The 57671-nt window shown below is 65.4% G+C and carries 28 protein-coding genes and 2 pseudogenes (2 of these 30 only partly in view); 13 read left to right on the top strand and 17 right to left on the bottom strand.

The window, feature by feature from the left end:
• The 4 genes from ACT2FV_RS04500 to ACT2FV_RS04485 form a co-directional block, all read left to right on the top strand.
• Positions 1 to 1913, top strand: the final stretch of a protein-coding gene (locus tag ACT2FV_RS04500; protein WP_444503322.1) for an RHS repeat-associated core domain-containing protein. It extends 2749 nt beyond the left edge of the window; only the last 1913 of its 4662 coding nucleotides appear in the window; its start codon lies off the left edge, out of view; the stop codon is at positions 1911 to 1913.
• 21 nt (positions 1914 to 1934) lie between these two features.
• On the top strand, positions 1935 to 2279 hold the full coding sequence (locus ACT2FV_RS04495; protein ID WP_226115134.1) for an immunity protein Imm33 domain-containing protein: 345 nt from the start codon (positions 1935 to 1937) through the stop codon (positions 2277 to 2279).
• A gap of 227 nt (positions 2280 to 2506) precedes the next feature.
• Positions 2507 to 3997 (top strand): ISNCY family transposase, encoded by a 1491-nt coding sequence (locus ACT2FV_RS04490; RefSeq protein ID WP_444503321.1) that lies wholly within the window; start codon positions 2507 to 2509, stop codon positions 3995 to 3997.
• 196 nt (positions 3998 to 4193) lie between these two features.
• Entirely contained in the window at positions 4194 to 5138 is a 945-nt protein-coding gene (locus tag ACT2FV_RS04485; protein ID WP_444503320.1) for a helix-turn-helix domain-containing protein, read from the top strand.
• A 47-nt stretch (positions 5139 to 5185) separates the two neighbouring features.
• Here ACT2FV_RS04485 and ACT2FV_RS04480 read toward each other — a convergent pair whose 3' ends face one another.
• From ACT2FV_RS04480 to ACT2FV_RS04470, 3 genes are all read right to left on the bottom strand, one after another.
• Positions 5186 to 9559 (bottom strand): autotransporter domain-containing protein, encoded by a 4374-nt coding sequence (locus ACT2FV_RS04480; RefSeq protein WP_444503319.1) that lies wholly within the window; start codon positions 9557 to 9559, stop codon positions 5186 to 5188.
• Between the two features lie 412 nt (positions 9560 to 9971).
• Complete coding sequence (locus tag ACT2FV_RS04475) at positions 9972 to 11063, bottom strand: IS630 family transposase (RefSeq protein WP_108064618.1); 1092 nt, start codon at positions 11061 to 11063, stop codon at positions 9972 to 9974.
• A 472-nt stretch (positions 11064 to 11535) separates the two neighbouring features.
• Positions 11536 to 23868, bottom strand: a complete 12333-nt coding sequence (locus ACT2FV_RS04470; protein WP_444503318.1) for an LWXIA domain-containing protein — start codon at positions 23866 to 23868, stop codon at positions 11536 to 11538.
• Positions 23869 to 24438: 570 nt separating this feature from the next.
• Between ACT2FV_RS04470 and ACT2FV_RS04465 the strand changes: the two genes are divergently transcribed.
• From ACT2FV_RS04465 to ACT2FV_RS04455, 3 genes are all read left to right on the top strand, one after another.
• Positions 24439 to 25695 carry a porin gene (locus tag ACT2FV_RS04465; RefSeq protein ID WP_444503317.1) on the top strand — a complete coding sequence of 419 codons (1257 nt, stop codon included), beginning with the start codon at positions 24439 to 24441 and terminating at the stop codon, positions 25693 to 25695.
• Positions 25696 to 26033: 338 nt separating this feature from the next.
• Positions 26034 to 26525 carry a peptidoglycan-associated lipoprotein Pal gene (pal, locus tag ACT2FV_RS04460; RefSeq protein WP_059468012.1) on the top strand — a complete coding sequence of 164 codons (492 nt, stop codon included), beginning with the start codon at positions 26034 to 26036 and terminating at the stop codon, positions 26523 to 26525.
• A gap of 247 nt (positions 26526 to 26772) precedes the next feature.
• Positions 26773 to 26943: a hypothetical protein gene (locus ACT2FV_RS04455; RefSeq protein WP_174911803.1), complete on the top strand. Its 171-nt coding sequence runs from the start codon at positions 26773 to 26775 to the stop codon at positions 26941 to 26943.
• Positions 26944 to 27035: 92 nt separating this feature from the next.
• On the opposite strand, the gene ACT2FV_RS04450 is transcribed toward ACT2FV_RS04455, so the two are convergent.
• From ACT2FV_RS04450 to ACT2FV_RS04440, 3 genes are read right to left on the bottom strand one after another with little or no spacing between them, the layout of a single operon-like run.
• Positions 27036 to 28298 carry a c-type cytochrome gene (locus ACT2FV_RS04450; RefSeq protein WP_444503316.1) on the bottom strand — a complete coding sequence of 421 codons (1263 nt, stop codon included), beginning with the start codon at positions 28296 to 28298 and terminating at the stop codon, positions 27036 to 27038.
• Positions 28295 to 28966 (bottom strand): (2Fe-2S)-binding protein, encoded by a 672-nt coding sequence (locus tag ACT2FV_RS04445; RefSeq protein WP_444503315.1) that lies wholly within the window; start codon positions 28964 to 28966, stop codon positions 28295 to 28297. Before ACT2FV_RS04445 ends, ACT2FV_RS04450 begins: the two co-directional genes overlap by 4 nt.
• Positions 28963 to 31839 (bottom strand): xanthine dehydrogenase family protein molybdopterin-binding subunit, encoded by a 2877-nt coding sequence (locus ACT2FV_RS04440; RefSeq protein ID WP_444503314.1) that lies wholly within the window; start codon positions 31837 to 31839, stop codon positions 28963 to 28965. The genes ACT2FV_RS04445 and ACT2FV_RS04440 overlap by 4 nt, the downstream gene beginning before the upstream one ends.
• 505 nt (positions 31840 to 32344) lie before the next feature.
• On the opposite strand from ACT2FV_RS04440, the gene ACT2FV_RS04435 reads away from it, so the two are divergent.
• The 4 genes and pseudogenes from ACT2FV_RS04435 to ACT2FV_RS04420 all read left to right on the top strand — a co-directional run.
• Entirely contained in the window at positions 32345 to 33895 is a 1551-nt protein-coding gene (locus ACT2FV_RS04435) for a sensor domain-containing diguanylate cyclase (RefSeq protein WP_174911790.1), read from the top strand.
• Between the two features lie 291 nt (positions 33896 to 34186).
• Positions 34187 to 34462 (top strand): hypothetical protein, encoded by a 276-nt coding sequence (locus ACT2FV_RS04430; protein WP_059600470.1) that lies wholly within the window; start codon positions 34187 to 34189, stop codon positions 34460 to 34462.
• A 242-nt stretch (positions 34463 to 34704) separates the two neighbouring features.
• Positions 34705 to 35739, top strand: coding sequence for a succinylglutamate desuccinylase/aspartoacylase family protein (locus ACT2FV_RS04425; protein WP_124622713.1), 1035 nt, complete (start codon positions 34705 to 34707; stop codon positions 35737 to 35739).
• 189 nt (positions 35740 to 35928) lie between these two features.
• A pseudogene (locus ACT2FV_RS04420) lies at positions 35929 to 36057 on the top strand (ABC transporter substrate-binding protein); the annotation flags it as partial.
• Positions 36058 to 36227: 170 nt separating this feature from the next.
• On the opposite strand, the pseudogene ACT2FV_RS04415 reads toward ACT2FV_RS04420, so the two are convergent.
• The 11 genes and pseudogenes from ACT2FV_RS04415 to bcpA all read right to left on the bottom strand — a co-directional run.
• Positions 36228 to 37043, bottom strand: a pseudogene (locus ACT2FV_RS04415) (aliphatic sulfonate ABC transporter substrate-binding protein); the annotation flags it as partial.
• A 355-nt stretch (positions 37044 to 37398) separates the two neighbouring features.
• Entirely contained in the window at positions 37399 to 37689 is a 291-nt protein-coding gene (locus ACT2FV_RS04410) for a DUF2471 family protein (protein WP_444503313.1), read from the bottom strand.
• Between the two features lie 6 nt (positions 37690 to 37695).
• On the bottom strand, positions 37696 to 38910 hold the full coding sequence (locus ACT2FV_RS04405; protein WP_444503312.1) for an MFS transporter: 1215 nt from the start codon (positions 38908 to 38910) through the stop codon (positions 37696 to 37698).
• A gap of 138 nt (positions 38911 to 39048) precedes the next feature.
• A complete protein-coding gene (locus ACT2FV_RS04400; protein ID WP_444503311.1) occupies positions 39049 to 40719 on the bottom strand; it encodes a phage integrase family protein in 1671 nt (556 codons plus the stop codon).
• Positions 40720 to 40850: 131 nt separating this feature from the next.
• On the bottom strand, positions 40851 to 41447 hold the full coding sequence (locus ACT2FV_RS04395; RefSeq protein ID WP_444503310.1) for a hypothetical protein: 597 nt from the start codon (positions 41445 to 41447) through the stop codon (positions 40851 to 40853).
• Between the two features lie 78 nt (positions 41448 to 41525).
• Positions 41526 to 41930 (bottom strand): hypothetical protein, encoded by a 405-nt coding sequence (locus tag ACT2FV_RS04390; protein ID WP_444503309.1) that lies wholly within the window; start codon positions 41928 to 41930, stop codon positions 41526 to 41528.
• 108 nt (positions 41931 to 42038) lie between these two features.
• Positions 42039 to 43097, bottom strand: coding sequence for a DUF746 domain-containing protein (locus tag ACT2FV_RS04385; RefSeq protein WP_444503308.1), 1059 nt, complete (start codon positions 43095 to 43097; stop codon positions 42039 to 42041).
• On the bottom strand, positions 43097 to 44836 hold the full coding sequence (locus tag ACT2FV_RS04380; RefSeq protein WP_444503307.1) for a ShlB/FhaC/HecB family hemolysin secretion/activation protein: 1740 nt from the start codon (positions 44834 to 44836) through the stop codon (positions 43097 to 43099). The genes ACT2FV_RS04385 and ACT2FV_RS04380 overlap by 1 nt, the downstream gene beginning before the upstream one ends.
• Positions 44837 to 44860: 24 nt before the next feature.
• The gene (bcpO, locus tag ACT2FV_RS04375) at positions 44861 to 45043 is read right to left on the bottom strand and encodes a CDI system lipoprotein BcpO (protein WP_232508593.1); all 183 of its coding nucleotides are present in this window, start codon (positions 45041 to 45043) and stop codon (positions 44861 to 44863) included.
• 71 nt (positions 45044 to 45114) lie between these two features.
• Entirely contained in the window at positions 45115 to 45924 is an 810-nt protein-coding gene (locus ACT2FV_RS04370) for an immunity 49 family protein (protein ID WP_444503306.1), read from the bottom strand.
• A 9-nt stretch (positions 45925 to 45933) separates the two neighbouring features.
• Positions 45934 to 55332 (bottom strand): contact-dependent inhibition toxin BcpA, encoded by a 9399-nt coding sequence (gene bcpA / locus ACT2FV_RS04365; RefSeq protein ID WP_444503305.1) that lies wholly within the window; start codon positions 55330 to 55332, stop codon positions 45934 to 45936.
• A gap of 401 nt (positions 55333 to 55733) precedes the next feature.
• Here bcpA and ACT2FV_RS04360 point away from each other — a divergent pair, with 401 nt between their 5' ends.
• Together ACT2FV_RS04360 and ACT2FV_RS04355 are read left to right on the top strand one after the other, a co-directional pair.
• Positions 55734 to 56168 (top strand): hypothetical protein, encoded by a 435-nt coding sequence (locus tag ACT2FV_RS04360; RefSeq protein ID WP_444503304.1) that lies wholly within the window; start codon positions 55734 to 55736, stop codon positions 56166 to 56168.
• Positions 56169 to 56208: 40 nt separating this feature from the next.
• Positions 56209 to 57671, top strand: the beginning of a protein-coding gene (locus tag ACT2FV_RS04355) for a Tn3 family transposase (RefSeq protein ID WP_444503303.1). It continues 1519 nt past the right edge of the window; the window shows 1463 of its 2982 coding nt (coding positions 1-1463); the start codon lies at positions 56209 to 56211; its stop codon lies beyond the right edge, outside the window.

The following is a 57671-nucleotide window of genomic DNA, read 5'->3' as shown; positions in this document are numbered from 1 at the left end:
ACCTCGTCCGCGCATCAAACCCATCCGCGATCCTCCAGTTCAGCTATGACGCCGACGGCCGGCTGATCGAAGAACGGCAGGGCGACGACTTCAGGCTTTTCAATCGATACGACGCTGCCGGCAATCGCGTCGAACGGAAAACGCACCTCGTTTCAGGTGACAAGCTTGTCGAGCAGTCGATTCTTTACGGTTACGACGCATTGAATGCCGTCGTCCGAATCGAGATCGACGGACACGCACCGATCGTCATTCAACGGGATGCGCTTGGCCAAATCCGCGACGAGCGCCTGGGCGATGGTCTCCGGCGTGAGATGTCTTACGAAGCAAGAGGGCGCTTGTCCCGGCAAGCGCTCCTTGTCGATACCGGGGAAATGTTCGCGATCGAGTACGCATATAACGCGAACGGCGATCTGATCGAGCGACGCGATTCCCGGTCCGGCATCGAGCGGTTTCAGTACGATTCGGGCGGGAACATTGTTGAGCATATCGATCCTGCGGGTACGGTACGCCGTTTTCTGTACGATCCTGCCGGAGATCTGCTGCGGACGAGAAATTTTCTGACGGGCACCACCCAGAACAGTTCGACGTCACGCACATGGCTGCGCGAAGGGCGGCACGGCGACAGTCTCTACGTGTTCGACAGAGCGGGCAATCTCACGCACAAGCAGGATGCGGAACAGGATGTTGAGCTTCGATGGGATGCCGCGGGGCAATTGACTGAGTCGTTAGCGACCCGACATGCAGGAAAAGGCAACCGCCGTCACGATTATCGTATTCGCGTCCGGTACGAATACGACGCTTTCCAGCGACGAACTAGGAAAATCATATCGACACTGCGGCACAAAGTCAGTCGCGCACGTGTTCATCGATTCTTCTGGGACGGCGATATGCTCGCAAGCGAATTGCGATTCGATGTCGAAACGGCGGACCAGATTACATCAGAAGCCGAGCAAGCCGCGCATCAGCTCACCAGGGCCCAACCGGGTATGCTCAACGCGCCAACTCGTCACGGCGTACGAGACTGGATCTATTATCCGAACACATTTCGCCCACTCGCGATGGTTCATCGGAACTTCAACGCCGAGATAGGGCGAACAGCGCGACAACATGAAGATCCAAGCGAGGCAGACGGGCCTTTACCAAAACACCCGCGACCGCCAGCGCTGGTTCCAGACTATGCAACCCAAATGGACACAGATGATCGGTCGCTGTCCTATCATCTGCGCAGCACAGTCTACTTCTTTCATAACGACCCGAATGGTGCACCGGTCCGTCTGGTCGACGAGCAGGGCGACGTCGCATGGGAAGCGAGTTACGCCACATGGACAAGCCATATCGGGAAAGATAGATCCAATCTTGATCAGCCCATTCGGCTTCAGGGGCAGTACTACGACGAAGAAACCGGTCTCTGCTACAACCGATATCGGTATTTTGACCATGAAATCGGGCAATTCATCAGTCAGGATCCCAGCCGGATCGACGGCGGTCCATCGCTCTATCAATACGCGCCGAATCCTGCCTCATGGGTCGACCCCTATGGCCTTGCGAACACCATTGACGGACAGGGGAATACGGTCCCGATCGTCGCCCTGGGTATCCCTGATAGGACCTTGTTCAAGCCCAAGTCCGGCATCACGACGCCATACTCGCGCAACTCCAAATGTGGACCAACCCCGGCGCAAACGAGGGCTGTACAAGGCAAACCATGCGCGGAGTGCGGTCAAACGAAGCCCAAGATGATTGCGGACCATATCGATGCACTTGTGGTCGAGTATTATCGAACCGGCGCCAACGACGTCAGCGCGCAATCGTCGGTTGCCGCGGTGCAACCACATTGCCCCATTTGCTCGCCATCCCAAGGGGGCAAGGCATCGGCATTTTCGAAAGCAATGAACAAGATTCTCGGTATCTGAACGCGCATCCGGAAGAGGAAGATGGAATCACGACACGAAGCAGCGATCGCGGAAATGCAGCGCGAAGTATGCGAACGATATAGGTTGCGCTGCGAACCCGTGGAGGACATGGTCGCCTTCGCGACCTCGACGTTGGGTCAAATGCCTGTCTACGGCACGCGAGTTGAACGCGGTACGGGGGACAATATCAGTTGGTACTTTCACTGTGGCGAGTATTCAGACGCCGACGATTTTTATCAGCCGATACATACGGAGCATCTTCAGCAAATGCTGCCGCTTATCATCAAGTATCTCGCGCTACCTCCGGGCACGCATTTCATCATCGACAATCAAGGATACGAAGATGTTTGGCAGGAGCCGGCCTGAAATCGCCGGGGCGAGCGATGCCAGGGGCATGGTGAATACGAGATCGAGTAAGCCAACGGCCGACGCATCTCGTCTTACGCACGAGTTATTATTTTACATAACGTGAATTATCGATAGTTTCTGTTGTAGTGGCTAAGTTGTAATGTCCGCTTCTAGCTAAGTTCAAATGTCCGCTTTCGTGCCGCGTAAGCTATCCGGCCGCCGGTTGTCCGGCACCGGGAGCTTCGATGGCTGCGACAGAACGGATCACGATGACGATGCGAGAACTGGACCGATTCAAGGTCATTCAGGACGTGGCGGACGGCAAGCTCAAGCCGTGGCGCGCGGCCGAGCGACTCGGACTGACGACGCGGCAGATTCGGCGACTGGTTGGCCGACTGCGGGAGCACGGGCCGCAAGGTCTCGTGTCGCAGCGGCGCGCGAAGCCCAGCAGCAACCGATTGGACGCCGTGACGGCCGACTGGGCACTCTCGATCATCCGCGAACGCTATGCCGACTTCGGGCCGACGCTGGCCTGCGAGAAGCTCTGGGAATGTCATGGCATTCGGCTGGCCAAGGAGACGGTGCGGCGGCTGATGACCGGCGCTGGCTTGTGGGTGCCACGGCGGCAGCGTCCGCCGAAGGTCTACCAGCCGCGGGCGCGACGCGCGTGCCTGGGCGAGCTGATCCAGATCGACGGCAGCGAGCATGCGTGGTTCGAGGATCGGGCGCCGCAATGCACGTTGCTGGTGTACGTCGACGACGCGACCAGCCGGCTGATGCAATTGCACTTCACCGCGACCGAGTCGACGTTCAGCTACTTCGAGGCGACACGCGCGTACCTCGAGCGCCACGGCAAGCCAAGTGCGTTCTATAGCGACAAGTACAGCGTGTTCCGCAATACAACGCCAGGCAAGACTGGCAATCGTGTGACGCATTTTGGCCGCGCGATGTATGAGCTGAACATCGATACGTTTTGCGCGAACAGCAGCCCGGCCAAGGGGCGAGTCGAGCGAGCACATCTGACGTTGCAGGATCGCTTGGTCAAGGAGCTACGACTGCGCGGGATCAACACAGTGGCCGATGCCAACGCTTACGCGCCCTCCTTCATCGCCGCTTACAACACACGTTTTGCGAAGCCGCCGAAGAGCGATTTCAATGCGCACCGGCCGCTGCGGGCCGATGAGAGTCTTGACTTGGTGCTGACGTGGCGCGAGCCGCGGAAAGTGACGAAGTCGCTCACGGTGCAGTACGACCGCGTGATGTATTTGCTGGACGATACGCCGGAGAATCGGCAACTGATTGATCGAACGATCGAGGTTTGGGAGTACCCGGATGGGCGCATCGAACTCCGAACGGAGGGTCGTGTGTTGCCCTGCAGGCAGTACGACCGGCTGGCCGAAATCGATCAAGGTGCCATCGTCGAACACAAGCGTCTGAGTCACGTACTACAGATCGCGCAAGCGCTTCAGGCGCAACGCGATAACAGCCGAATCGGTAAGGCACCGTCTCGAACGCATCGAGGCGATTCGACTAAGACGAATCGCAACACCACTCAGCCGAACCAAAAGAAGCAGCGTGAGTTCACGCAGACCGATGTCGAGAAAGTGATCGTGGATCTCGCCGAACGCAGACAGGTCCAACAGCCCGCGCGCAAACCTGGCCGTCGGTCTGCGAGGGGCAGTGACGCAAGCGTAAGCACCCTGCCCGTTCAGGATCAGCTCTTCGACACTGCGTGAGCTATAACCCAAGACAAACAAGCACCAAGCCCGTAAACCCGGACATTTCAACTTAGCCGAGAGGCGGACATTTGAGAATGGCTTTGACATCTGTTGTAGTGGCTAGATTGAAACGTCCGCTTTGGGCTACATAGAAATGTCCGCTTTTGGGCCGCGTAAGCTGACCGGCCGCCGGGTGTCCGGCCCGGAGGCTGAGATGGCTGCAACGGAACGGATCACGATGACGATGCGCGAGCTGGACCGATTCAAGGTCATTCAGGACGTAGCCGACGGCATGCTCAAGCCATGGCGTGCGGCAGAACGGCTGGCGTTGACGACACGGCAGGTTCGCCGGCTGGTCGCCCGGCTACGTGAGCACGGTCCGGCAGGTTTGGTGTCGGGACACCGATCGAAGCCCGGCAACCGTCGCCTGGACCCAGGAGCCGCCGACCGGGCACTGTCGATCATCCGAGATCGCTACGCCGATTTCGGGCCGACGCTGGCTTGCAAGAAGCTCTGGGAATGTCACGGCATCGAGCTGGCCAAGGAGACGGTCAGGAAACTGATGACGGAGGCTGGGCTATGGATTCCGCGCCGGCAACGACCGCCGAAGGTCTACCAGCCGCGAGCACGGCGGGCCTGCCTGGGCGAACTGATCCAGATCGACGGCAGCGATCATCGATGGTTCGAGGAACGGGCGCCGGCCTGCACGCTGCTGGTGTATGTGAATGACGCGACGAGTCGACTGATGATGCTGCACTTCACACAGACGGAATCGACCTTCAGCTACTTCGAAGCAACGCGAGCGTACATCGAACGGCACATCGATACGTTCTGCGCGAACAGATGCGGGATCAATACGGTGGCCGACGCCAACGCTTACGCGCCCTCCTTCATGGCCGCTTATAACGCACGCTTCGCGAAGCCGCCGCGCAGCGACTTCAATGCGCATCGGCCACTGAGAGACGACGAGGATCTGGATACGTTGTTGACGTGGCGTGAAACACGTCGGGCGTGGAATGCAAGCTGCCTGGCCGATTTGATGCCGGTATCGCTGGTGTACCAGAACCGGCGGAACCTGCCGGTGCGGGTGCAGGTATTCATGAACTGGAAGGCGCAATTGCTTGCGCTGTACGTGGCGCCTGTATCGAGCGGCCGGTAGTGCGGGCGCGAAGCGCAACCCACACTGCCGGATCCATGCGTACGCGGTTAGAACTTGTGATTGAGCCGCACATACGCCGACTGCGCCGACACATGACTCGTGTCGATCGTCGCATCCAACCCGAGTGCTACCGTGGTCGCCTTGGCGGCCTGGAGGGTAACGCTGGCGCCCGTAGTCAGGAACGAACGCGGCAGATCGGTGCCCGGCGCGGCGAACACGGTCCCGTCCTGGCTCTGCACCTGCACGACGCGGCCTGCGCCCAGAACCTCGTGCGCATAGGCCAGGCGAAGCTGCACGTCGACGGGTCGCACGGCATCGCCGAAGGTCTTATCGAGCGAGACACCCACGTAAGGCTGGAGGCTCCTCGCGCTGTCGGGGCCGACTTGCAGGTTCTGGCCGTTGGCGCCGTTCTCGCCGAAGCCGCTGCCGCGCACGTAGGCATACCGCAGCCCGATGTGCGGCGCAAGCCGGAGGCCGCCAACGTCCATGGGCAGGCTGGCCTGCGTGGCGGCGGTGAACTCGTGGCCGAGATGATCGCCTTCGGCGGTACCCGGGCTGCCAAATGGCCGCTTCTGCGAAAGGAAATCCAGCCCATAGCCGAGCGTGGCCGACAGGTTGACGGCACCCATGGGCTGCGCGCCATACAGGGCGACGCGCAGCGTATCGATGCCACCCGATGCGCCTGTCGTTTCTTCACTCAGCGTGGTGTGCGTATAGCCTCCCGCCGCACCGACCGTGGCACCGCCGAGCCGCCCTTCCGCGCCCGCCAGGAAGCCGTAGGCGTGGGTAAGGAAGCCGGGCGCGCCGCCCGTTCCGCCCACCTTGGTGCTGGAACCGCTGGCAACTGCCCACACGTTGCTGGAACCCGCCTCGTTAATCTGCGGGCCCGTCAGACGGCCGAGCAGCGTCGAACTGGCGCCCTGCGCCTGAAGCAATGCTGTCGTGCCCAGGGCCGTGTAGGTAGAGGTCTTGGTTGGTGCGATGACAGTCGGGCTGGCCGGCGTGCCGGGCCCGGTGGCTTCGGCGAGCTGCAAGTCGACCCCGTTGGCACCGTAGTCCAGCGATGACTGCAACGCGCCGAGATTCGCGCCGGCGGTGGTGGTGCCGACGTTCGCGAAGCGGCCCGTCACGCCGTTGGCCGCGCTCAGCACGGTGTAGCGGCGGGCGGTATAGGTGCCGGGATCGAACAGAATGGCCAATGAGCCGCCGAGCGTCGCGGCACCACCTACGCGTAGTTGCGATGCCTCCGTCGGGCTGACCTCGATCGAGAGGGTGCCGCCCGCTCCCTGGGTATAGTTCCCGCCCACGGACAGCGTTCCGATGGAGCCACCTGGCGCGACCACGCCGTTGCTGCTGACGTCCCCCGATACCGTGCCATGGCCGCGCAACGTGCCAAGCGAGTTCACCTGGACGTTGCCACCCAGCACCGCACCGGCATTAGCCGCGTCGCCCACGGCCAACGTGCCGCCTGCCACCGTCGTCGTCCCGAAGAATGCGCTGCTGGCACCATTCAGCGTCAGCGTGCCCGCGCCTTGTTTGACCAAACCGCCGGTGCCGCTGAGGCTGCCGCTGAATGTTTGCGACGAGTCGTCGGACAGCGTGAGCGCATTGCCGCCCAATACCACCCGGCTGCCTGCTACGCCGGAGAGATGCGCGACCTGCTGACTGCCGCCGGCGGACAGATCCAGCGCGGCAGTTGCGCTGGCGAGCGTGACCGACGTGGAAGATGCAAGCCGGCCGGCACCCGACAAGGCGAGCGTGCCCGCGTTGACCATCGTCGCCCCGGTGTACGTGTTCACGCCCGACAGCGTTTGTGTCCCACCCGCAACGGTGAGCCCGCCGGTGCCGCCAATGGCACCACTGAAGGTGCCAGCCGCGTTGGCGAGCGTCAGCGTGCGGCCACCCAGCGCAACCGTGCCCGTGCCGGTGAGCGCATTGATCGTGGCACCCGAGGTTGTCCCCGAGATGTCGAACGTGCCGTTGTTGATGACGCCGCTGGACGCGGCAATGCTGCCGGTGCCTGACAGCGCGAGCGTGCCTGCGTTGATCGACGTTGCTCCGGTAAAGCCATTGGCACCCGACAGTGTCTGCGTGCCGCCCGCAACGGTGAGCCCGCCGGTGCCGCCAATGGCACCACTGAAGGTGCCAGCCGCGTTGGCGAGCGTCAGCGTGCGGCCACCCAGCGCAACCGTGCCCGTGCCGGTGAGCGCATTGATCGTGGCACCGGAGGTCGTCCCCGAGATGTCGAACGTGCCGTTGTTGATGACGCCGCTGGACGCGGCAATGCTGCCGGCGCCTGACAGCGCGAGCGTGCCTGCGTTGATCGACGTTGCTCCGGTAAAGCCATTGGCACCCGACAGTGTCTGCGTGCCGCCCGCAACGGTGAGCCCGCCGGTGCCGCCAATGGCACCACTGAAGGTGCCAGCCGCGTTGGCGAGCGTCAGCGTGCGGCCACCCAGCGCAACCGTGCCCGTGCCGGTGAGCGCATTGATCGTGGCACCGGAGGTCGTCCCCGAGATGTCGAACGTGCCGTTGTTCACGACACCGCTGGACGCGGCGATGCTGCCGGCACCGGTCAACGCCAGTGTGCCGGCATTGACGGTGGTGGCGCCCGTGTAGGTATTCGCCCCCGACAGCGTCTGCGTACCACCGCCGACGGTCATTGCCCCCGTCCCGTTGATCGCTCCACCAAACGTGCCGGCCGCATTGGCGATCGTCAGCATGCGGTCACCCAGCGCAACCGTGCCCGTGCCGGTAAGCGTATTGATCGTCGCCCCGGAGATGGTCCCCGAGATATCGAACGTGCCGTTGTTCACGACCCCGCTGGAAGCGGCGATGCTGCCGGCACCGATCAGCGCGAGCGTGCCGGCATTGATGGTGGTGCTCCCCGCATAGCCGGCGGCACCGGAGATCGCCAGCGTACCTGCCCCGGCCTGCACAAGGCTGCCCGTCCCGCTGATGGTGCCGCCATACGACACCGTGTCGCTGCGGTCGAACGCCAACGTGCCGTTGTTGACGATGTTGCCTGCGACGGAGCCGGTGGTCCCGCCATTGCCGATCTGCAGCGTGCCGGCGCTGATTGTCGTGTCGCCGGTATAGGTGTTGTCACCCGTCAGCGTGATCGTTCGGTTGCCGCTCACGGCCACGTTGCCCGCGCCGGACACGGCGCCCGACATCACAAAGGTGTTGAGGCTGGAATCGAACGTGACCTGCGACGCGGTATCGCCAAGCGTGATGTTGTTGCCAAGCGAAAGGCCGGCGCTCCCGGCGACGACCGAGGCAGCTGCGCCTGCCGCTACGTCCAGGTTGCCGATGATGTTGGTGCCCGTGACAAACTGCAGCGTGTTGTGCGTGCCGTTAAAGCGAATGGCCGCCGCGCGCGTGACGCCATCGCTTAACAGGCCACCGCTGATCGTTCCCCCGTTGACGATGAAGTCGTTGTTTGCGATGACGCCCGCGCCCGCCGCGCCGCCGTTGCCTGCACCGCCCGTTATGGTGCCGAAGTTGTCCAGCACGTTAAAGCCGCCGGCCAGATTGACACCTGCACCGCTGTCTCCGGCGGTGGTGCCGCCACCCCCACCGGCACCGCCCGTCCCGCCCGTAATCGTGCCTTGGTTAGTGACCAGGATCGACTGCCCCAAGGTGAGTAGCCCGTCGCCGCCGCCACCGCCGCCGCCAGGATTGCCGCCGCCACCGCCGGCGCCGCCATTGCCGCCGACCAGCAAGCCTTGGTTGTTCACTTCTGCGGAAGGCACGACCATGATCAATCCTGCGCCGCCACCGCCGCCGCCGCCATTCGACGCAGGCCCCGATGTGCCGGCCCCGCCATTCCCGCCCGCACCGCCTTGCAGGGTCACCCCGGGGGTGACGAAGATACTGGCGCCGGTGGAATACACGGCAGCGCCGCCGCCGCCGCCACCTGCGGCAAAGTTGAAGCCGTCGAACCCCTGTCCGGCCCCCCCGGAAACATCGGCACCAACGACCGTATTCCCGGCGGTCGTTGCGCCCACTGCGCCAGCCGGGCCAACTTGCCCACTATCGTTCACCGCGCCGGTACCGCCCGTGCCACCCGAAGTAGCCCCGCCGGGCACTTGTATCGTGGCGTTACCGGGACCAAGCGCGGATGAACCGCCGCCACCGCCATTGCCACTGCCACCGTTGCCGCTGCGGTTCGGAAGGCCGTTGCCGCCGGCAGCGCTGCAATTGGCGATGGTGCTGGTAGAACATGTGGTGGCCCAGCCGGGTAAGGCCGCGCCAGCCAGACCAAGCGACACGCCGATGGAAACAATGGAAGTGCAGCGGCGCGCGGGCCTGGCACCATCGCTGGCGCGGCCCCCGCCGTGCGCCGCCTTTGTGCGTTCAGATACCACTTGCGGCGCACGCAAGGTGCGGCTCCAGACCAGCCGATAGACCCGGTTCATGTTGATCCCCTCGTTGCATGGACCCATGGCGCTGGTCACGGAGACCCTGGACCGATGGCGCGACGGACCCGTTTCTGTTTTCGTTCTCTGGCGTGCCGGTACGCGGATACTGTCTTTCTTGGTTCACCGGTCGGGACGCATGCGCGCGCAATATAACACCTGCGCAGGAAACATTGCCAAGGCGGTCGCGGACCCGCCGCTCACCGGGCATCCGGCCGAATCCCGAAAAAAAGAGTTGAGTCGTCCCGGCGCGTTGTTTCCCACTGTGTCAGGGGGATCAACCCATCCACTTCCCCGCGTTGCTGAACATGCGCATCCACCCGCTGCTGCCGTCCCCAGCAGTCTCGGCGGACTTCTTGAACCCGACTACCACGGCGGCGGGCAGATCCGCGGTATCCGTGCTGAACCAGGGCTAGTGTCCTGTTCCGCTGATTCGCGAGCAAAGTCGATGCAGCTTTTCGAGGATGGAATCGGCTGAGGCGGTCCAGACGAACGGTTTGCAGTTTTCGTTGTAGTGGGAGACGAATTGATCGATTCGCTTGACCAGTTGTTTGACCGAGCCGAACGAGCCTCTACGGATCGCTTTGTCGGTGATCAGCGCAAAGAAGCGTTCGACCTGGTTGAGCCACGAACTGTAGGTGGGAATGAAATGCATATGCCAGCGGGGGCGTGCCGCCAGCCACGCCTTGACCTTCGGATGCTTGTGACTGCCGTAGTTGTCGACGATGCAGTGCACGTCGAGTTCGGCTGGCACGGCCTTGTCGATTTCGCGCAGAAACGACAGGAATTCCTGATGTCGATGACGCGGCTTGCAGGTAGCGAGCACGGCGCCATTGAGCACATTCAGGGCGGCAAACAGCGTCGTGGTGCCATGACGGACGTAATCGTGAGTGACGCCTTCAACGTAGCCGAAACCCATCGGCAGCATGGGTTGCGTGCGCTCGAGCGCCTGACATTGGCTCTTCTCGTCCACGCACAGCACCAGAGCGTTCTCCGGCGGACTGAGGTACAAGCCGACCACATCGCGCAGTTTCTCGATGAAGAACTGATCGGTCGAGAGCTTGAAGCTTTCACTTCGGTGCGGCTGCAGACCCAGCAGTTTGAAGTAACGGTGCACGCTCGTCGGCGAGATGGCGGTTTCGGCGGCAATCGTGCGCACGCTCCAGTGAGTGGATCCATCTGCCGGCTTCGTGTGCAGGGTCTTGTGAATCAGTTGGGCCAGCCGTTCGTCGTCGATGGTGCGTGGCTTGCCGGGACGTACTTCGTCATAGAGTCCGTTGATTCGCTGATCCAGAAACCGCAGACGCCACTTGCCCACCGTGGCACGCGTGAGTTGCAGGCGTTGCGCGATCGCGCTATTGGGCTCGCCGTCAGCCGCCGCCAGCACGATGCGCGCCCGCGAGACCAGCGCAGCCGAAATCGAGCGAGAGCGCGCTATCGACATCAGTTGCGAACGCTCGTCTTCGCTCAGCACCAGTTCCGCCTTCGGTCGTCCCATCACCATGCTGACGTCTCCCGTTCCGTTGACGTCAACATGCTACGTGAACATAGACCAGTTAACAACGGAACAGGACACTAGCAGGTCGTTGAATTACTGTCGGGCTGGACGTATTTTCGCTTCGGCCGTTCGCGGCGATCACCGCGAAGCGTTCGATTTCGGCTCATTCGCCCGGCTGGCCTGTACATCGAACATTGACCACCAGATCGTGCCGATCGTCGGTCAGCATATGACCAAGATCGCTCGGCAGCGCCGGCGCCACATTGCTCTTTCGTCGCGTCGGCCTGCTCTTCCTTGATCTCGGGAACCTACATCGTGCAGGACGGACCGGAGTATTTGAACGGCCTGTTAAAGATCGCCTCCCACAGATCGCTGCCATTCACGCGCGGAATCCTGATCGCCCTCCCTGCCCGATCGTCGAAGTGACCGCGTATGCCCCGTGCGACGGCCAGACCACGCACGCGTTCCGCGCGCCCCCTCACCCGACGATCACCTGCTGCCCTGGATTGATCTCCCCCGGATTGCTCGCCAGGTTCGGGTTGAGCTGCAGGATCTCGTTCAACGCGACGTTGATCCGTTGACCGTCCGACATCCGTTGCTGTTCGTCAGCCGGTACGCGAGCAGCTGCAAGCAATGACCCTTCGTGATTTTCCGCAATGGTCCACAACGAATCGCCGGCGACCACCTGCACCGTCAGCGGAGTTGGCGTCGGGCGCGGCGAACCCGTCGAAGGCTGCGCCGGCGAGGATGGCGTCCCCGACGGCGGCGCATTCGGCGTCGATGACGCAGACGCACTCGGCTGAGCCGCCGGCGCCGTCGTCGCCCCGGGCGTCGGTGCGAGCGAGGCACCGGGCGTCGGCGTCGTGCTGCTCGAACCTGAAGGCGTCGGCGACGGACCGGAACCGGGATGCTTGTCCTTGTCGTCCGATCCCGTCAACGCCGAGATCACGCCGTACCCCTGCATGATCCCGAAGATCGCCACCGGGAACAGCGCGATGCCTGTCGGCAAGCGCGCGAGCCACGGCGTGGCATTCGGGAATTGCGTATGCAGACGGCCGGCGCCCAGCAGCGCGCCGGACATCGCACCGAGCATGCCGGTCATCCCGTCGCCGAACGTGTGGGCGGCCATTGCGCCGTGGATGCCGCTTGCCAGACCAACGGCCGATGTCACGTAGTCGCCGGTCGCGCTCGCGATCCGCGCCAGCTGACTGCGATTCTCCGCATTCACGCCGCGCGAGCCACCCTTGTAGACGATCCCGGTAGAGACGGCGCTGATGATCCCGCCCAAAGCCTGCCCGCCGGCCAGCCCGTCGCCATGGAGGAACTTGGCCCCGTTGATCGTGATCGAGCCACCGTACCCTCCCAGTGCGAACAGCCGCCCTAACCGACCAACCGCGTGCCGCGGGCTGCCATGGTGCAGCAGTTTCAGTGACGTCCCGCCGACCACGCCCTGCATCTGCGCGAGCATGTCGGCCGCGATCGCCTGCGTGTGCGTCGCGGTTTCGTCGAACGACAGCGTCCCGTCCTCGTTCAGCGCGCGCAACTGCGCGGCGGCGGCCTTGCCTTCGTGTGCAATCTGTTCGAGCTGCGTACCTCGCGCGTCGGCGTCGAACCCGTTCGCCTTGAGTTGCTTCTGCAGGCCGCGCACGAGGCGGTCGACGACGCGATCGAACACGCGCGGATCGCCGTTCTTCAGGCTGGCGACCGCGCCGTGATGCAGCGCCTGGAACACGCGGCCGACGCGCAGCCCGGCGTACAGCGAATTCGTCGCGGTACCCACGAACTCCTTGCCCGTCGCGACGAGCGCGCCCGCGCCGGTCCCGCCGGCCAGCGTGGCGGCGGTCATTTCGCCGGCAATCCGCCGTCGCGACGGCGGACGTCGGTTCGTGCCGATCGGCTCGTCGTGCACGCGCAGTGCGTGCAGCTCCGCCTGCGCGCGCTTCGCGTCGGGAATCTCGACGTTGGCGAGCTGTGCGGTCTCCCGCCGGCTGGTACCGATCGGCTTGGTGCCATCGTTGATCAGCGCGGGATCGCGCACGACCGCGCGCCAGTGGTCGGCCGGGTCCCCGGCGGATGGCTGCGTTCGGGTGGTCACGCGGTCCGGCACGCTGGCGCCGTATTGCTCCAGCCAGCGTGCGGCGAACCTGCGCGCGCCCTTCTCCGTCTTGTTGCCAGGCTCGTTGCCGTCACCCTTCCAGTGTTCCGTTGCATGCTCGATCGTCGCCTTGCGCGCCTGGTTCAGCCACACGGTCGTGTTGCCTTCGTAGAGCTTCTGGCGCAGCGCGGCCACTTCGGCGGGCGTCATCCCTTGCGCGGCACCGATCCGCTCGACCTCCGCGAACAGCAGCTGATGCTGGTTCGCCAGCGTCTGGCGGTCGACGCGCTCGAACACGCGCGTGAGCGCATCGGCACCGTGCAGGCGATCGATGATTTCCGGTCGCGCGCGGTTCTCGACGATCAGTTTCGCGAGTGCGCCGGTCAGGTCCTGGTTGCCGATGAAGTCGGCGCCGTGCGTGCCGAGCGACAGGCCGACGTGGACCCATTCGAGCCCCTCGCGCTCGAGCACGGCGCGCAACAGCTTCTCGTGCCCTGCGCCCGGCACCGATTCGGGCACCGCGTCCCAGCCGTGAAACGTGACCATCACGTTGGGCGCCGTCGTATCGGGATGTTCGTTCGACCACTTCTCGAGCGCCGTCATGACGCGCACGTAATCGTGGTATGCGTCGTTGGTGCCTGACTGGTACCGGTAGTCGGTGCCGGACACGAGCGCGCGCGATGGCGCCGTTTCGAGCCGGATCGCGAAGCCGGTGTGCGCCGCCTCGTCGAGCCAGCGATTCAGATGTGCAAGATGATCGAGCGCGAGTGCCGTCCCGTCCGTGCCCGGCGCCGGATGAATCATCCCGTTCTCGCCGTCGAACACGGCGTTCTTCTGGTCGCCGAGCGCCTTCACCGCGCGCAGGAAATCCGGATCGTGCGCCTTGCCGAGCACGGCCGCGAGCAGATGAGGATCGACCACGAGCGTGACGACCGGCGTCACACCGCCGTACTGCTCGACGATCTTGCGCATCAGCGTCGGATCGTCGCTCAGCGACAGCGAACGTGCCATCGGCACCATGCGGTCCTGCAATGCTTCGCTCGAGCGCGTGAAGAAATACCGGATCCGCTGGTCGGCGACGGTCGCCGCGCCCAAGCGCCGGGTGCGTGCGCGCAGCTTGCCGGGCACCGGCAGGAAGCGCGACGCCGACGTCGACACGTCGCGCCCGACGTACAGCTTGTTGAGCAGCGTGCGCCACATGCCCGGGTCGACCATCACGGCCTGCGGCTCGCCCTTCAGCACGAGATTCACTTTGCCGGCACGCTGCGCCTGCTTGTTGTAGGCCTCGATCTGGTCGTGCGTCGGGAAATACTGCTCGGTCTTCGCCGCACCATTGCGCAGGCTGAACGCGACGACGGTCGACGACGAGAGCCCAGGCTGGTACGGCTCGATCGACAGTGGCGCGGGTGCCGTGCCGCTGCGCCGCAAGCGCTGCAAGTCGTTGAGCACCTCGTTGTAACCGTGCCGCGTCCGGGCCGCGAGCGCCCTGAACGGCGCCGATTGCTGACCACGCGCTTCCGCGTCGGACAGCTGCTCGCGCAGCGCCTTCGCGCGCGCTTCGAGCGCCGCGATGCGCGTCGGCCGCGCACTCCGCAGGAACGCGCGCGGCGGCAACTGGGTGAGCAGGAAATGCACGTCCGAGCCGAACCGGTCGTTGCCGATCGGCATTTCGTCGAGCGGTACGCCCTGATGATTCGGGTTGTTGGCGTGCCGGACGGCGTCGAACCACCGCATCTCGCCGTTGCGCGCGGCGATCACGCCGACCGGATCGCCGAGCGCCTCGGCCACGGCGCCGTCCGTCCTGAACACGTAGATCACGTGCTGGTTGCCGTCAACCGCACCGTTGCGGATCGCAGTCAGCAGGTGCGGCACGCTGTTGCCGCTGAAATCGACCGCATTGAGCGCGGATGTGTGCGACGGCAGCAAATGCGGATCGACCGGCGGCCGCGTTGCCGTGTTGCTTTCACCGCCCTGCTCCGCGCGCTCGAGCGGCCGGCGAAGCGGCACCTTCGACTGGAAAAGATCGCCGAGCGAACGGTGCGGCGGTTTCTCTGCCGAGGTGGTTTCCTTCGCCGGCCGGAAGCCGCCGATTCGATCGACGGTTTCCGGCTTGACGTCGCTCACGACGAACCGGATGCCGCGCCGCGGCGAGCGCAGGACCGGAATGCCGCCCCTGCGCCGTCGCCGGAACACGGTGCGCAGATCCTGCTCGGGAACCTCGGTGTCGCCGAGCGGCGCTTTTTCGTAGTACTTCCATTCGTGGTTCGTGTTGCGCTCCGCGTAGCCGAGCACCTTGCCCGTCTCGTCTTCGACCACGTGAATCCAGCGCCGCTCTCCCTCGACGGCACGCACGGCCTGACGCGGCCGTTTGAAACCCGGTGCGTCGTGCAGTTTCGCCACGTCTGCGGCGAGCGCGGCGTCGACCGGATGACCCGACGCCGTCACGGACCACGACGACTTGCCGTCCCGCGTCTCGATCTTCGACGCGCCGCCGAACTGCATCAGCTCGTCGTGCGCCACCGGCGACACGAAGAAATCGAACTGACGGCGTGCCGTGCGCCCGCTGCTGCCGGTCTTCCCGAGCGCCTTGCGCAGCGCGCCCGGCACGCGCTTGCCGTCCAGCATCCGCACGGGGCCGAGCGCGCCGTGCTCGTCGGTCTCGAGCACCGCGACGAACGCCGGCGCCGCGTGTTCGGCGTCGGCGGCCGGCGCGTCGGTATGCGCGGTGATCAGCACGTGCGCGTTCGGGCCGAGCTGGCGGCCCAACCCGTCGAGCGTCGGCGCGCGCTGGCCATCGACGCGCGTGAGCGTGCGTCGGCCGAGGCTGTCGAGCCATGTCGCGGCAACCGCCTGTGGATCGCTCGCTTCGGCCACCGCGGCGCCCTGCGGCACGCCCGGCTGGTTCGCATGACCGGATACGGCGGCAGGCGCCGCCGCGCCGGACGATTCGCCGGCCGTGCCGGCAAGGCGGCCGGCCGCCGGCCCCGCCGGGCCGATCGTCGGCCAGGTCGGGCGCCCGTCGGTCGCCCCGACCGCCCGCATGCCGCCCGCATGCACGGCCGCATAGCCTTCCGGCAAGCCCGAGCGATCGATGCCGACGAGCCGGTACGACACCTCGCCGGTCGCCGCGTCGCGGGTGCGCACGACGTACATGTCGACACCGGCCGGCTTGACCAGCTCGCCGCCATCGGGCGTCGTGATGCGCAACGCGCGAGCCGGATCGTGGCCGAGCGCCGACAGCAGCACGACGTCGGTTGGTGCCTGGCCCTCGACCGCGGCGAGGTTCGCTGACGCGCTGGCCGCGACACGCTCCTGCGGTGTCAGGTCGCCCCGTGCGAACGCGGTGTCGTCCGGCAACGCATCGGTGCGCACGTATGCGTGGTTCCGTGGGCCGGTATGCGCCGTATCGATTGCCTGCCCGAGATCGCCGTGCGCGACGGTCCGCACGCCTTCCGGCAATGCGAGCCGGGCATCGGTCACCGAAGGGGCAGGCGTGTGCGCGGCAGCGGTAGCCGGTGCATCGGGCACCGTGCCGCTGAACCGGAACCAGCCGTCCTCGGGATCGAGCGCACCGAAATCGGTGCCGCTGCCGAGCTCGATGCTGCCGTCGCGCGTCACGAATTCCACGCGCAGGTTGGTCAGCCCGGCCGCGTCGAACGCCTGCATCACCCCGTCGATCACGCGGGTCGGTTCAGGGCCGTCGAGGAAGCCGCTCGGCCAGCGCTGGCTCACCGTGCCGCCGGGTTGCGTCACGCGCGCCGCGTCGCCGATCACGCCGGGCCGTTCGGCCAGCGCGGTGCGGAACGGATGATCGAGCGTGACCGATTCGAACGTGTCGTCCGGAATCGCGGTGAAATCGTAGTCGGGATCGGCAAACGTCGGATCGGCCACGCGCGGCACCGTCGGGCGCGGCGGCGGATCGGCGAGCGGGCGCGACGCGGTACGGGCGGTCGTCGCGGCCGGTTCCGCGTCGCGTCCTGCGGGGAGCGCCGGCCGGCCCGCGCGTGCCGGATCGCCGCGGAAGCTTTGCATCGGCAGACGATCCTTGTCGACCTGGCCGGTCAGCCGCGTGCCGCGTACGGTGGTCGAACCGTCGGGCTCGACGAGCAGGATGTCCGGCGGCGCCCAGACCGATGTCGGCCGTCCGGTCAGCTCGGACAGGCGCTGCGCGAGTGCCGCCGCGAAGGTCGTGCTGGCCGCCCGTACTTGCCCGGGCGCGATGCGCAGCGGATCGTGCTTGTTCGATCCGCCGAAGCACGAATACAGCGTGACGTCCTGCCCCGGTTCGAGATGCGGCGCCACGCGCTCGGCCACCTCGTCCGGCGTGAGCGGACGGCCTTCCGGGCCGAGCATCGCGTCGGCCGATATCCCGTGGCCGAACACGACGTGATGACCGGGCGGCGACATCAGCCCGCGCGCGCCGATCGGATGGAGTGGATCGTCGGACGGCATCAGCAGTGTATCGGCCGGGCGCAGGAACTCGGGATGTTGCGTCGCGTCGATGCCGGTCACGTCGTCGAACCCGGGCTGCAGCACCGACTGACCATGAACCGTCGTCGTGACGACGCCATCGTTGGCGATCCGCCGGTCCGTATAGACGCGACTGGTCTTCGGATAGATTTTCTGCGTTTTCCCTGACAGGCTGTCGTCGGCCTCGGCTTCGGCGACCTGCTCGACACGTGCGGCCCATTCGTCCGCCTTGTAGATCTGCCCCGGCCCGACTTCGACGACCGGAGTCGGCTCGTAGACTGGCGGTTCGCCCGGTTCCGCGTCGGGGGCGAGCCGCGGATGCGCGGGCCCGCCCGGCGTCACGTCCTGGCGTCCGCCATCGCCTTGCGTACCGCCCGCGCCGCGGCGGCCGCTGTCCGAGTCCGGATCGATCTGCGCGTCGATCGCGCGCACCGGCTCGACCGGTGCATGGTCATGCACGGCCGTGCGCGCCGCCGGTTCGCCGCGCTGTGCGAACACCATCGGCGGATCGCTCGCATCGGGCGCCTCGGGCAGATGCAGATAGAGCCGCGTCGCGACGTCGGGATCGTTTGCCGGCAGGACGATCTTGTCGTCGATCGGATGCAGTTCCAGCGCACCGGTGCCGCGCACCGAGTTGGACGTGATCGACGCGATCACGGGCACCTGCAGTTCGTACGCGAGCTCCTGCGCGAACGAATAACCGCCGGCACCGAGATAGCAGCCCGTCAGCAGCACGCCGTTGCCTTCCGTATAGGCCGGATCGTCGAGCAGCTTGCGCGCGAATTGCCGCGGCGAAATCGTCTTGCCGCCTTCCGTGACGGCGGCCGCGCTGTCCAGGGTCACGTCGCGCGGCGCCGTGCCGTGCGACTCGGCGATGTCGAACCCCGACACCTTCAGGAACTGCCGAGCGGTCGCGTGCCCGAGCAGGTTCACGACGTTCGAACCCGGCACGGGCCGCAGTTCCAGAGGATTGATCCGGACCGGCTGCGCGCCGCCCGGCGAGAATTTCCCGTTCACGTCGGGCTCGATCTCGAAGCGCGCAAGCCGTCGGCCCGGATTGGGGAGCGCCCGCCGCCATCCGGCCGCGTCGTCGTCGCCCAGCCGGCCGAATACCGGCGCCTGGATCAGATCCGCGAATTCCTGCAGCAACTCGGGATTGGCGCCGCTGCGCGGCCCCTCGAGCGCGATCGGCGTGCCCGGCGTATAGCCTTTCCACGCCAGTTCTTCCAGCGCATGCGTCATCTCGAGCGCGCTGGCCGACCGGCCGCTGCGCGGATTGATGATCGAGCCGCGTTTCGTCAACAGGCGCCACACGTACACGCCGATCGGCACGCGCGCGTCGCCCGTCGTGGCGCTGCCGCCCCAATGATTCGACACCGGGCGCGGCGCGACGCCGCTCCAGTCGACCGGATGCGCGCCCTGGTCGATGACCGCCAGCGCCGGCGAGAACCGGTACGTGCGCGGTTCGCCGCTGACCGAATGGTCCGGCACGCCGGCCTGATCGGGCGCACCGGGTTCGATCAGGATGCCGCCCGTATAACCGGAGTCGGGGCTGCCGTCGGCCCGATAGCGCGGCGAACGCCATGCGACGAATCCGCTTGCGCCGTACACGTCCACGCCCAGCACGTTCGCGAGCAATTGCGCGAGCGGACTCACGCGCGTGCCGGCGCCGCACGCATAAAGAATGACCGGCGACTTGCCGTCCCAGCCGCTCTGGCGAATCAGCTCGGCCATGTCTTCGGCGCTCATCGCCTTGCCGGTCGCGCTTGCGAATGCATCGGCCCACGCATGCGCGTACACGGCGAAATAGCCGGGCGGCACCGGCATCAACGGCCGCTCGCCCGCCGGCAGCCGGTTCTCGGGCTGACTCGGGTTGTCCGAATAGATCGCGAGGTCGGCCTCGCGGCGCGGGTACGCGGCCCACTGTGTTTCGCTCATGCCGAATGGCGCGTTGATCACGTCGACGCGCCGGCCGCCCTCGTTGCGAATCAACGGCTTCTGCGGATCGAAGCCGCGCGGGTACACCACACGCAGCGTGCGGTCGTACGCATCGTTCATCGACAGCATGAACGCATCGCCGGCGGTGGTCAGCCCGACGTGGCCGACCACCGCTTCGGGCGGCACCGAGCCGTCCGCGGCGAGCGCCCCTTGATCGACCAGCGCGATCCGGTAGCGGCCGCCGGCCACGCCGTCGGCGCCGACCATCAGCGCGTCGTGATACGTCGTGTAGCGCGTCACGCCGATCGTGCCGTCTTCGTCGGGCGCAACCGCCGCACGCGCCTTCGCGTCGTCGGCCGCATTCGCGCGCCGCTGGTCCGCCCGCGCCGCGCTCATGTCGTCGACGATGTTGCCCTTTTCGGTCGCGGGCAGCCCGTCTTCCTCGGGGTTGCGCACGTTGCCTTCGGGATCCTGCAGCGCGTACACGTAGTACTCGACGTCCTCGAGCCGGTTGCCGCTCTCGATGATTCCTCCGACCACCTCGCTCAGCATCGCCGGATCGGCCGCGACATGCGCGGGGATCTCCCAGGACGCTGGATGCGCGCCGTTTGTCGGCATGCCGGCCCGGGCCGTCGATGCACCGTCGCCAGCCAGCGCGTCGGCGACGGCCGGCGTCGCTTCGCCGTCGGGCGCGAGCCGCGGCACGATCGCGGCGTCGTCCGGCGTGCCCTGCATGCGGTGCGCGCGCAACCACGCGGCGACGCGCGCCCGCAGCCCCTTGTCGGCCGGCGCGACCGTGCCGCCGTCGTCGGCCGGTTCGCCGAAGCTGTTCGCCTGCTCCTGCGCGTGCTGCCACGGGTTGCCGATCTCGCCGACCGCGAGACGCTGGTTCGCCAGTCCGTTGCCGTACAACGTATCGACGACGTTGATCGCGACCGGCCGCGACACCGTCGACGGTGCGGGCGTCTTCGTGATGGCTCGAATCGGCCGCTCCATCAGCGTGTGCGAACCGAGCCCCATCTGCGCGATGCCGATGCCGAGGTTGAGCAATTGCTGCGCGCGATCGGAATCGGACATCGCGTCCCAGTTCTTGACCAGCGACACGCCCTGGTCGGCCATCTGGTAGCCGCCGATCAGGCCGCCCGTGACATTGAATACGCCGGCCGTGCGGCCCGCCGTCTGCGCGAGCGACTGGAACGCGTCGGCTTCCTGCGTGAAACGGCCGACACTGGCCACGTCGGCCGCAGCGCCGTCGCCGCGCGATGCGGCCGTCAGCAGGTCGGAGACCCGCCCCGTCGTGCGCAGCAGCGACGATGCCTCCGCGAGCGACTTCGCCGCCACGCCGAGCCCGGCGCCGGCGAAGCCCGCGCCACTGCCGATCAGGCTGATCCAGTCGCCGCGCGCCTGTACGTTGCCGAAGCCGATCGACTGGCCGTGATCGCTCAGGTTCTTCAGGTCGCCGATCGCGGCAGGCACGCCGACGGCCATGCCCGCGCCGACGGCCGTCCACGCGGCACCGAGCATCAGGCCGCCGACCGGCGCCCCGATGCCGCTCGCGACCAGCACGACACCACCGGCCGCGGCAAGAATGCCGGCACCCATTTCGAGGATGTGTTCGGCGTGCTGGTACCACTCGGTCTTGTGCGCGTCGATCGTTTCGTATTGCGAGAAACCGCCGGACGCCGGACCGTTCGTCAGGCTTTTCGGCACGTACAGCTTGCCGTCGTCGGACAGCGCATTGTTGTGCTGGTAGTCGTCGACGGTGTCGTACTTCCAGCCGCGATCGTCGATCAGCTTGTACTGGTCCGGATGCCCCTCCACCTGCACCTTGAAGAGCGCGCTCGGCGCGGTGCCGGTCCCCTTCGACACGTAGTAGATCGGCACCAGCGACACGACCGCGTGGTCGCCGCCGACCTTGCGGATCTGATCGACGACGTTCTGGATCATCTGCGTCGCGGCCGAATTCCTCGCGTACAGCGACTGGCTGTTGACAGCCGTCCCGTTCTGCAACTGCCCGTTGCTGACGATCAACTGTTCGAGCAGCGCCATCGACGGCACGTCGTTCCGGTCGGTCGGCGTCGCGCCCGGGTCGTCCGGCTGGATCCCGAGCCCGGCGCCGACGAAGTTCGTCATCTGATCGGAGCCGGTGGTGAACGTATAGGACTTGTCGTCGAAGTGCTTCTGGAAGTCGTCGAAATACGCCTTCAGCTGTTTGTCCGGATCGGCCTGGAACAGCTTGTAGCTGGCGCTGGCGGCGTCCTTGTTCTGCTTGTCCTGGGCACTCTTGGTGCCCTGGTCGTAACGCAGCTGGAAGTCGTTCGCGAAGCCCGAGCGGAACCGGTCGTCGTTCTGCATTTTTGACAGCAGCGCCTTCGACAACGACGGATCGACGTCCGACGACAGCGCCTGCCGCACACCGTCGAACCCGTAGCCGGCATCGCTGCCGCGCAACGTATAGATCATCGTCTTCGCGTTGCCGTTGGCGTCGAGCAGCCAGCTCGCGACGTCGTCCTCGCGATGCACGGGCACGCCGCTCGCGGTCGGCTGCTGATCGGCGAGCCCGACCGCCGTGCTGAGGCCCTTGTAGAACTCGATGCCGTCGCCGTAAGGCTGCGGCGTGCCCGTGTTCGACTGCGTCCACTTGTTGCCGAAATCCTTCTCGACGGTATCGAGCACGACGCCCGCGAATTCGGGCGGGGCATTGGCGAGGATGTCCTGCATCCACTTGCCGGCCTTGTCGGCATTCATCCGGCCGTCGTAACGCGCCTGCATGCTGGCCTGGTCCGTCGCTTGCGAATCGGGCTTCTGCATCAGCGGATCGATCTGCGAATGGATGAAGTTCGCGTTGAAATGCGGCTGGCCCGCCTGCGTCCACAGCGTCTGGCGTTCGTCCAGCGAGAACGACGCATTCATGTTGGTGTTCAGCACCTGAAGCGCCGCGCCCGGATTGCTGCCCGGATTCTCCATCAGTTGCGCGACCTGCTGCTTCGTGTATTGCAGCCGCACGTCGGGCGCGGCGGCGAGCAGCAGCTTGATCTTCTGGTACCCGGGCTGGTTCTGGTCGGCGTGCGCCATTGCATACGCGAACACGCCGCCCGCCTGGTTGATCTGCGCGTTCAGGGCTTGCGCGTCCGATTCGCTCTTGCCGTCCGTGCTGACCGGAACACCCGTCAGCTTGACGAACGCCTCGGCGAGCGGATTCTGCTGGGCAAGCGTCTTCTCCTGCGGCGACAGTTTCGGGTCGTTCGGATCGACGGTCACACCGGTGTCCTGCAACAGCGCGAACGTGACCGGGTCGGACTGCGCGAGCTGTTTCATCTGCGGCGACAGCGACGGATCGTCGGGATTGATCGTCGCGATCGTGCGCTTGAGCTGGCTTTCCTCGCCCAGCGCGTCGACGAGCCCGGTGTACCACATGCCGTCGTGACTCTGCTTCACCGACGCGACGACCTGTTTCTGCTCGTCGGCCGTCACGTAGGTCAGCGCGGTGTCGTCGCCGCCCGTCACGACCTTGTCGTACTGGCTCTGCGCCTGCGACAGCTCCTGCGTGATGTCGGCCTCGTCGGCGCGGCGCAATCCGCCGGGCTCCTTCTGCCACGCCGCATAGTCGGCCTTTGCGTCGTTCAGGCGCAGCGTCGCGGCCGACGTGCTGTATTCGTGGCGCAACGCGGTGGTGAGTGCCGTGTATGCGTCGTCGGCGTTCGTGTCGGCCGTGGTGGCCGCCTGGCGCAGTTGCGCGCCGGTGTCAGGATCGGCGCGCCGGATGCCGCCCGGCAACGCGTTGTACTGCTGCACATCGGCGTTCGCGGCCTGATCCTTCTGCATCGCCATCGCGAACTGGAACGCCTTCACGTTGGTCGCCCGCTCAGGCGCCGATTCGGCCGACACCGCCTTTTGCGCATCGTCGAGCACCGAGCCGAACACCGGATCGTTCGGCGACGCATTGCGCAGATCCGATGCCACGCCCGCGATCGCCTTGTTCGTGTCGCCGCCGCCGTCCGCCGCGACGCGCATCTGGTTCTCGGCGGCTGCCTGCACCGAGCCCCATGCGGTTTCGGCCTTCTTCACCTGGTTGTCGAGATCGGCCTGCGACGCGCCCTGGTCGTGCAGACGCTTGAGCGTCGCCATTTCGGCCTGCGCGAGCTGCAGCAGGCGCTGCGTCTCGGCCTGCGCGGCCGCGAGGGCCTGCTGTTCCGGCGTCTGGGCCGGCGGGGTGCTGCCCGCCCCGTTCTTCGGTGCCGGATCGTCGTCATTCTGCGGCTGCGGCACGTTCACCGGCCCGCCCCCGCCCACAGCCATCAACACCATGTCCATTCTCCCGCGGCATGCGTGACGTGCCGGCACAGCGGCAGACGGGCCACGCGCAATGGTCCATTGTGCAGAACGGGCACGCGTGAAAAAGTCGCGCATTACGTAGTCGCCGGCCAGGTTGCGGCAGCGCGGGCAGACTCATGCTACGAACGGAATGAACCCGACGCGGCAATTCGACCGTTGCCGCTTCGGGCGGCAAATTTTTCCGGGTTCCGCGCACGAGACCAGAAATACATGCCGCCGCCAACGAGCAACACACGACCCAGCGCGTTGGATCACCACCCGGACGACATTCGCCGCAGGCTCGTGAAAGTACCGACGCTCACGCTGAGCCGCCCCGGCCCTGCCGAATCCTTCCGCACACGCGATGGTTCCATTGCGCGCCGATTCGACGGAAACACCCTGCATCGAAACGCCACGATTCCACGCGATTTCGCAGAGGACCTTTCCTGTGCAGCGGCTTAATCGACGGTCGCGCGATCTCCAATAATGGCCGCTCGATCAGTCGGCCGGCGCGCCGACGCGACCCACCGGCGATCGGGCCGGAGACCAACGATAAAAAATCCTATGCATTCCTATAAAACCATCCAGCCCGCCAACGCGCGCGTTGCCACGCCGCATGCCGTCCGCCGCGGCCGTCGTACCGGGGCGCTCCCGGGGACAGTGCTCGCCGCCTGCGCGGCCGGCCTGATTCCGTGCGTCGCGCACGCGCAGAGCAGCGTGACGCTGTACGGCCTGATCGATACGTCGATCACCTACGCGACCAACCAGCGTACGCAAGGTGCCGGTTCGCCCGGCAGCGGCAGCGTCGGGCTGACGAGCGGCGCGTTGAACGCGTCGCGCTGGGGGCTGCGCGGCCGCGAGGATCTCGGCGGCGGGATGGCGGCGGTCTTCACGCTCGAGAACGGCTTCGCGGGCACGAACGGCAAGCTGTCGCAGAAAGGCGTCGACATGTTCGGCCGTCAGGCGTGGCTCGGCGTGAGCTCGCGCACGGCAGGCACGCTCACGTTCGGCCGCCAGTACGACCTGATCCTCGATTTCGTGACGCCGCTCGGCGCGTCGGGCCCCGGCTGGGGCGGCAACCTCGCGGTGCATCCGTACGACAACGACGACTCGAACCGCAACCTGCGCATCAACCACGCGGTGAAGTACACGAGCCCGACGTATCGCGGGCTGACGTTCGGCGCGTTGTACGGATTCTCGAACACGGCCGGCGCGTTCTCGAACAACGCCGTGTGGAGCGCCGGGCTCGGGTATGCGAACGGACCGCTGAAGCTCGGCGCCGGTTACCTGAAGATCAGCCGCGACCTCAATGCGCCGAATCCGGACGGCGCACTGAGCACGGTCGACGGCTCGGCGACGATCACGGGCGGCAACCAGCAGATCTGGGCCGTGGCCGGCCGCTATGCGTTCGGCCCGCATTCGGTCGGCGCCGCATGGTCGCACTCGGCCACCGACGGCGTGAGCGGCGTGCTCCAGGGCAGCGGCATCACCCCGCTGAAGGGCGAATCGCTCGTCTTCGACAACTTCACGGTCGATGGCCGCTACTTCGTCACGCCGGCGTTCAGCGTAGCCGCCGCGTACACGTATACGATGGCCCGTTTCGACACGCGCACGGGCCAGACGCGCCCGAAATGGAACCATGTGGTCACGCAGGCCGACTACGCATTCTCGAAGCGCACGGACGCGTATCTCGAAGCCGTCTATCAAAGCGTGAGCGGCGGCAACGGCAATCCCGCGTTCAACGCGACCGTCTGGACGATGACGCCGTCAGCCAATAGCAACCAGCTGGTGGTCGCGCTCGGGTTGCGGCACAAGTTCTGACGACCCGGCGACACGACACGAGACGCGCCCGCACCGGCATGGCGCATCATGCATCGCCGCGCATGCTGCGGTTTCCGCGCAAGCAAGAATGCGTCCTGCGTCGTTCCCGTGTGAAAAATGCCGAGAAACTGGTCACGCTGTGACATTTTTCCTAATCTAGTTGCAGCGGCGCCGTGCTTCGGCGTTCCGGTCGAGACAATCTTTCATATGGCGCATCGCCGGCTTACGAAAGCGCATCGCGCACGGAAGCCGGCACTTTCGTGCCGTCTCGCCGGATGCGTGACGCGACAGTTCGCGCGCACCACGCTTTCCTCGCAGTCAACCGCAGGAGACGCACGATGAGCAAAACGAACCGATTTGCGGTCATGGCAGCCTTCGCGCTGCTGGCGGGTTGTCACCACGCGGCGAAAACGCCGGAGAATGCCGAGATGGCGCCGGCCCCATCGAGCGAAGCGGTCGCGACGGTGGCGGCGGACGATCTCAACAATCCGAACAGCCCGCTCGCGAAGCGCAGCGTCTACTTCGATTTCGACCAGTACTCCGTGAAGCCGGAATACCAGACGCTGCTGCAGGCGCACGCCGACTACCTGCGCAGCCACCCGTCGCGCCGCGTGCTGATCCAGGGCAACACCGACGAACGCGGGACGTCCGAATACAACCTCGCGCTCGGCCAACGCCGATCGCAAGCCGTGATGAGCGCACTGGAAACGCTGGGCGTGCAAGCGTCGCAACTCGAAGCGGTCAGCCTCGGCAAGGAAAAGCCGGTCGCGCTCGGCCACGACGAGGATTCGTGGGCGCAGAACCGCCGCGCCGATCTCGTCTATCGTTGACCGGATGCCGCCGCGACGGCGGCATTCCGGCTGCTCACCCTCCGTTGCCCGGATGCAGCGAATGTGCGGGGCGGGGCGCGCCGCGCCCCGGCTGCATGCGCGAGCGCCTGCCCCGCTCCATGTCGCCATGTGCCGATACGCAAAAAGCATGGAATAAACCGCCCGCCGGAAACGTTTCGTCATCGCGCGGTCGCCGGTTCACGCGAACCACCCTGCCGCGCGGCCTTCTCGGCGAAAGGAGAGTGAAATGAATTCGGCAAGATTGGCCGCGGCGCTGCTCGCGGCACTGATGCTGGTGCTGTCGGCCGGATGTACGTCGTCGGGTGGCGGCGTATCGCCAGGCCCCGGGATGAGCCGGTATGGCGGCGCGGGCGGCAGCGGAGGTGGCGGTGGCGGCGGCGGAGGGGGCGGCTACTGAAGCGCCGCCGGAAAGGCTCGAGCGGGGCGTTACGCACGAGCGCGGCCGGAAACCGGCCGCCTCGCGCGCGACGCCCCGCCGCGCCGCACGACTTACCGACGCATGACCTTCACGTCGGCCGGCGTGACGCTCGCGGGCTGGCCGCCCCACGTCGCGCGCAGGTAGTTCGCGAGCTGCGCGAGTTCGTCGTCGCTCAGCGTGTGCGCGAAACCCGGCATCGGTTGCAGGTTCTCGAAGCCGGCGAACTTCTGCTCGTCGATGCCGTCGAGCATCGCGACCAGCAGGTTGCGCGCATCGCCCTGACGCAGCGTCGAATTGCCGTTCATCGGCACCGCCACGTGCGGCTTGCCTTCGCCGTCGAAACCATGACAGCCCGCGCACACCGCGAGATACACCGAGCGGCCGGCCGCGAGCTGCGCGGCATCGGCCGACACCGGCTTCACCGCCTGCGGCGCCGGCGGCGTATCGCCGAGCAGGTACACGGACAGCGCGCGCAGATCGTCCTTCGTCATGTATTGCGTGCTCAGGTGCACGACCGGATACATTTCGCCGAACGCCGAGCCTTGCGGCGCGATGCCGACGCCGAAGAACGTCTGCAGGTCGGTGCCCGTCCAGCCGCGCGCGGCGAGGCCGGTCGGAGTGATGTCCGGCGCGGCCACGCGGCCGAGCGCGGCGCCGGCGAACGGCTTCGCGCCGTCGAGCTGACCCGTGAACGCACGCGGCGTGTGGCATTCCGCGCAGTGGCCGAGCGCGCCCGCCAGATAGCGGCCGCGCTGCCAGTCGGCGGACTGGCCGGTCGATGCATCGGGCAGGCTGTCCTTCAGAAACACCATGTCCCAGAACACCATGCCGAAGCGCAGGTTGTACGGGAACTTGAGTTCGTGCGGGCGGTTTTCCTGAGCGACCGGCTTCACCGTCTTCAGGTACGCGTACATCGCGTCGGTATCGGCGCGCGTGAGCTGCCGGTATGACGTATACGGCATCGACGGATACAGGCGCTTGGCCGGCGCCTTGCCGTCATGCAGCGCGGCGTAGAAGTCGTCCGCGCTCCAGCCGCCGATCCCGTGGTCCTTGTCGGGCGTGATGTTCGAGCCGTAGAACGTGCCGAACGGCGATTCGAGCGGCGCACCGCCGGCGAACGGCGCGCCGTCCTTCGCGGTGTGGCACGCCGCGCAGTCCGCGGCCTTCACGAGATAGCGGCCGCGCGCGACCTGGTCGGCACCGGGCGCGCCGGAAGCCGCGCTCGAAGCCGGCGCGTCATGGCCGCCGCAGGCGGCGAGCAGCAGCGCGCAGGCGGCCGCGAGTGCCGGCAGGCCCGCGGCCCGCGCGGCACGATGGGCGAATGTGCGTTTCATGCGGCGTCCTTCACGAGTCCCGGCGTGGTCAGGATCACGTCCTTCACGGCTTCGTAATAGCGGACGTAACCGGTGCAGCGGCAGATGTGCGCGTTCAGCGCGTCGGTGATCGTGCGCTCGACGTCGGCCTTCGCGACCGGCTCGCGCTTCAGGCGTTCGATCAGCACCGTCGCCGCGTTGACGAAGCCCGGCGTGCAGTAGCCGCACTGGAAGCTGAAGTGCTCGAGGAACTTCTGCTGGATCGGCGACAGCTCGACCACTTCGCCGGCTTGGTTGCGCTTCGCGTGACCTTCGATCGTGCGGATCGAACGGCCGTGGAAGAAGTGCGCGCCGGTGATGCATGTGCGCATTTCCTCGCTCGTGCCGTCCGGCTTGTCGACGATCACGACGCACGCGTGACAGATGCCCTGCCCGCAACCGAGCCGCGAACCGGTGAGGCCCGCATACTCGTGCAGGAACTCGATCATCATCAGCCCTTCGGGCACCTGCATCGGGCCGACGGACTTGCCGTTGATGTTCACCGACAGCGGTTTCTGCTGAAAGCGGACGAGCGGACGCTCGACGGTGGCCGGTGCGGCAGCCGGTGCCGCGGGTGCCGGAGCGGCCGAAGCCGCGTTCGGCGCGGATGCGCCGGTCGCGGCCGACGCGGCGGTTTGGGCGGTCGTCATGCGAGCACCTCCTGAATCTTTTGCGGGGTCACCGGCAAGTCGGTGAAACGATGGCCGATCGCGTGCGCGATGCCGTTCACGATCGCGCCGACGACGGGGATCATCACCACTTCGGCGACACCCTTCGGCGGATCGGTCTCGGACAGCGGCGGCAGGATGTCGCCCGTCTGCGACCACACGGCGACGTCGGTCGCGCGCGGCAGCTGGTAGCGGTTGAAGTTCCACGTGCCGTTGCCGGGGCCGTCTTCGTAAAGCGGCAGGTACTCGTGCAGCGCATGGCCGATGCCCATCGCGAGGCCGCCCTGCAACTGGCCCGACACGAGCTGCGGCGAGATCTGGTTGCCGCACTCCATGATCGAGTGATGCGTGAGCAGCTCGACCTTGCCGGTCGCTTCGTGCACGGCCAGCTCGACGAGCGTGCCGACCGCCGTGTAGTACGTGACGGCCGCGTTGTTGCGGCTCGTCGGCGGGATGAACACGCGCTTGCGGTCCAGCACGCGATAGCCGTTCGCGGTCGGCGCCAGCGTGCCGTGCATCGCGGTCGCGCCGGCCGGCGCGGCGGTGCCCGGCATCGGGCCGTCGTCGCCGGTCTTCGGCGCGCCGATCCGCAGCGACAGCCCGTCGATCGGCAGACGATCGACCGCGCCGCCCACGTCGAATTCGGCGTCGGTCCATTGCCAGCGGTTGAACACGTGTACGACGGCGCCGGTCGCCAGGCCGAGCGCATGCGCCTGCTTCGCGAGCTGCTCGAACGTCAGCGGCTCGAGGCCGTCGGCGGTCAGCTTGCCGTCGACCCAGCGCGCGTCCTCGATGCGGATCGTGTACGGCGCGGCCTGGCCGCCGCCGAGGCCGCGCGTCCAGATCGACATCGCGGCCGGCCACAGCCCATAGCGGAACACCGCGCGCGCGGCTTCGCGCGTGCTGTGCGTGAAGTAGTACGCGGAGTTCGTCGCGCTCGACGGCGACGCATAGCCCGGCGACCAGCGCGGATTCGTGCTCAGCCGGTCCTGGTCGGCTTGCGACATCAGGTACGGATCGCCGCTCGTCTCGACCGGCAGATCGGGCCATTCGGTCACTGCGACGCGCACCTCGGTCGCCGGGCGACCGAGCCACTTCGCGACCGCGACGGCCTGCGACGTCGACATCCCGGTGCCGATCTCGGCAGCCGTGTGATGCAGCGACACCCTGCCGTTCTCGTCGAATTCGACCTTCGCGAACGATGCCTCGGCACCCGTGCCGAAATCCTTCTGCACGCACGCGAAGCCGACGCCGTAGCGCTTGCCCGGGTTCGCCGCCTCGAATTCGGCCTTGCGCGCCGCACGGCGCGTCCACAACGGATGCTGCCTCGCACGTTCCAGCACTTCGTCGACGCGCAGCGCGCCGGCGGGAATCGCGCCCTGCGTGTTCTTCATCCCCGAACGCAGCGCGTTGCGCAGGCGGAACTCGATCGGATCGAGGTTCAGCTGCGCGGCGATCTCGTCGACCGCCATCTCGGTCGCGGCCATGCTCTGCAGCGTGCCGTAGCCGCGCGCGGAGCCTGCGTCGATCGCGCGCGACGCGATCGCGACTGCCGCGAGGTCGCTCTTCGGGAAGTAGTAGATCGATTGCGCGGCCGTCGCGCCGACCATCGCCACCGACGGCGAGAAGTTCGAGCGCCCGCCGCCGTTCGCCTCGAAGTCGCCCTTGAACGACTGCATGAGACCCGTGTTGCGATCGACCGCGATCCGGTAATGCATGCTGAACGCGTGACGCTTCAGCGATGTCTGGAACTGCTCGTATCGGTCGTTCGCGAACCGCACCGGGCGGCCGTCCGCGTACAGCGCGCAGACGAGGCCGTAGAACGGCACGTTGCAGTGATCCTTCGAGCCGTAGCCGACCGTGTAGCACGGATGCACGAACAGTTTCTTCACCGGGAAGCGGCATTTCGCGACCATGGCGGCCGCGTTCTCCGCCACTTCGAGCGGCGACTGCGTCGGCACGACGAGGTGCAGCGCCTGCGTCGCGGCGTCGTACCAGCAGTTCGCGTTGTCGGGTTCGAGCGCGGCGGTGTCGACCGACTGCGTGCTGTACGCGCGGTCGAACACGAGCCAGTCGGCCGGCGGATGGTCGAACTCGCTGGCGATCTGCCCGGCCAGGAACATGCCCTGCTCGTCGAGCTTGCCGTGCTCCTTGCCGTCCGGCCAGACCGGCAGGTGCTTGCGCATCATGCTCGGGAAGATCGGCGCGTCCTTCAGGCTCGAATAGACGTCGTCGTCATAGGCCGTCTTGCCGCCTACCCGAACGAAGCGGAACGTGCCCCACGGATCGCGCTCGAGCGGGCCCGTGACCGCGCCGTAGCGGATCACGTCGTCGCGGAACTTGAGCGCGTTCTTCGCGAAGCGGAAGCGCGCGAAGTCGTGATAGATGAGGATCGCGACCGCATGGCCGAGATACGCGGGCGTCTTGCCGGCGGGCAACAGCATGTCGTCGCCATAGAACGCCGGGAACGCGACGCCGTCGCGCGCGAGATCGTCGGCCGTGACCACGCGGTCCGGCTTCAGTTCGTCGCCGAGCAGCGACAGGTCGAAGCCTTCGTACGTGCGGTCGGCCTGCGTGACGCGGAGGATCAGCGCGTGCGACTGCTGCTGCGGCCAGTGCGGCATGTCGGCGGCACGCACGTCACGGGCGAACACTTTTGAGCCCGTGACTTTCGCGATGCCGTCGATGCGGAATTGGGGGATGCCGGTGACGCTATCCCATTTGACGGGCGTGAGGAGTTTTTCTTCGAAGAGCGCCGCGAACGCGCGGCTGCCGATGGGCGCGACATACACCGCGACGCCCGCCAGCACGCTGGCTTTCAGAAAACCCCGCCGTGACAGGCCGTGGTTTTTCATGTGGGGGGGAACCTCCTGATGCGGCTCGGACGGCGATAGGGTGTCGCGGCGTTCGGAGCGGCGCGCATTCTGGCATTGTTTTAGATATATCGCCTATAGTATTTCCCACATGAAATACTTATTGAATTTCTTATAACGGGATTTACACGGGCTGCGGCACCCGGTCGCGGGCGGCACACGAGCGCGACCGGGCGGTGTCGCGGCGGGCGCATCGATCGCCGCGGGCCGATCGCGCGCCAGGGGCCTGCCATGAGCGGTGCGCGCCGAAACCGGTCCGCGGGCGACTGTCCGACATCGTCCCGTGGGCAACGACGCCTGCCCCCGCGTCGGCGAATGCGCACGGCGCACGCCGGCGTGGTCTGAGACGACTCGCCGACGCCCCCGCACGTCACGCGCGGCCGGCGTTTCATGGTAATGTCGTGCGCATCCGGCTCGCCGGTCGCCCCGCCACGTGCCGTGCGGGGCGCTCGGCAATGCGCCGCATCGTGTCGAGGTCAAAATAGCCATGGCAGTCAAGGCAAGCCTCCTGAACGCCGTTCTCGCCACTCCCCCCTGCGGCAATCACCGCGTGACGGCCGGGCTACGCCCGTCGATGCTCGTCACGCTGTTCGAAGACGTACGCCCGATGGCGCTGTCCGGCCTCGCCAGCGCGTTCGTCGCGGCGATCGCGCTGATCCGGCTGCAACAACTCTGGTGTTTGGTGTGGCTCATCGTCGACGTCGGCCTGCTCGCCGCGCGGCTCGCGATCGCACGCGCGTATGCAGTGCACCGTGCCGCCGGCGACGATCGCGCCGAATACTGGGCGCTGCGCTATGCGCCCGTGTCGCTTGCCGCGTGCTTCGTGCTCGGCCTCGGCGTGATGGGCTGCGTGGAGGCGCCCGACGCCGAGCTCGGCACGCTGTCGGTGATGGTCGCGGGCGGCGTGTTCGGCGGGATCGCGTCGCGCAATTCGGCGCTGCCGCGGCTCGCGATGACCCAGGTCACGCTCGGCGTCCTGCCGATCGGCCTCGGCGCGTTGCTGGTCGACCGGCCCGGCGCATGGCTGCTGCTGCCGCCGCTCGCGATCTATCTCGCGGCCATGCGCACGGTCGTCCAGCGTCATTACCGCGTGCTGGTCGCGCTGATCGCCGCGCGCCAGCGCAACGCCGAGCTCGTCGCGCGTTTCGACGCCGCCCTCACCTACATGCCGCACGGCCTGTGCATGATCGACGGCGAGAGCCGCGTGATCGTCGCGAACCGTCGTACCGCGCAATTGTTCGGCTCGCCACGCGAGATCATGCTCGATACGCCGCTACCCGACGTCGTCGCGGCGCTCGGCGCGAACGCGGTGACCGATTCCGACGGTGCAGGTCTCGCCGTGCAATGCGACGTCTGGCTGAACCATGACGAACCGGTGCCGCTCGACATCACGCTCGCCGACGGCCGACAGCTGGAACTGACGCGCCATCGCGTGCCGGACGGCAACGCGGTGATCATCGTCGAGGACGTCACCACGCGCCGCCGCAGCGAACAGCACATCCGGCACCTCGCGCGACACGACGCGCTGACGGGATTGCCGAACCGCCACGAACTGCATGCGCAACTCAAGCGGATGCTCGCGCATCGGCCGCGCCTGCCGGGCGCCACGCTCGCCGTCATGTATCTCGACCTCGACGGCTTCAAGGCAATCAACGACCGGTTCGGCCACCAGGCCGGCGATGAAGTGCTCACGCAGGTCGCCGAGCGGCTCGGCAAGACCCTGCCGCCCGGCGAGCTGGCGGCGCGGATCGGCGGCGACGAGTTCGTCGTCGCGCTCGACGCCACCACGATGCAGGCCTGTTCGCTGCTCGCCGCGCGGATCATCCGGCAGATCTCGGCGCCGTACGCGCTGTCGATCGGCGAGACCGTCAGCTTCGGGATCAGCATCGGCATCGCGCTCGACGACGGGCACGGCTCCGCCGACGAACTGATCCGGCAGGCCGACAGCGCGCTGTACGAAGCGAAGTCGGCCGGCAAGGGAATCTACCGCTTCTATTCGGCCGGAAGCAGGCGCGTGGCGCCCGCGACCACGAGCTGAGCGCGCGCGTTCGTTCACGCCGACGGCCTGCGCGCTTTACTGCGCGTCCCTCCTGCGTGTCCCTTTTCGCTTCCCCGCGATTGATTCCCGAAACGCTTCGCGTGGCTGGGCGCATACGCGCACGTGTTCCGCCGCGCTCGCCCGTGTCACGTGACGTGTTCCGTAACATCGGCCCGCACCGCGCGTCACGTTCGCCGCAGAAGCCCGCACGATCGGTGCGGCAAGCGGAATTTCGCGGCTGGCACCCTTATTGCTCTTTGACTGGGAAACAGGATGTCAGGGAGCCCACACATGAATACCGTCGAAGTCCTCAGCCGTGCGGAAGCGAGCGATCAACTTGACGTGATCGACGGCGCCTCGCTGATCCGGCGACTCGTTTCCGATCACCGCGCGCCCGCCGCGCGTGAAGCCGCGTGTGTCGACAATCCGCCGCTGACGCTGTACGGCGCATTTCGCCAGGGCGTCACCGATCACGCGGCGCGACGCGCAAATCCCTATCGCGCCGGCAGCCGTTTCTGGGCGCTGTGGGAAGAAGGCCGTATCGAAGCTGAAACATCCGGTCGCTGAAGCGATCGCGCGCGCCGGCCCCGTTGCGACAAGGGGCCCGACGCGCAACACGGCGTGCGCGGGCGGCCGCGCGCCGGCATGCGTATCACCGCTGCAACATCGCGTGCGGCTGCTCGGATGGCGCATGTCGCAGGTTCGCGCGCGAGCCGCTTGACCGCGTCCGGCATCGCCCGCATCGCGCACGCCGCGCGGCGGTCGTTTCCCGATAAGATGGCAGATTACGTTCATCGAACGATGCCGCCATGACCGCTTCCTCCTCCCACCGAAATCCCATCCACTGCGAAATCGATCTCGATGCACAAGGCAAGCATGCGGGCTACCTGCGCCTGCCGCATTCCGTGCATCGCTCCGCATACGGCTGGCTGCCGATCCCGATCGCGTCGATCCGCAATGGCGACGGCCCGGTCGCGCTCGTGATGGCCGGCAACCACGGCGACGAATACGAAGGCCAGATCATCGTGTCGCAGCTGATGCGCGAGATCGATCCGGAGATGGTCAGCGGGCAACTGATCCTGCTGCCGATGGCGAATTTCCCCGCGGCCGATGCAGGCTTGCGCGTGTCGCCGCTCGACGAAGGCAACCTGAATCGCAGCTTCCCCGGCGACCCGACCGGCACGCCGACGCAGATGATCGCGCATTACATCGAGCATGCGCTGCTGTCGCGCGCGCAGTATCTGGTCGACCTGCATTCGGGCGGCAGCTCGCTGCTGTACCAGGGCGGCAACATGCTCGCGATCGACCCGCTCGACGACGACGAGGCGGCGAAGCTCAACGGGCTGCTGGTCGCGTTCGGGCTGCCGAACGCGCTGCTGCACGCGCCGAACCCGGTGCACTCGGCATCGGCCGCGCGCCGGCAGGGCGCGATCTCGATCGTGACCGAGCTCGGCGGCGCGGGGATGGCCGATCCGTCGCTGATCCGGCTCGGCCGCCACGGGCTGCTGCACTACCTCGGCCATATCGGCCTGCTGCACGGCGCACTCGTGCCCGACGCGCCGCCGACCGTCACGCGCTTCCTGCGCGTCGACGGCGATCGCCACTTCGTCTACGCGTACGAGCGCGGGCTGTATGAACCGCTCGTCGAACTCGGCGACCAGGTGAAGGCCGGCCAGCCGGCCGCGTGGGTGCACTTCCCCGACACGCCGCTGCGTGAACCCGTGCTGCATCGCTTCAAGGGCGACGGCGAAGTGGTGTGCAAGCGCGTGCCCGCACAGGTGCGGCGCGGCGATTGCCTGTTTCAGCTGGCGGAGGCTTCGACGCCGCCGCGCGTCATCGGGTAATACGCCTGATCGACTACGGTTTCTCAGCCCACCCCACTCCCCCTGCAAGCCTTCTGACACACCCTGCGAAATCCTTAATTTCGAAGTGATTCCGCTGCTGATGGTCGCGACCGTCTGGTACCTGATCATCCTGACCGTGCTGTCCGCGATCCAGGTCGAGGTCGAGCGCCACCATGCGGGAGGCGCAATCCGCTGACGCTCGCGACGAACGCGCTCATCGGCAACGGCCGCTACGGGCAGGCGCTTGCGCGCTGGGGTAAGCAGAGCGAGGCGGTCGCGCGCGCGGAGACGAATCCGCCGGGGTTGCCGTCGTTCTGACTCGATGCGCTGACCCATGAAATGAAATCGTCCCGGCATTCCACGATTGAAATGCCCGGGTGAAACGAAAAGACAACCTTCGCCGCCTACGCCGTCACCGCCGCGTGATACCGGTCGAGTTCCGCGACATGCGCGTGAATCGCCGGAAACGGGCGGACGTGGCGGCACGGTCACTGCGCGGCCGCCGTCTTTTGCGCGGGCGCCGCGAATGCGCCCGCATACGACCGGTCGAGCAGCTTCGCCGTGTCGTAGGCGGCCGGAATCACGCCGGCCTTGTGCAGGAAGTCGGCCGTGTTCTGCGCGTCCTTCGCGGCCGTGTCGTCGACGGGGCCCACGCGCTGGTGCGCGTTGTCGAGCCAGCGGTACGCGACGTCCGGCTCGAGCTTCGCGCGCTTCGCCCACAGGTCGGCATACTCGCGCGGATGACTGTCGACCCACTGGCGTGCGGCCACCACGCGCTTCAGGAAATCGGTGATCTCCGCGCGCCTGGCCGTAGCCGCCTGCTCGTTCGCCGCGACGAAGCTCAGCGCGGGCATCAGGCCCTGCGCGGTCGTCACCGGCCGCGCGCCTTGCCGCAGCGCGAGCGTGCTGACGAACGGCTCCCACAGCGACACGGCGTCGACCGAGCCGTTCGCGAGCGCGTTGGTCGCATCGATCGGCATCAGGTAAGCGTACTTGACGGAATCCGCGCGCAGGCCAGCGTGTTCGAGCGCGCGCAGCACGAGCTGCTGGCTCCATGCGCCACGCCAGACGGCCACGGTCTTGCCCTGCAGGTCGGCGACGGTGCGCACCGGCGAGTTCTTCGGCACGAGGATCGCGACGCCGTCGAGGCTCTGCCGCGACACCGCGATCACTTTCACCGGCGCACCGCGCGCGGCCAGCGTGAGCAGCGCGGAATCGCCGAGGAAGCCGATGTCGATCGCATTGCCGTTCAGGCTTTCGGCAACGGGCGCGGCGGCCTGGAAGTGCTTCCACTCGATCGTGTAAGAGGGTCGGCCGGGATTCGTGAAATTTTCGCCAAAAACGCATTAACCCAATGATTTTTCGACGAAGTTCCCAACCTTTATCGACTCGATCCGGCTGGATTTCACCCGTCAGGCTATCGTTGCCCAGCCGTGGGTTGCATGATCAATTCGGCGCCCCGCGCCAGCGCGTTCGACCGGTGCGTGCGGCGTATCCAGGGGGCTGATCGAGAAGTCTCCGCACTCACTCGGCGCTTCGGCTCATGCCGTCAACTGTCCAAGAGAATGTCTCGCATTCAGCGTCGTAGAGCGCGTCGATTGCGGCGCCGCTGACGATTGCAGCTGGTATGCGAACTTGCCGGCCACCTCTGGTTAGCCATCAATTGACGCGATGCCACGCGTCAGCGATCGCTCCGAAAACAATCGGCACAAAATCGTGGCCTTCGAACGACGCAGGTCGATCATCCAACGGATAGCTCAGTGCCGCGGGCGCGCGCAACATATCGAGCATCCGCTTGCTATGCTTGCCGGTTGCGGCGACTTCTGCCAAGACCTCCGACTCGATTCGATGGAGCAGATTCCACGTCAAGATGCCCGCCGATCGATGGCGCTGCACGACAACCGACACCGTCTCCCGTACTGCCGCTTCCGCGGCCAACAAGATGTCCATTTTGAGTTATTCCGTTGAGTGGGTTCGCATGGATGGACGTGGAGCAAACAAGCACATGATCAGAGGCGCGGTCGCGAGTGCGGCACCGGTGAAAAAGGTCGTCGACGCGCCAAACCGCTCCCATAGCCAACCGGCAATTGCGCTGGCAAGTAGCATGGCGATGCCGCTCACCAGGTTGAACACGCCGAACGCGGTACCTCGCAGCGCGGCTGGCGACGTTTCGGCCACCATTGCGGCCAAAATGCCTTGCGTAAAGCCCATATGCAGCCCCCATACCGCGACGCCTGCAAACATGGTGACCATCGATGCGCTGGCGCCCAACAGCAGGTCAGCGACGATCAGCAGGACTAAGCCACAGGCCAACAACACGCGTCGGTCGAACCGGTCGGAGAGAATTCCAATCGGATACGCGGACAGTGTATAGACCAAGCTCATCACCACCATCACGCCGGGTATCCACGCGATGTCGAGCCCCGTCTGCTGCGCGCGCAACACGAGGAACGCTTCGCTAAAACGCGCCAGCGTGAATGCGCCGCCGATCGTGACGATAAACCAGTAATGGGCCGGAAATTCGCGCAGTGCCCGCCAACGCAATGGCGAGCGAAACGCTCGCGACGTCGTTGGGGGATCGGGTTCGTGGATGCCGAACAGGATAACGGCAATGGCAACGAACGCGGGCACGACCGCGAACCACAGGACGGTTCGGATGTGGTCGGCGAACCACAGCATCAACCCGATGGCAAGCAGCGGGCCGAGGAACGCGCCGATCGTATCCATCGACTGTCGCAAGCCAAAGCACGCGCCGCGGATTTCCGGCGGCGCCACATCGGCGACCAGCGCGTCGCGCGGCGCTCCCCGGATCCCCTTGCCGACCCGATCAAGCAGGCGCGCGGTGGCGACCACCGCCGGCGTTCCAGCGAGCGGAAAGAGGGGTTTCGTCAGCGCCGCGAGGCCGTAGCCCAGTAATAGCAGACCTTTGCGGCGACCGAGCCAGTCGCTGAGCGGTCCGGAGAACACCTTGACGATCATCGCTGTGGCCTCCGCCGCCCCCTCAAGGAGGCCGAGCGCGGCGACACTCATGCCCATAGTCGTCACGAGAAAAATCGGCAGCAATGCGTGAACGAGCTCGGACGACAGATCCATGAAAAGGCTGACCAGTCCCAGCGCCCAAACCGTGCGCGGTATCGTGGGTTTCGACGCAGACAAGACATTTTCACTCATGGGGATTCCATCGTCTTGAGACAGGTTGGTGAGCGGAGCTATTGGCGGCAATCATGATAAGCACAATTTTCTATCATAAGCCTTGAGGTTATGGAAATCCTCACGGTTATCTGTAAATTGATATATACCGCCCGCTGCTCATTTTCGTGCGGCAAATGCCTGATCGAACTGTCGGGCCCGCTGTACCTCATCGCTATGCAGATAGGTCGACGTCGTCGAGATCGACGCATGGCGCAGGTTGTCGCGCACCATGATCAGCTCGGCACCCCGCGCCAGCGCATGCGATGCATGCGTGTGCCGCATCCAGTGCGGGCTCGCGCGGCGCAACTTCTCCGCCGTCGCAGGCCGCTCGTCCTGGACCGCATCAGCGGCCAGGACGAAAAACCGCCGCAGCACGCGCCAGAGTCGCGTGCTTTCGATGCGGGCGCCGTCCTCCTCGAGACTTGCGACGAGCGGCGTCGCCGGGTTCCAGCGCACGGGTGTGACCGGCAGGCCTCGCTGCACAAGATACTGGTCGAGCGCCGTCCGCGCCAGCGCCGGCAACGTCACCTTCCCGCGCTTGCCGCCCTTGCCGAGCACGTGCAGCCAGTGATCGCCGTGTTCGTCCCGGCGGATGTCGGCGAGCGTCGCGCCGACCAGCTCGCTCGCGCGTAGGCCGGTTGCGTACCCGAAGTCCAGCAGGAAGCGCAGGCGCTGAGCGGCCGGCACGCTCCAACCGTAGGACCACTCGAGGCCGTCGGCCAGCGTGCGGATCAGCAACCACTCGCCCTCGGAGAAACCGCGCGACACGTCTAATCCGGCGCGTGGCGCATGGTTCTTGACCTTGACGCCGGCGAACGGATTGGCAAGGACATAGCGCTGCTCAACCAACCAGCGGAACAGCGCCGACAGGACATTCAGTGCGTACGCGGCCGATCGGGGCGACAGCGCGCCAGTGAACGGCCGCCATTCGACACTGTGCCGCGGCCGAGACGGTCCGATCCAACGCTCGCGCGGCGTGGGCCGGCGCAGGAAGGCGCGGTACGCGATCGCGTCGTCGGTGGTAAGCGACGACAGCGCACGGCCGCGCTCGACGATCGCCCACAGGATCAGCCGCTCCGCTTCTTTTCTGTACGCACGTTGCGTAGCAGCCGACTCGTGCAGCGACAGCCAGGACCGGATTGCCTCGTAGTCGTTCGACGCGTTCAGCAAGCAGCCCGTCCGCGGCGCTCGAAACTGTCCGTGCGAGCCGTCGACTTCGTGCGGCACGCGCAACTGCTCCCATGGCACGACATCGCCGGCGGGCGCCGCGACAATCAAGGCCCGTGCCCGTTCGGTCAGCGCTGGGTGGGCGGCGAAGAACGCCTCCACGCTGCGCGCGCCGGCGACGCCGAGCCCGTCGATTGCCGTCCACCAGCGGCGCCGGCGGGGAATCCGTACGGTCAGATCGGCCAGCGTCCGAATGCCATGCGCCCGCAGCGCCGCCACCACGCGAGGCGGCAACCATTGATCAATGGCGTCGGCGATGTGGGGTTTCGGTGCCGGCAGGCTGCGCAACGTCTCGATCGCGCGCGCGACGGTGTCGGCCGACGAGGTGGATCGCTCGCCGAATGTTTCGGCCAGGTCGGCTCGGTGACGGCTCCTCGCGAACGCGACCAAGGTGCGCCGAATGCCACCCAGCACGCCGCGCGCGGATGCCCCGGGTGCCTTGCGCTCGCCCAGATAGCGCGCGACGGCCGCCCGAGCGTCGAGTCCGGCATACCAGGCGCGCAGCGCGGCCAGTTCGGCGTCGTCAGGGAAGGTGATGGGTTCGGTCTGACGCGTTTTCATACTTGCCAGTTTAGATCAAAAACAACTATGGACAGATAATATCGGTTATCGGTCTAGTTCCGTCTGGCTTGACTTCGGAAAAGATTATTTCGCCGACAGATCCGCCGTGAATGGCCGTCGCGCGGCCTCCTTTACGCGTCGCCGCGCGCCGCGCTCGCAGGAATGCGGCCAAACGGATCGAGTACCACCATTGTTGTCTCTCCCTGCGCCGGCACGTCGGGCCGGTAACGCAGCAATGCCGCTACCGCACGGGCCGCCACCGAATGCGAAAGCCCCAGTGCCCGCTCGGCCTCGCGATACGTCTTGCCATCCACTAGCACCGCGCGTGCCATCACAATGCCGTGTGTCGAGATGCGTCGCCCGCCGCGGCCGGGCTCTTGCTGGGCAGCCTCGACCAACGTGTCGAACTCAGGCGGGGTGAGCTGCGGCAGGTCTGCGTATGTCGACGCGCACCGGTCGCAGCGCGAATTAGCAGGTGCGGCCGTGGCGGGGTTACGGTAACGCAGGAGTAGGTGCACCGCTTGCAGCGCCTGGGTGCTCAGCGTGCCGCCGTATTGGCGGGCTGCGGTGATATAGCGTGCGCCCTCGAGCAGGACCGCGCGGGCCATCGCCACACTGCGGTCTGAGATACAGCGCACGCCCTCGTGTTGCCGTGCCCGCGCGGCGCCCACCAGCGCGTCGAACTCGGCCTCAGTCAGGTGCGGTAAATCGGCGTACAGGGGGCTCATTGACGCGTCATATAGAACAGGAACGATTATTGGCCGGCCGCTGTGACCGGAACCTAGTCGATCTAGCATTCGTCGTCGCTATCCGACCGTGGCGGCTGGAATCGGCGAGCGGGTACCACTGTCCACGAAGCGCCGCAGTTGCTGCCACGCTTCCAGATAGCGGAACTTCGGCACGGCCGCCAATTGGGCGTCGTGCAGTACCAGCACGTGCTCGACCACCGCCTGCTCGTGGTCCAGCAACACGCATGGCTGGTCTTCTTCAATGCGCTTGATGCACGCGTCGAGCGCCGCTTCTGCCCGGCGATAGGCTTCGAGCTCCGTGCCCGCCATCGTCGCGCCCCGCATGAAATACGCGAGGTAGACGACTCGGATCAGGCAGCAGATCTGATCGAAATCACCGCGCCCCGAGCGCACCGTCGACAGCGCGAGATGGTTTTCCAGCGACAGCGCACGTACTTTCGCGGTCGACAGCGGCAGCAACATTTCCTTCGTGCGCGCCGGTCGCGCCGTGCGGGACACCGTTGACTTTCTCATCGTTCGACACTCTTCGTTCGTACCTCCAACCGGACATCGTCGGGGACACTGGACACCTTACGCCTCATCGGCCACGATATGCAACCGGCCATGGCGATCGACCACTTCGCGCCGCATCGAAAAGAGCCGGCCGCATCCGGCGCACGACCAGTGTCCGCTGGCGGTTCGCTGCGCGCGCCCCACGCGACCGCAGAATGGGCACGGCGTCGTTTCGGTGGGTTCGACGCCCAGTTGAATCCGTGCGGACAGCGTGCCGCTCGGCTCCAGTTGGTCCGCGAATTCGGCGAACATCTTGCGCCATTTCTGAACCATCGCGGGACACGTGCCGACGATGTCCGATACCTGCATGAACGACAGCGGCAGCGACAGGTGCCGAATGAACAGCCGCATGCGCTCGAGCGTGCTCGCCTTCGTGTTGAGGAACGGCGTGCCGCGACGTCGGGTGAATCGCGTCCCACAGTTCGCACATTTGAAGCGCGGGAACCCACCCGGCAGCTGCTCGTCGAAGCGCGTCTTGCCGCTGCCGCAGTCCACGCAGCGCGGTGGCCGGTGGCTGAACGAATTTACTTCGTCGAACTCGCGCGTCAGGCGCGTCGTCAAGGTGAGATCTTCGCGCGCGCCGATCTCGTCGAAGGCCAGCGGCGCGGGATCGAGTTCGGTGGGGCGGCCCCCAAGCTGGACCCGCCGCTCCCATGTGCCGCTCGGATCGAGTTGCAGCAGCCACGCGCGCCAGGCCGTCACACGCTGTCCGATGTCGGCCGGCAGGCTGCCCATTCGCTCGCCGGCCTCAAGACACGAGATCGGCTGCGACAGCAACGACACGAACAGATCCAGCTTCTTGAGATGCTTCTCGCCGAGCGGCGTGTCGACGATGCGGCCGAAGTAGCGCTGGCACGTCCTGCACTCGAACATCGGTAGCCGACCGCTCTGGCGCGTCTTGAATCCGGCGCTGACGATGTGAGCGCCGCCACAGCGCGGGCAACGCGGACGCGGCTCGTGGCTGGCCGACAGGACGGTAGCGATCTGCGCGTTCAGGAACGCGGTCAGTTCCTCGTCTTCGCCCGTGTCATCGGGACGGCGAAGTGTCGGGCAGCTTGAACTCGAGTGCGTCCTCATCAGAACTGGGCCGTCAACTGAAACCCGAGCGTCACGCGGGTCGTCGGAAAACCGGACGGCTTGTACACCGGCGTGCCGACGAACAGATCGTAACCGTAGCCGCCGAAGCGCGTGCCGACACTCCCCTTCACGCCGATCACCGCGCCGGCCAGTTGCGTGCCGACCAGCGCAACCGGCTGCGGGCCCCACACGCGCCCGTAGTCGAGGCCTGCGTAGGCCGCCAGCCCCGTCTGTCCGATCGGCGCCTGCAGCTCGTTGCGCCAGTAGAAGCCGCGTGCCGCGGCGAGCATCGTCTCGCCGTCGAAGCCTCGCACGGTGTAGCGGCTGCCGATCGTCAGGTCGTCGATGTAGTACAGCGTGTTGCCGGTGTACTGGCCGTGAAACGTCGTGACGTACCGAAACGGCTGCTGTGCGATCGCGAACGGCACCGACAGGTTCGCGTCGAGCACCGCCATCTTGTAGCGGTAGGTCGGGCCGCCGTCGGCCGCCAGGCTGTCGTCCTGCGCGCCGAATGCGCCGATCCCCTGGCGGTACGCGAGCGTGCCGTCGAACTGCGCGTTGCCGAAGTAGTGGCGGTCGGTCAGGCCGAACTCGATGAAGGTGTTGTTGCGGCGCTGCTGCGGGATTTCGGTGTCTTCGATGAAACTCTGGCCGAAGCGGCGCGACAGCCGGACCTGCGCGCCGAACACATCGTTCTGGCTGCGCGACAGCACACGGTTCAGCTTGAAATCGACCGTCTTCGAGTTGCCGCTCGCGATGAACGTCTGGTTTACGCCGGCGATCTGCTGGTAATACGTGTTCGTGTACGCCGAAAGCGTCGCGGTCCAGTAGCCCCACGGGATCGAATAGAAGCCGTTCCAGCCGTGCGAGCCGAGGCGCTTGTCGCCGAACTCAAGATCCTGGCTTACGCCGATGTTGAAGATGTCGTGCAGGCCCAACGGATTATCGATGCCGAGCGACAGGTTGCCCTGCAGGCGGCCGGTTGCGCGCGTGCCCGAGTTGTCGATCGACGCGACCACCATCCAGGGCTTGCCGCGCTTCACGTCGAGCACGACGTCGCTCTCGCCCGGCCCGTCAGCGGGGACAATCTGCATCGACACGTCCTGGCTCGATACGCGCTTCATCTGCTCGAGGCCCTGCTCGAGGTCGCGCAGGTTCAGCAGCTCGCCGTCGCGGGTCGGGAAGGCGGTTTTCCAGGTGCCGCGCAGCTTCTCGTCGGCGAAGCGCACGTGGCGGATCACGCCGGGGATCAGCGACAACTTCAGGGTGCCGGTCGACAGATCCTGTTCGGGCAACAGCACGCGCGTCGTGACGTAGCCGCGCGCCAGGATCGCCTGCGACAGGCCCTTGACGAGGACGTCGAGGCCCTGTTTTCCGACACACTGGCCGGTGTAGTGATCGAGCCATTCGCGCGCGAACGCGAAGCGGTCCATCGGCAGTGCCGAGGCGCCTTGCGCTTTCACGGACGCGGGCAACGCGTCGGGCACGTCGAGCGAGAAACGATCGATGCGAAAGCACGGCGACTCCGACGGCAGCGTCGGATACCCGGCGCTCGCCGTCACCCCCGAACGCACCCCGGGCGCGGCGACCGCTCGTTCGCGCTCGCGCGCTTCTTCTTGCTGTCGGGTTTGCTGTTCGTTACCGCCCGGAAGGAGCAGGCGCGGAGCTTCTTGCGCCGACACCGCCATGGGTATCAGCCACGCAGCTGACAGAAGCACGGCCTGAATACGGATTGTCATGATCGAGGTGTTGTTGTTTTGATCTTATGGTTTGGGTGCAAAGTGTCCCGGAATCCAAACCCATTCGGTGCCGCTCCATTTCCAAAAACCCATGACCCACGTCGTGCTTGACCACGAAGGCAATACAGGTTCCATTTCCGGTTTCGGCGGAGGGCGTGGTGGTGCGTCCGGTGGGACGGTCTCGCACGCAGCGAGAAGCGCTGACATGACCAACACCATGACCATCAGCCATTTGGATTTCTTCATCGTTGCCTCAAAGGGAGTGCGACGTTGGGCGATCACGTCTTAAACCACCGGGAAACGCGGCCGATCAACCCTTGCGGAGGGGGCACCCACCCCGGCTTCAGAAAGTCGTAGACGTCGTCGTAGTGATCGAGCGGCTTGACGGGCATCAGCTCCATCGGTACCAACGGGTGATCAATTTCGACTGGGATCCCTCGGAGCCAGCACAACTTTGCCTCCAAGACAGCCAGGAATGAAAAATAATCTTCCGTATATACGTGTTCCAGCTTACGAGCAGCATCAATGAGAATGATTTTCTCAAGTCCTTCCTTACCGCCGCGAATCAATGCCGAGAAAAAGTCCTCGCCACGCTCACATTGAGTCCGCATCGGCTTCCGACCGTTCTTCGCCATTCTGCGAATCTTGTCAGCCAGAGAGGCATCGTCGCCCATCATAGCCAATTGAAGCATGTGAACGTAGAACTGGTTATTTAATGGATCTTCTCTTGCACTCACGAACCCCTGAGGTGCAGCAACCGAGAACGCTTGAACCATCGCATTGGAGTCGGACAGCATCGAATACAATAAGTAATCCGGCGTTTGCAGTTCAAAGAGATCCTCGCTTATGGCGAGAGAAGTTAACTTGAGAACGCACGAGACGTATAGATTATTCTTGAGCGATGGCATGTCGCCATTGGCAAAATAATCATAAAGTCCTACCACGGAGTGATCTCTTGAAAGCCCATCATAACAGCGCTTCAAATCAATGGGCTTGGTCCGATTCCGGATCTTATCTGCAACCTCGGGAATGTGCCGCATGGCTGCATCAAATCCAAAAGATTTCCGCTTAACTGCTTCCGCATCCATTTCGACACCTTACTTTAATTTCACAAGTGTTGCGCCATTAGAATTAACGCCCGTAACGACCTTTACGAGTTTACCACTGTCAATTGCTTTCTGGATCAAATCGGCAGTTGCCCTTTGACTTGCATCTCCATTTCTAAGGCGGGTAACTGCGCTATCAATCCACGCATCAGTCATTTGCGTTGGCAAGCTACCGGATGGGCCATTAAGTTGGATCGAGCCATTCGCGTTCAATGGTTTGACTTCGTTGATATATACCGTGTCTCCCTTGGTGTAGACACCGTCGAAGCAATTGACGCCACACTTAGCATCAAGCGGCGTAAAGCCGTTCCGTACAAAGTAGTTGTTCGCGACATATTCGCGAGCCTGTCCCTGCAAATCCGTGGTCGGAAGTTGGTCAAGCTTCGACAGCACGCCTTGTTCCGCGCTATTCAGCTTCACCGGCATGCTTTCCATCGTTACCTTGCCGGTGCTGATAAACCCTTTGCTCGTCGGATTCACCGGTCCCGCCAACCAAACATCAATCGACTCGCCCACGCGCGCGACCGTCGACGCGATCTTGTTGGCAAGGATACCGCCGATGACCGTTTCCTCGATCGTATAGTCGGGTTTGACGGAGCCGTTTTGCGTGGCGAAGGAATCCGCTCGATTCTGATCACGCTGGCTCGCACCCGGCACGATCGAGCCAGGCAGCGAGCCCAGGGTGTTCAGATACTGGTCCGAACGCTGCGCGGGCGTTGCGCTGAAATACGTCTGAGCCGAACCGTCGGAGATGATCGGCGAACCGCGTACCAGAATCGGCTTGCCCATATACTGAGACAACATGTCCTGCGCCGTCTGAAGGTTCGAAAGGTAGGAGCTGAGGCCCCCCATTGCGCCTTCGCTGGTCGGATTGTTCGCCGTCTGGATCAGCGTCTGGAGATACGCCATGTTTTCCTTGTTGGCGGTGTCGTCGACCATTCCCTTCGCCGCGCGCTCCAGCATGTCGGTCCAGTAGGTCGTCGCGCTCGCCACGCAACCCGCATCGCCACGACATACCGCTTGCGCCTTTTCCTTCGCGAGCTGCTCGACGACCTTCACCTCTTCCACGTGAAGCTGCCGGTTGTAGAGCTCGTTGTTGATGGCCGAACCCGCACCAGCGAGCGCGCCGGATGAACCACCACCCGCCAGCGCTCCAGCCGCGGCACCGCCGGCCGTCGCCACGATCTCATTCAGCGCATTTCGTGCGGCGGCCTGCGCGCTCAACGGCAACTGGCTCACCGTCTGATCGATGATCGGCTGCGCCAGGGACTGCAACACGTCTCCCGCCAGCGAACCCGCGACCGCTCCGCCAATGTTGCCGCCCGACAGCGCTGCACCGATTGCCGCCACTGCGGCGTGCAGCGCATCGCGACCCGCACCGCCCTCGCCGAACAGGGCCTTCATCTGCGGGCTGCTATTCTCCAACTGCGTCGCGGCTTCCGCCACCGCGAAGGTCGCGGCCTTGCCGAACGCCTGCGAGAAAGCCAGGTTGTTCTGAACCTTCTGCAGGTTGAACGTGTTCTCTACCGTCTGGTTCGCGTTCGCCGTGTCGCGCGACAGGCCGGCGGTGCTATCCGTACCGTTCTGTTCATCCGACTTCACCACGATCTTCGCCGGGCTCACCGCGGCGTGCGTGACGCCACTTGCGCTGTCGCCCGTCTGCGCAAAACTCGGACCGCCCGATGTCGAGAATCCTTCCGACGATCCCGAATACGACATCTTGTTCTGGATATCGGTAAATCCGAGACTGCCGGTCGTCAGCGTATTGCTATCGGCCGGCGCGGCGCTCGCGATCTGCGCACCGTTGAGTTGCGTGTGGCCAGCCACATTGACATCGAAACCTTCCTTACCCGCTACGATGCCGGTTTGCTGGTTCACCGACGCATAGTTCGCGTCGATGCTGGTATGGCCGATCGATGCGTCGACACCACCACCGTAGCCGAACGTGAAGCTGCCACTGACGCCCGTGTTGTGCTGGTTGCTGCTGTAGTTCGACGTATCCTGAAGGCTCGTCATCGTCAGGTCGCCGCCGACATCCACCTTGACCTTATCACCCGATACTCGCGCCCCCGACAGCGTGGTGTCGCCGCCCGACTTCATCGTCAGGTCGTTGCCAGCGGCCACCGTCGTGTTGGTTTGCGTGACACTGTCTCCGTTGCCTTGGCCATGCGCATTCGAGCCATTTGCGAAAACGCTGATGCCCGTATTCTTGCCCACGCCGATTGCGACGCCCGCGTTCCAGCCGGACGAACTATTCGAGCTCGTGTTCTGCTCCGAACTCTGCGCGCTTTGCAGCGTAATCGCGTTGTTGGCATCGAGCGCGACGTTCTTGCCGAGCACTGATGCGCCCGTCATCGCGATATTGCCGGTACCTGCCTGAGCATTTCCGTTCGCATCCGGCGTGCCGGTCGCGATAATGGATACGTTGCCGTTACCGATAATCGACGAGCCCTTCGCATCCGAGATTGATGTCGTCGAATTGCTGCTGCTATGGTTCGATCCGATGCTGAGTTGTACCTGAACGCCCTTGGCGGCCTCACTAACATTACCGTTCGACAGGGCATTGGCCGCGTCTTTAATGCCGCCGCGGTTCTGGTAAGCCTGCTCGGCCGCCGCCACAGCTTGCACCGCTGCGAGACGCGAATCGCCGGACTGCTGCCCTTGGCGCACCGCGCTCGCCATCGACTGCCCGAGTCCGACCAGGCCGCCGCCCAATCCGACACTCAAACCGGATTGGCTGAATTGCTGCGATTGCGCGTCCTTGTAGGTGTCGTAGGCAGCATTCACGGTCACGTTCTGTGCCGCGATTCCGACGTCTTGACCAGCAACAATGGTGCTACCCGTAATCGTCGCATCCTTTCCGGCCTGGATCGTGACATTGCCGTGAGACGAGCCGATCACGCTGCCATTATTCGTCACCGAACTCGTTTGATCTTGCTGTGCAGTCGAGCGCGAACCCACCGTCACCGACAGACCGCCATTCGCGAGCAGGCCCGATTCCTTCTTGTCGTAATAGCTTGCGGACTGTGTTGTGTCTTGCGAGGTCTTGATGTTCACGTCGCGCTTCGCCTGCAACGTGACGTCGTTCGTACCAACGACGTTGCTGCCCGTCACGTTGATGTCGCGATTGCTGACGATGTTGACGCCATCGGCCGACACCGTGCTGCCCTGACTGTACGTCGCCGTCTGGTCGATCCCGCTCGCAATCTTCGCGCCGCTCACGACATTGCTGTGGCTATGCGTCTCGTGTGAGTTCAGCTCATGCGTTTCGGTCGCTGCGCCGATATTCACGTCACCGGCCGCCATCAGGTTCGCATTGCCCTTGTCGAGACTGACCGTGCTACCGCTGATCGTGAGATCCTTGCCCGACGCAATCGTGACCGTGTCGCCGCCCTTGAGCGTCGTGCCGGTCAGCGCCTGATCCGACGTATGCAGCGTCTCCGCGTAACTGCCGTGGCTATCGCTACCGGAACTGTTGCTGTTCACGGTCGACGTCGCGCTCGCTGCGCCGAGCGTCACGTTGCCCTTGGCCGCGATCGTCCCACCTTGACCGAGGTCGATCTGCGCACCGCGCGCCGTCAAATCGCCGCCGACGCCGATGCTCGATTGCCCGCCGACGGTGACCGAGCTGCCGACCACCTTGTTGATGTCGGTATTCGACACGCCGTTCGCGCGCTGCACGATCTTGTGCTCGCCGGTCTGCGCCGCACCGAGATCCCAGTTACCGCCGACGTTCATGCCGAGATTGCCGCCGACCGACAGGTTGCCCGCGTTCTGCTGGAAGTTGCCGCCCGTCGTGATCAACGCATCGCCCGCCACGTCGAGTTTGGCGGTCGGCCCGAGCGTGGTCACCACGCTCGTCGCGCCGTCGCGGCTCACCCGCGTGTTCGTCTTCGTCGCCGTATCGAGAATCAGGTCTTTCCCGGCATCCAGTTGCAGGCTGCCGGCCTTCACGTTGGCCGACGTCAGGTCGATGTTGTTCTCGGTCTTCAGCGACATCAGCCCGCCGCTTTGCAGCGCACCAAACGCGTTGTCGATCTGCTTGCCCTGAATCGCCAGCGTGTTGTCGGCCTTGATCGTGCCGCTGTTGGTGAACGACTGCGCATTCTGGAAGTCGATGTTCGTCGCGCTGATCAACGGCCCGTCGATGTTCTGCTGACTGGCCTTCGCGAGATACACGACGGGCACCAGCACCGACTGGCCGTCGACCACACGCGTCTCCATCATGATCACGTTGCTGGTCAGCTTCGACACCTGGTCGGCCGACAGGCTCGCGCCGATCGGCAGATCGAGGGACTTCGACAGATCCGCGCCGGCCGCCATCAGCGACTGATACATGGTCTGCAGGTCTGCGTATGGCCCGAGCACCGCCTTGCCGGTCAGCGCCGTGACTTCGTTGCGGACGAGCTGCTGCTCGTAGAAGCCGTCGCCGAGCCGCTTCGGAATATGCGTGAGGTCGACGCCAAGCTGACCGAAGAAGTAGTCGCTCGAAATGAAATTCTTCTGGTTCGTGAACGCCGGGTTCGTCTCGATCACGTAGTTCGCATTCGGCGCCGTGGTCGGCTTGAACAAGCCGCCTTGCGGAATGGTGAGGTTGTTCAGGACGTTCAGCGCCGTCGCGCTGGCGATGATCGGATCGACCGGCGCCGACGGACCGCCGTGCACGGCCGACGCACCCGATTTCGCGCCGCTCGCGTTGCCGCTCAGATTGGTGGGGGTGAGACCCGGCACCGACTGCCCCGGCAGCAAGCCGAGCGACGGAATCGATGCGTTGCCCGCCGTATTGTTGACGCTGACACCCGTGCCCGAAATCGTGCCGTTCGAACTCAACGTCGAGTCGTAGCTCGGCAGTTTGTAATCCTTGATCGATGCCGGCGCCGCCTGGGTGTAACCGCCCGGGCGCCCCGTCACGAACGGCGCATTGCCGAACGGCAACTGCCAGTCGTGTTCCGAGTTGTCGTAGTTGTTGTAGTGATATTGCCCGGAATAGGAGACCGTGACGCCCGGCAGTTTCTGGCCGGACGCCGCCCAGCCGTCCGCGTCGTAGTGCGCCGGCATCTTGATGTCGCCGACCGCCGCGATGTGGCTCCAGTAATTCTGCAGCGTGCCGACCGACGACGCATCGATGTTTCCCCCCGACACGATCTGGCCGGCCGCGCTGATGCCCGTCACGGTCGTCGCCGTCGCGCTGTCCGCATAGTAGGTCGTGAACTGGTACGTGCTGTTCCACTGGCCACCGTGGGGCGGCTCGGTGTAGACGCCGCCGATGCTGTCCGGATCCTTCACGCCGATCTGGCCCGTTCGGCCGCTGATCGGAATCCCAAACTGGCCGAGCAGCGATGGATCGATCGAACTGGTCGAGGTCGTCATCACGCGACGCGTGTTCGTGATCTTGTCGGCGTGCAGCTCCATGTTACCGCCCGACTGGATCAGCGCCGACGCGTTGTTCACCAGCGCTGCGTTCGTATAGCTGCCGCTCGCGTCCTTGCCGCCCGCCAGCACGACCTTGCCCATGCCGAAGATGGCGGTCGTGGCCATCGTATCGGCCGCGCTCGTGTCGTCGCGGTTCTCGATGTCGTGCGCGAGGAGCTCGAGCGTGCCGTTGCTGTCGGACGCGCCAATCAATGCGGTCGGTCCGAGGTTCGAGATCGTATTGGTTGCGTTGAGCGACGCGCTGGCACCCACGAGCGCGCCCGTATTGGTGAGGTCGGTTGATTGCGTGTGCAGCAGGCCGCCAGCCGTCAATGCGCCCGAGTTCACGATGTTGCCCGCGTTGACGCTCAGGTTGTTGACCGACTGCAGGTTCGCGTTGTTCGTGAAGGTGCCGGGCAGCGTGAAGGCGAGATCGTGGCCGACGTTGAACTGCGTGTCGGCCGCCGCCGTATAGTCGCCCTGCAGGTTCACGTTCGCGTCATGCGATGCGCTGTAGGTGCCGCCGCCTTGAAGCGTGGCCGCCGCGACCGACAGGTCGTGCGTCGAGCTGATCTGGCCGTTCGTGTTCGTGATTGCGCCGATCGTCGTGACGCTCACGTCGCCGTTCGAATTCGTGACGTTGCCGATGGAGCCGCCGCTGTTGTCGAGAGTATTGCCTTGAACATGAAGCGATGCGCCGCTAAGCTGACCACCTTGCGTGTTGCTGATCGACGCTGCGCTGACCGTTACATCGCCGTTGCCGGTGATGGCGCCCATGCCGGACACACCACCCGCATGGCTGTTCGCGATCTGGCTGCCGCCTTGCACCGTCATCTTGCCCGCACCGAGGTCGACAATGGCGCCGTCCGCGTTGTCGATCGAGGCTGATTGAATATCGAGCGTGCTGGTGTCGCCCGCGCTCGATTGCCCCGCCTGGACATGCCCGCCGCGGTTGGATAATGTGCCGCCGTTCGTTAATGACAGCGACGCGTCCGAGCGGAGCAAGCCCTGTGCATTGTTGACGTCACCCGCGATCGCGGCGTTGATGCCGCGCTGCGCCGCCAGGATGCCGCTCGCGTTGTTCCAGGTCGCTGCGTTGACGATGGCTTGTCCCTTCGTCACGATGGTACCCGACGCGTTGTTCAGCGCACTGGCTCCATTGCCCGGTGCGATCGTCAGCGTGCCGGTACCGGCGTGTGTAATGGTGCCGCCCGCGTTGTTCAACTCGGCAGGGGCGAGCGTCAGGTCCGTGCTGTTGGTCTGAATCACGCCGGCGGCCGAGTTGTCGAGCGTGCCGCTGACGTTCATGCCCATCGCCGACGAACCGTACTGCGTGATGGTGCCGCCGCGGTTCGCGAGGTTCGCAGCTGTCAGCGTGAGCTGGTTCGCTTCGAGCTTGCCGCTGCTGTTGTCCAGCGTCGAGTCGGCCGAGACCGACAGGTTCGGCGCGACGATCGAGCCGCCCTGATTCGTCATCGAACCCGTGTGGATCGTCGCGTTCGTGCCCGCACCGATCTGGCCGCCGTCGTTCGTCAGCGTACCGCTGGTGACGCCCAGGTCCGCGTTCGACAACAGCTTGCCGTTTGCGTTGTTCAGCGTGCCGCCGACGGTTGCCGCCAATCCGGTCTGTGCGTTGATGGAGCCCGACGTGTTGTTCAGCGTGCCGGTTTGCGCGACGACGCGCCCGTTGCTCGCGATCGAGCCGCCGACGTTCGACACCGAGCCAGATTGGCTGCCAAGCGTCAGGGTGCCGGTGCCGGCGTGCGTGATGGTGCCGCCGTCGTTCTTCAGCGTAGCCGGCGCGAGCGTCAGGTCGGTACTGTTGGTCTGCAGCGTGCCGCCGCTGGAATTATCGAGCGTGCCCGATACGTTGACGGCCATCGCGCCGGCGCCGGTCTGCGTGATGGTGCCGCCGTGGTTCACGACGTCGGTTGCGTTCAACGAGACCTGATCGGCCTGCACGGTGCCGGCGCTGTTGTCGAGCGTCGTGCCGCTGAGCGTCGCCGTCTGGCCGACAATCGAACCACCGCTGTTCGCCAGGTGTGCGCCGGCATCAATCGCGACGTTCTGGGCGGCCTGCAGGGTGCCGCTACCATTGTCGACCGACTGGCCCGCAACACGTAGATTCGTATTGGACGTGATCGCGCCGCGGTTGACAACGTTTGCGCCCTGGACCGACACGTCGCCGTTGCCGCCGATGACGCCGCCTTGCGCACCGTTTGCGGTGGTACCCGCCGCATTGGTCAATTGGCCGGTGGTCGTCACCGACAAACCGTCGCCGTTGAGCGACGTGATCCGACCCGCCGTGTTGTCCAGCGACGCACCGGCCACCGTCATGCCGGCCGCGCTTTGAAGGGTGCCCTGGTTGTTCGCGATGGCGCCACCGCGCACGTCTGCCGTGCTTTCGGAGACCAGTTCGCCGGACTGGTTGGCGATCTGGCCGGCCACGTTGACCGACAGCGGGCCTTGCGACGACACCTTGCCGCCCTGGTTCGACAGATTCCCGCCGGTCAGCGTCGTGCTGCCGCCGCTCGACAGGCTGCCGTGATCGTTGATCACCGTGCCCGACGCGTTCGCCGAGACAGCCCCCTGGGCGCTCGTCGTCGCGTTTGTCAGATTCACGTCGCCGGCCGTCGCGTTCAGCGACAGATTGCCGTTCGCCGCGGTCTGGCTGCCGGCGAGATTTACGTTGCCGCCGGTCAGCGACGCATTGCCGCCTGCGACGTTCTGGCCGGTTGCGCTCAACTGGCCCGACGCCGTCACGTTCAGATCGCCGCCACCTCCGACGGAGCCGTCGTTGTTCACGCCCGCGCCGAGCGTACCGGTCGAATTGACACTGCCCGCGTTCACGGTCGTATTCTGTTGCGCGGCGAGCGTTCCGGTGTTCGTCAGATCGGCAGCCGTATTCGCCGACGCCGACTGCTGCGCGTAGGTCGTACCGCTGTTCTGAATGCCACCGGCAGCCGACAGTGCGAGGTTGCCGCTCGCCGTGGTCTTGCCCGTCAGCACGAGCCGGCCGTTCGACTGCAGCGTCAGGTCACCGGCCTGTGCGGCGATCGTCCCGGCGTTGGCCACCCCCACACCGAACTCGTTCGACGCGAGGAAGATCCGATCACTATACATACCGCCCAACTGGCTCACGTCGATCGCGACCGACGGAGCGGGACCGTCGCCGGCGATCGGCGTCGCGGCGAGCGTGTCGTGGTTGACCTGGGCCGCGCCGGCAATCACGTTCAGGTTCTTCGCGTAGACCGCAGCGTTCACCTGCACCGCGCGGGCGATCAGGTCCACCTGATCGGTACCGGTTGCATTCAGGCCGGCGCCTGACACGGTCACGAGCCCCCGGTTGACGTTGTAGCCGGCGAGCGAACCATCGGCACCGTAGTACGGTGCGCCTGTGGTGAGGGTCGCGCGGCTGGTATTGATGAAGGACGCACCGTCGAGAAAAATGCCCGAAGGATTCGCCAGGACGAGCTCCGCTCGGGCGCCTGCGATCTCCAAAGCGCCCCGAATTTGGGAAGGATTCGGGCTGTTGACCTGGTTGACGATGATCCGCGCGGCCTGGCCCGCACCGTAATTCGGGTTGCCGTTGATCCACCCCGCCTGCTGGGTCTGGACCATCGTGGCCGAGTTGTTCAGGATCGCGCCGGCCTTTTGTACGTCGAACTGGTTGTACGTGTTGACCGAAACGCCGGCGCCCGACGGTGCGGCCACGTTGACTTGAGGCAAGCCGTTCGGCGTCTGGATCACGTGCGTGGGGGTGCCCGGCGTCGGGACGATTTGCGCATCGGACAGGGTAGGCAGCATGCCGAGCGCGGCGACGCCCGCGACTACGGCGCGTGCGCCCGACGCCGATGAGCGCCGCCGTGCGCGCGCCTCACCCGTTGCCGATTTGCCCTCAGCCGTCGCTGTCTCCGCGACGGCCACCACCATACCCCGAAGCCTGGAATACACCAGGCGATGCGTGTTTTTGTTCATTCTCGTCGACGCGGCCCGCGCCTATTCGTTGGATTATTGTGCGCGAGCTTACCAAATCCCTGAAAGACGACTGTCAACAATTGCCAAGCCGTTGACGGAAAAAGACAAATTTCGGTTTTCAGACGTGTCCGATTGACGGTGCGCGTCGCAGGAGTGCATGGAAAGCAGAATGAAAAAAAGCCGACGCAGACGCGTCGGCTGAAAATGTTCCAGCAGGTCGGGGAACCCGGCCAGAACCTGAGAGGCCGGCATTATCCCATACGCGGCAACCTGATGTCTCCGGCGTCGCCTTCGGCGTCATTCAGCAGCAACGCCGCCGCGCTACAATCACGGCTCCCGCTCAACGCTAGCAGCTCTGGCCGATGTATGCGATGAGCTACCGTCCGACAGGAATTCGCTCCATGGACACAGACGCTCGTCGCGCGCCGACTTGGCGGCCCATTCGATTTTTGCCAATCGTCTTCGATCTGTTCGGCGTTGAGCTGGACGAGGCTCGAGCGACCCTCGACAAGCTGACTCAATGCCGATCCCGTCCGCAGGTGCTGGACGACGCGACGCTCGAGCGTGTTCGGCATCTCTACAGCGAGCAACGGAGCCTTCTACCGGTTCAACGCGAGCAGTTCCTGCGCTGGCAACCGGAAGCCACAACGCTGGAACAGCGCGAGATGCTGGCTCGCGTGACGGCGCGCGCGGACCGGCTGTCGGCACTGCAAGATCAAATCTTCGCGTTGCTCGACGAGTTGTCGCGAGGCACGATCGACAAGATCATGGGTATGAGCGATGCCGAGCTTGCCGAGGCGATCCTGTCGGGTCGGCTGAAGCTGCCGCCCCGCTGAGCGCCACGACGCGCGTCCCGGGAGAGCATCGACGTCGCCTATGAGTCAAATCCATGAAACTGCCTATCCGGCGCTGCCCGCCGAACTGAACGAGGCGGAACTGCGAACGGTCTTCACGCCCAGCGCGGCGGATATCCGGTTCGTCTTCGGGCAGTTTCGACAGGCGCCGACGCGGGTGCTGATCCTGACGCAGCTCAAGCTATTGCAGCGTCTGGGCTATATGCCGGTCTTGTCCGACGTGCCGATGGTCATCGTCGATCACATTTGCTCGGTGCTCGGCGTGCGCCCGGTACCCCGAACCACTGTCACACGCTACGACCGCTCCGGCAGCAAGTCCCGTCACCAGAAAATTCTGCGCGAACACGTCCGGATCAAGTCGGTCGACAGCACAACCTATACGTGGCTTGCCAAAGTGGCCGAGCACGCCGCAAGAACCAAGGCCGAACTACCCGATATCATCAACGTGATGCTCGAGGAACTCGTGCGCCGGCGCCACGAACTGCCGCCACTCGCCACGCTATCCCGGATCGCTGGACACGCCCGCAGTCAGCTCCACGAAGCAATCTACGGCGCCTATGTCGATTCGCTCGACGAGCCGTTGAAGGCACGACTCGACGCGCTCTTTCTCACTCGGGCTGGGCAGACTCGCTGGGACGAATTGAAGCGTGAACCGAAACGCCCGGGCCCGCGGGAGATCGCGAGCTTCCTGGAGCATATCCGGACGATGAACGCGCTCGCGGACGGCTTGCCGCCGGCGCCGCACATGTTGTCGGTCCCCAAGCGGGTGCAGTTCATTACCGAGGCGCGTGCGCTGGACGTCCACGAGATGCGTACGCTGAAGCCGGCCAAGCGATATACGCTCGCGGGACTGTTCATTTTCTCGCAACGCCAGAAGGCGCTCGACGATGTCGCCGATATCTTCATCAAAACGGTCCGGAATCTCGAGAGCACCGCCAAGCTGCGGCTTCAGCAATACCAGCTCGCAACCGCCGATCAACTGCAAACCCTCGTCAGCCAGTTCAGAGATGTTCTCAACGTCTTGCAGGACAACGAAACGCCTGCGGCCATGCGGATCGCGCAGATGCGTGCCGCACTGGGCGATGATCCCGACAGCGTGCTAATTCGGTGCAACGAACACATCGCGCAGGCCGGAAACCACATCTTCCCGTTCCTGCTCGCGCCATACAAGAAGCTTCGATCGCTGCTGTTTCAATGCCTCGACCTGCTGTCGTTGAAGGCGAGTTCGCAGGATGACGCGTTGCTCCGCGCGCTCGCGTGGAGCCAGCAATATCGGACGTCTCGCCGGGAGTACTTGCTGCTGAGCGACGCCGATCTCGCACAGTTGCCCTTCGACTGGATTCCCGAAAAATGGGAACGCTGTGTGTTGCCCGATGGCTGCTCGGCGCGCCTGCTGCACCGCAAGTACCTCGAGCTCTGCGTCTTCAGTCAAGTCATGCACGAATTGAATTCTGGCGACATCTACGTCGAGGGCAGCGACCATTA

The organism is Burkholderia sp. PR2 (assembly GCF_052372875.1).
Taxonomy (GTDB): domain Bacteria; phylum Pseudomonadota; class Gammaproteobacteria; order Burkholderiales; family Burkholderiaceae; genus Burkholderia; species Burkholderia diffusa.
This window is presented reverse-complemented; position numbering and strand designations above follow the sequence as displayed.

Bases quoted from the DNA above. Each gene is read 5' to 3' on its own strand.
- ACT2FV_RS04495 (WP_226115134.1), top strand. From the start codon at position 1,935: ATGGAATCACGACACGAAGCAGCGATCGCGGAAATGCAGCGCGAAGTA.
- ACT2FV_RS04490 (WP_444503321.1), top strand. From the start codon at position 2,507: ATGGCTGCGACAGAACGGATCACGATGACGATGCGAGAACTGGACCGA.
- ACT2FV_RS04485 (WP_444503320.1), top strand. From the start codon at position 4,194: ATGGCTGCAACGGAACGGATCACGATGACGATGCGCGAGCTGGACCGA.
- ACT2FV_RS04480 (WP_444503319.1), bottom strand. From the start codon at position 9,559: ATGAACCGGGTCTATCGGCTGGTCTGGAGCCGCACCTTGCGTGCGCCG.
- ACT2FV_RS04475 (WP_108064618.1), bottom strand. From the start codon at position 11,063: ATGGTGATGGGACGACCGAAGGCGGAACTGGTGCTGAGCGAAGACGAG.
- ACT2FV_RS04470 (WP_444503318.1), bottom strand. From the start codon at position 23,868: ATGGTGTTGATGGCTGTGGGCGGGGGCGGGCCGGTGAACGTGCCGCAG.
- ACT2FV_RS04465 (WP_444503317.1), top strand. From the start codon at position 24,439: ATGCATTCCTATAAAACCATCCAGCCCGCCAACGCGCGCGTTGCCACG.
- pal (WP_059468012.1), top strand. From the start codon at position 26,034: ATGAGCAAAACGAACCGATTTGCGGTCATGGCAGCCTTCGCGCTGCTG.
- ACT2FV_RS04455 (WP_174911803.1), top strand. From the start codon at position 26,773: ATGAATTCGGCAAGATTGGCCGCGGCGCTGCTCGCGGCACTGATGCTG.
- ACT2FV_RS04450 (WP_444503316.1), bottom strand. From the start codon at position 28,298: ATGAAACGCACATTCGCCCATCGTGCCGCGCGGGCCGCGGGCCTGCCG.
- ACT2FV_RS04445 (WP_444503315.1), bottom strand. From the start codon at position 28,966: ATGACGACCGCCCAAACCGCCGCGTCGGCCGCGACCGGCGCATCCGCG.
- ACT2FV_RS04440 (WP_444503314.1), bottom strand. From the start codon at position 31,839: ATGAAAAACCACGGCCTGTCACGGCGGGGTTTTCTGAAAGCCAGCGTG.
- ACT2FV_RS04435 (WP_174911790.1), top strand. From the start codon at position 32,345: ATGGCAGTCAAGGCAAGCCTCCTGAACGCCGTTCTCGCCACTCCCCCC.
- ACT2FV_RS04430 (WP_059600470.1), top strand. From the start codon at position 34,187: ATGAATACCGTCGAAGTCCTCAGCCGTGCGGAAGCGAGCGATCAACTT.
- ACT2FV_RS04425 (WP_124622713.1), top strand. From the start codon at position 34,705: ATGACCGCTTCCTCCTCCCACCGAAATCCCATCCACTGCGAAATCGAT.
- ACT2FV_RS04410 (WP_444503313.1), bottom strand. From the start codon at position 37,689: ATGGACATCTTGTTGGCCGCGGAAGCGGCAGTACGGGAGACGGTGTCG.
- ACT2FV_RS04405 (WP_444503312.1), bottom strand. From the start codon at position 38,910: ATGAGTGAAAATGTCTTGTCTGCGTCGAAACCCACGATACCGCGCACG.
- ACT2FV_RS04400 (WP_444503311.1), bottom strand. From the start codon at position 40,719: ATGAAAACGCGTCAGACCGAACCCATCACCTTCCCTGACGACGCCGAA.
- ACT2FV_RS04395 (WP_444503310.1), bottom strand. From the start codon at position 41,447: ATGAGCCCCCTGTACGCCGATTTACCGCACCTGACTGAGGCCGAGTTC.
- ACT2FV_RS04390 (WP_444503309.1), bottom strand. From the start codon at position 41,930: ATGTTGCTGCCGCTGTCGACCGCGAAAGTACGTGCGCTGTCGCTGGAA.
- ACT2FV_RS04385 (WP_444503308.1), bottom strand. From the start codon at position 43,097: ATGAGGACGCACTCGAGTTCAAGCTGCCCGACACTTCGCCGTCCCGAT.
- ACT2FV_RS04380 (WP_444503307.1), bottom strand. From the start codon at position 44,836: ATGACAATCCGTATTCAGGCCGTGCTTCTGTCAGCTGCGTGGCTGATA.
- bcpO (WP_232508593.1), bottom strand. From the start codon at position 45,043: ATGTCAGCGCTTCTCGCTGCGTGCGAGACCGTCCCACCGGACGCACCA.
- ACT2FV_RS04370 (WP_444503306.1), bottom strand. From the start codon at position 45,924: ATGGATGCGGAAGCAGTTAAGCGGAAATCTTTTGGATTTGATGCAGCC.
- bcpA (WP_444503305.1), bottom strand. From the start codon at position 55,332: ATGAACAAAAACACGCATCGCCTGGTGTATTCCAGGCTTCGGGGTATG.
- ACT2FV_RS04360 (WP_444503304.1), top strand. From the start codon at position 55,734: ATGGACACAGACGCTCGTCGCGCGCCGACTTGGCGGCCCATTCGATTT.